Source organism: Streptomyces sclerotialus, from assembly GCF_040907265.1.
Lineage (GTDB): Bacteria > Actinomycetota > Actinomycetes > Streptomycetales > Streptomycetaceae > Streptomyces > Streptomyces sclerotialus.
Genome location: NZ_JBFOHP010000002.1, coordinates 5,917,506 through 5,975,176, shown reverse-complemented (window position 1 = coordinate 5,975,176; position 57,671 = coordinate 5,917,506). Strand labels below are relative to the sequence as shown.

The following is a 57,671-nucleotide window of genomic DNA, read 5'->3' as shown; positions in this document are numbered from 1 at the left end:
GGCCGTCCGCCGGGAGCAGGCGGCGGACGAGGTCGAGGCGGGTGGCCGGGTCCAGCGGCAGCCGTTCCCAGAACCAGGGGCCGAACGCGTCGAGGCCCGTACGGTCGAAGCCGCCTGCCAGCGCCGAACGGTCCGTCACCCGGGCCGCGAGGAGGTGCAGTACACGGGCGTACGGGGCGGCGTCGGGCAGCCGCAGCAGGACCTCGCCGAGCAGGTGCTCCGCCCACCAGCGGGCGTCGCCCGCGGCGGCACCGGTGTGCGTCCCCGTGACCACCGCCACCAGCCCTTCCAGCCGCCGCCCCAGCGCCTCGGGGCCGGCGCGGCGGCCGAGGAACAGCAGGGCCTCGACCACCGGGCCGATGCGGTGCCGCGGCACGACGGGCGGTGCCGGGTCCTGCGGTACCGCGCCGCCGCCGGGCGGGGCGGCGGCGGGCAGCTGCGCGGCGCCGCCCCGTACCGGCCGGTGCACGAGCGCGTCCAGCGTGTCGTCCACGTCGAGGTGCGCGCCCTGCAGCCAGTCGGCGAATTCCCCGTGCGGGAAGCGGTAACCGGCCCCCGCCGGTACCAGCAGCCCTTCGGCGAGCACGGCGGACGCCCATCCCGTACGCCACGGGAAGAGCTCGTCGAACGCGGCCCGGTCCAGTTCGCCCTGGCCGGGGCCGAGGCAGCGGCGGGCCGCGTCGTGCGCGCGCCCCGCCACCCGCGCGGCCGACCGGCGTACGTCCGGACCGCGCTCCCCCGGCGCCGGCCCGGCGAGCCGTTCGGCGACGCGCAGGCACAGCAGATCCAGGAAGGCCCCGAAGATCTCGTGGCGGCGGGGCGTGCCCAGCGCCTTCGTGTCCCCGCCGGCCGCCGCCACGGCCGTCCGCACCTCGGCCAGCAGCCGCAGGGACAGCGGGTGCCCGGCGTCGGCGGCGGTCAGCGTGCCGGGCGGCAGGCCGTACCGGGCGCGCGCCCGGGCCGCCTGGCGGGGCGGCAGGTCGCCCAGGCGCACGCAGGGCGGCAGCGCCCCGGCCGGTGCGCCGGGCGGGGACACCGCGGGGCGGTGCGGCCGGTGCAGGAAGGCGGCGGGGAAGAGGGCGCCGGCCGTCTCCCAGTACTCGGGCCGGCAGGCGACGACCAGCTGCGCCCCGGCGCCGTGCAGCCATTCCGCGGTGTCCCGGGTCCAGTCGGCGAGCCGCTGGGCGAGGCCCGGCGGCAGCTCCTCGGGGCCGTCCAGCAGGACCACCAGGGCGCGTCCGGCCGCCCGCGCGAGCCGGGCCACCTCGTCGGGCGTCACGGCCGCGGGGTCGCCGGCGGCCGGTCCCGAGGAGCTGAGCACCCGGCCCGCGGAGCGCAGTGCCCGCCCCACCGCGTCCCGCAGACCGCGGTCCGTGGCGCGCAGGTCGGCGCCGCGCAGCCGGACGGTGGGCGCGGGCGACGCGGCCCGCGCGCGGCGGACGGCGAGCGCCGCCAGTTCCGTGCTGCGCCCGGTGCCGGGCTCGCCGACCAGCGCGAGGACCCGCGCACCCGGCCCGGATCCCGGGGCGGCGGCCGTGCCGTACGCCCCGAAGGCCGTGAACTCTCCCGTCACCTCGGGCCGTTCGACCGGCTCCCGCCAGGGCCCCGGGCCGCCCGCCGTGCCCATGGCGGTCGCGGTGAGGGCCAGTACGCCCGCCAGGTTGAGGTCGGGGCCGTACGCGGGGACGGTGGCGGCGTTACGGGCCAGCAGCGCGGCGAGCGGCCCCCGTGGCGCGGCCTCGGCCGCGGCGTGCAGCGGGATCGCGTAGCCGTCCGGCGCGTTCCCGTCCGCCGCGCGCCCGCCGCGGTGCAGGGCGGTGCCGATCACGGCGAGCACCGCACCGGTCCCGGCGTCGGTCACCGGCCCGCCGGCGGCCGGCCCGCCCAGCCGCAGCGCCTCGCCGCCCGGCCCGCACACCGCCAGCTCGGCCGCCTCCGCCAGGAGATGGTGGCGGTCGGTCGCGGTGTAGGTGACGGCGGCGGCGCCCACGATGCGGGCCGGCAGCGCACCGGCGCCGTCGTGCTGCTCCTCCGCCGCGTGCCGGGGCACGTCCGCGTACAGCCGCACGTCCGTGCCCGGCCGCGGCCGGCCCGCGGCGACCGGCAGCGGCGGTACGCCGAGGCCGCCGGTCCGCACGAGCGCGAGGCCGGCCTCCGGGAGCGGGGTGACGGCGTCCGTGCCGACCGCGCAGCTCCGTCCGCCGGCGCCGTGCAGGACCAGCCGCGCCAGGCCGTCGACGACTTCGTGGCTGGTCAGCACCGTGCCGTCGGGATCGGCGAGGAAGCCCGTGCCGCGCGGCCGCCCCGCCAGGTCGCAGATGCGCACCAGCGCCTCCGCCGCGTCGGCCGCCTGCACCACCATCGCCGTACCTCCCGCCGTCGCCGGTCGCCCCGGCCACCGCGTACCGGGTCATTTCGACCGTAGGCAGCCGGTGATCGTCCTGGACAGGGCGCGCGACGAAAGCGCCCCTGTCCGCGCCCGCGGTTCGCCCCGAGCGCCCGGCCGAAGGGATGAAAGACCGACGGGCGAGGCATACGCGGCACGGGACGACCGAATGGCGGAACGACCGTACGGCGGGCCCGGAGCCCGCTCCCCCGGAAACGGCCACGTCCCGAGGGCGGGCCCTCAGGCCTGCCCACGGGACGTGCGGACGTACAGGAGAACGCGGATCGGACCGCGGGTCAGACGAAGACCGCCAGGCTCTTGGCCTTCCCGCCCCGGTTCTCCAGCAGGGCGAGGAACGTGCCGTCCGGCGAGAACGCGGCGACCGGTCCGTCCGTGTCGAAGACCGGCATCGGGATGCGCGCGCCGTTGCCGAGCAGCCTGGCCTGCTGCACGGTGACGTCCCAGCGCGGGAACGCCGCGGCCGCCGCCTCACCGATCGGCATGATCGGCAGGCCGCCGCCCTCGGGCTCGTCCACGGCCGCCTGCAGCTGCTCCAGCGTGCGGGCCTTGTCGAGCTTGTACGGGCCGACGCGGGTGCGGCGCAGCGCCGTGAGGTGCCCGCCGACGCCCAGTCCGGCACCGAGGTCGCGGGCGAGCGCGCGGATGTACGTGCCCGAGGAGCACTCCACGGAGACCAGGAGGTCCATGACGGGGGTGCCGTCGTCGGCCTCGGCCTCGTGGACGGAGTGCAGCACGAAGGAGGAGACGGTGACCGGGCGGGCCGGTATCTCCACCTCCTCCCCGCCGCGCACCCGCGCGTACGACCGCTTCCCGTCGATCTTGATCGCGCTGACCTTGGACGGCACCTGCATGATGTCGCCGCTCAGCTCGGCGATCCCGGCCGCGAGGGCGTCCCGGCCGATGTCCTTCGCGCCCTGGGACTCGGTGATCTCGCCCTCGGCGTCGTCGGTGACCGTGGTCTGGCCGAGCCGGATCGTGCCGACGTACTCCTTCTCCGTCAGCGCGAGGTGGCCGAGCAGCTTCGTGGCGCGCTCGACACCCAGGACGAGCACGCCGGTCGCCATCGGGTCCAGCGTGCCGGCGTGCCCGATCCGGCGGGTGCGGGCCATGCCGCGCATCTTCGCCACGACGTCGTGCGAGGTGAAGCCGGACGGCTTGTCGACGATGACGAGTCCGTCCGGCACGTTGACCTTCTGCTTCATTCGGCGGCGGTGTCCTCGTCGTCGTCGCCCGGCTTGCGGTACGGGTCGGCCTCACCGGCGTAGTCGGCGCCCGAGGACGCCTCCCGGACCTTGGCGTCGGAGGCCCGCGCCCTGTCCAGCAGGTCCTCGATGGTCCTGGCGTTCTCGGGGAGGGCGTCCGCCACGAACGTCAGGGTCGGCGTGAACTTGGTGCCCGCGGCACGCCCGACCTCGGAGCGCAGGATGCCCTTGGCGCTCTCCAGTCCGGCCGCGGCGCTGGCCCGGTCCTCGTCGTCGCCGTAGACCGTGTAGAAGACCGTCGCCTCCCGCAGGTCGCCGGTGACCCGGGTGTCCGTGATGGTCACGTGGGAGCCGAGCCGCGGGTCCTTGATACCGCGCTGCAGCTTCTGGGCGACCACCTCCCGGATGAGGTCCGCCAGCCTCTTCGCCCGCGCATTGTCGGCCACTGGTCGTCTCCTTCTTGTTTCTTTCCACCATGGTGCGTGCGGCGCCGACGGCCCGCACGGCCGGCCGGTCACCCGGCCGGCCGCGCGTCAGTCGTCGTGGTCGCCGTGGAACCGCCGCCGTACCGACAGCAGCTCCACTTCGGGACGCGCGGCGACCAGTCGCTCGCAGCGGTCCAGTACGTCTGTGAGGTGCCCCGCGTCACCGGAGACCGCCGCCAGGCCGATCGTGGCCCTGCGGTAGAGGTCCTGTTCGCCGACCTCCGCCACGCTGACCGCGTACTTGCGGTGCAGTTCGGCGACGATCGGGCGGACGACGGAGCGCTTCTCCTTCAGCGACCGTACGTCGCCGAGGAGGAGGTCGAAGGACAGCGTCCCTACGTACATGCAGTCCGGGTAAGCCACCCGTGGGGCCTGAGGTGTAGCGGTCACTGGCACCGTACACGCAACGGCCGGGGCCGATCGACGGAAATTCCTCCGCCGACCGGCCCCGGCCCGCCCGTCGCCCGGCCACCCTCTCCGGTGGACCGCGCTACGCGCAGACAGTTACATGTGCGATCAGCCGCGCGGCTTCTCGCGCATCTCGTACGTCGCGATGACGTCGTCGACCTTGATGTCGTTGAAGTTGCCGAGGTTGATACCGCCCTCGAAGCCTTCGCGGATCTCGGTGACGTCGTCCTTGAAGCGGCGCAGACCCTCGATGTTGAGGTTCTCCGCGATGACCTTGCCGTCGCGGACCAGGCGCGCCTTGGTGTTGCGCTTGACCTCGCCGGACCGGATGAGGACACCCGCGATGTTGCCCAGCTTGGACGACTTGAAGACCTCGCGGATCTCCGCCGTACCGAGCTCGACCTCCTCGTACTCCGGCTTCAGCATGCCCTTCAGGGCCGCCTCGATCTCCTCGATCGCCTGGTAGATGACCGAGTAGTACCGGACGTCGACGCCCTCGCGCTCGGCCATCTGCGTCGCGCGGCCTTCGGCGCGGACGTTGAAGCCGATGACGATCGCGTCGGAGCCGGACGCCAGGTTGATGTCGGACTCGGTGACCGCACCCACGCCGCGGTGCAGCACGCGGATGTCGACCTCCTCGCCCACGTCGAGCTGGAGCAGCGAGGACTCCAGGGCCTCGACCGAACCGGACGCGTCGCCCTTGATGATGAGGTTGAGCTGCTGGACCTCGCCGGCCTTGAGCACCTTGTCCAGGTCCTCGAGGGACACCCGACGGGTGCGCTTGGCGAAGGCGGCGTTGCGCTCGCGCGCCGCGCGCTTCTCGGCGATCTGACGCGCGGTGCGGTCCTCGTCGACAACCAGGAAGTTGTCGCCGGCGCCCGGCACGTTGGTCAGACCCAGCACCAGGACGGGGGTCGAGGGACCCGCTTCCTGGATGTTGTTGCCCTTGTCGTCCAGCATCGCGCGGACTCGGCCGTACGCGTCGCCGACCACCATCGTGTCGCCGACCCGCAGGGTGCCGCGCTGGACCAGCACGGTGGCCACGGCGCCGCGGCCGCGGTCGAGGTGCGCCTCGATCGCGATGCCCTGCGCGTCCTGCTCCTCGTTGGCCCGCAGGTCCAGCGAGGCGTCCGCGGTCAGGACCACGGCCTCCAGCAGGTCGTCGATGTGCAGACCCTGCTTGGCGGAGATGTCGACGAACATGGTGTCGCCGCCGTACTCCTCGGCCACCAGGCCGTACTCGGTCAGCTGACCGCGCACCTTGGTCGGGTCCGCGCCCTCGACGTCGATCTTGTTGACCGCGACGACGATCGGCACACCGGCGGCCTTGGCGTGGTTCAGCGCCTCGATCGTCTGCGGCATGACGCCGTCGTTGGCCGCGACCACGAGGATCGCGATGTCCGTCGACTTCGCACCACGGGCACGCATGGCGGTGAACGCCTCGTGACCCGGGGTGTCGATGAAGGTGATCGCGCGGTCTTCCTCGTTGACCTGGGTGGAGACCTGGTACGCACCGATGTGCTGCGTGATGCCGCCGGCCTCGCCCGCGATGACGTTCGTCTTGCGGATCGCGTCCAGCAGTCGGGTCTTACCGTGGTCGACGTGACCCATGACGGTGACCACCGGGGGCCGCGGGAGGAGCATCTCCTCGCCGCCCTCGTTCTCGCCGAACTCGATGTCGAAGGACTCGAGAAGCTCGCGGTCCTCCTCCTCCGGGCTGACGATCTCGACGACGTAGTTCATCTCTTCGCCGAGGAGCTGCAGCGTCTCGTCGGAGACGGACTGCGTCGCGGTGACCATCTCACCCAGGTTCAGCATGACCTGGACGAGCGACGCCGGGTTGGCGTTGATCTTCTCCGCGAAGTCGGTCAGCGAGGCACCGCGCGACAGGCGAACCGTCGCACCGTTGCCGCGCGGCAGCATGACGCCGCCCACCGACGGGGCCTGCATGGCCTCGTACTCCTGGCGACGCTGCCGCTTCGACTTGCGACCGCGGCGCGCGGGACCGCCGGGACGGCCGAAGGCGCCCTGCGTGCCACCACGGCCACCGGGACCGCCGGGACGGCCACCGAAGCCGGGACGGCCGCCGAAGCCGCCGGGGCCGCCGCCACCGGGACGGCCGGCGAAACCGCCGCCGCCACCCGGACGACCGCCGCCGCCACCGGGACGGCCGCCGAAGCCGCCGCCACCGCCGGGACGACCGCCGCCGCCCGGACGGCCACCGCCGCCACCGGGACCACGGCCGCCGGGGCCCGGACGCGGGCCGGCCGCCGGACGCTGCGGCATCATGCCGGGGTTCGGACGGGCGCCGCCGCCGGGACGGGGACCACCCTGGCCGGCGCCGCCGCCCTGCGGACGGGGCATGCTGCCCGGAGTCGGACGGTTACCACCCGGAGCCTGCGGACGCGGACCACCCTGGCCGGCACCCTGCGGACGCGGGCCGCCGGGGCCGCCCTGGCCGCCGGGGCGCGGCGCGCCGCCGGGACGGGGGGCCTGCGGACGGGCCATGCCCGTGGAGCCGCCGGAGGTGAAGGGGTTGTTGCCCGGACGCGGGCCCTGGGGGCGGTTGCCGCCGGGGCGCGGACCCTGCCGGTCGCCGCCGGGGCGGGGGCCCTGACGGTCGCCGCGGCCCTGGCCACGGTCCTGACCGCGGTCCTGCCGGTCCTGGCCGGGACGGGCGCCCGGACGCGGGCCGGGGGTGGCGCCGGGCTTCGGCGCGGCCGGAGCGGACGGCGGAGCCTGGAACTCGGGCTGCGCGGGCGCGGCCGGAGCGGGCTTGGGGCCGGGCTTCGGACCGGGCGTGGGGCGCGGGCCCGGCGCGGGCGCCGCGGGAGAGGGGGCGCTGCTCTTCGGCGCCTCGGGGGCGGCCGGAGCCGCGGGGCCCGGCTTGGGGGCACCCGGCTTCGGGGCAGCAGGACGGTCCCCCGCTGCACGGGAGGTGCCCCCGGTCTGCGCCGGGGAGGGCGCGGACGGCTTGGCGGGCGCGCTCTTGCGCGGCGCCTGAGGCTTGCCGGCGGCACGGCCGTTGCCGTTGCCTGCCTGGAAAGCGTCGGTCAGCTTGCGAACAACCGGCGCCTCGATCGTCGAGGACGCCGAACGGACGAATTCACCAAGTTCTTGGAGCTTGGCCATGACGACCTTGCTCTCAACGCCGAACTCCTTGGCGAGTTCGTATACCCGGACCTTAGCCACTTCGCTCCTTCTAGGTCCGGGTGTCCACCGGACCGTCGCTACTTCATGGGCGTACTCATCGCGTACTCATCGAGTGCTCATCGCAATCTCGACCTACTTCCGACTCGCGAGGTACCTGACCGCACGGTTTTCCGTGCGACGTGCTGTCTTACGGTGTCGTCTGCTCGACGTACTGGCGCAGAACCGTGGTGTCGAGCGGTCCCGGTCCTCTGAAGGCCCTGGGGAACGCCCGGCGGCGCACCGCCAGGTCGAAACAGACCAGTGTGGGGTGCACATAGGCACCCCGGCCGGGCAGCGTACCGCGAGGATCGGGGGTGCACTCACCATCGATCACCACGATGCGCAGCAAATCGCCCTTGGCCGCTCGCTCCCGGCATCCCACACAGGTTCGCTCAGGGCATGCGCGGGCATGCGTCCGGCCAGACACTGCTTAAGTCTACCTCCCCGTAGCGGCCTCACCCCTATGGGGTAAGGACCGAACGGCCGCTCATATTCCTCGTGGCTGACAATCGACGCCGGCGGCGGCCCGCCGCCGGCGTCCCCGGCTCAGCCCTGCCGGTCCGGCGCCTCGGTGTCCGGACGGATGTCGATCCGCCAGCCGGTGAGCCGGGCGGCGAGCCGGGCGTTCTGCCCTTCCTTGCCGATGGCCAGTGACAGCTGGTAGTCGGGGACGGTGACCCGCGCGGAGCGCGCGGCCAGGTCCACGACCTCGACCTTGGACACCCGGGCCGGCGACAGCGCGTTCGCGACCAGCTCGGCCGGGTCGTCCGACCAGTCCACGATGTCGATCTTCTCGCCGTTCAGCTCGGCCATGACGTTGCGGACGCGGCCGCCCATCGGACCGATGCAGGCACCCTTGGCATTCAGCCCCGACCGGGTGGAACGCACCGCGATCTTCGTGCGGTGACCGGCCTCACGGGCGATGGCGGAGATCTCCACCGAGCCGTCCGCGATCTCCGGGACCTCCAGCGCGAAGAGCTTCTTCACCAGGTTCGGGTGGGTGCGCGAGAGGGTGACCGACGGGCCGCGGACACCCTTGACGACGCGGACCACGTACGACCGCAGGCGCGTGCCGTGCGCGTACTCCTCACCGGGGACCTGCTCCTGCACCGGCAGGATGGCCTCCAGCTTGCCGATGTCGACCAGTATGTTCTTCGGGTCCTTGCCCTGCTGGACCACGCCGGTGACGACGTCACCCTCCCGCCCGGCGTACTCACCGAACGTCACTTCCTCCTCGGCGTCCCGCAGCCGCTGGAGGATGACCTGCTTCGCCGTCGTCGCCGCGATCCGGCCGAAACCCGACGGTGTGTCGTCGAACTCGCGGGGCTCAGCGCCCTCCTCGAGGTCGTCCGGGTCCTCCTTCGCCCACACGGTCACATGACCGGTGTTGCGGTCCAGCTGCACGCGCGCGTGACGGCGGCTGCCCTCCGTACGGTGGTAGGCGATGAGGAGGGCCGACTCGATGGCCTCCACCAGCAGGTCGAAGGAGATTTCCTTCTCCCGCACCAAACCCCGCAGGGCACTCATGTCGATGTCCACGGCTACGCCTCCTCCTGGCTCTCGTCGTTGGTGTCGTCTTCTGCGGGGGCCGCGCCCTTGGCGGCGCCCGGAGCGGTCTTGCGGTTGAACTCGATCTCCACGCGCGCCTTGGCGATCTCGCTGAAGGCGACCCGGCGGGCGGTGGGCTTACGCCCCTTCACGCCCGGTACTTCGAGGTCCAGGCCCTCGTCGTCGACGGCGGTGATCCGGGCGACCAGCTCGCCGCCCTCGTGCAGCTGGGCCTTGATCAGGCGGCCGGTGGCCCGGCGGTAGTGCCGCGGCTCGGTGAGCGGGCGGTCGGCGCCGGGCGAGGTGACCTCCAGGGTGTACGCGACGTCCCCCATGGCGTCCGCGTCGTCCAGGGCCTGCGAGATCTCGCGGCTGAGTGCGGCGCACTCGTCCAGCTGGACGCCCTCGTCGGAGTCCACGACGATCCTCAGCACACGCCGCTTGCCCGCGGGGGTCACCTCGATCTCTTCCAGATCCAGGTCTCGCGCGGCGACCAGCGGTTCAAGCAGTCCGCGCAGCCTCTCGCTCTGGGTGGTGCTCATCCGGGTGACTCCTCGGCCGCGTGTGCTGTTGTGGGATGGTCGCGTGTCTGGCCAAAGCCTATCTGTTCCGGCGGGGTACTGACGATTCCGTGCGCGGGCGCGGTTACGCTCGCCTGCGGTGATCACCAGATCATCACCCGCAGACCCCCGGGAAGAGGACCGTGCCGCAGCCGAGTACGCACCCGAGTACGCACCTGAGGAGAAGGACCCTGCTGGCGGGCGCCGCGGTCGGCAGCGCGGCACTGCTCACCAGCTGCTCCGAGCAGCCCGCCGCGTCCGACGACATGGACAGCGCCGCCGGACGCACGCTGCTCGACAAGGGCGCACGGGACAGCGGCGCGCTGCTGGCCCGGTACGACGCGACGCTGACCGCGCACCCGGGCCTGGAACGGCGGATCCGTCCGCTGCGGGACGAAGTCGCCCGGCACATAGCGGCGTTCGAGGCTCCCGAGGCCACCGGCACCCCGTCCGCCACGCCTTCCGCGACCGCTTCACCGTCCCGTGCACCGGGCCGGCAGCGCGCACCGGAAGTGCCCGGTACGGAGAAGAAGGCCCTCGCCGAGCTGGCCGACGCCGAGCGGCACACGGCCGACCTGCGGACGGCCGCGCTGGTGAGCGCCCCGCCGGAGGTCGCACGGCTGCTCGCCTCGGTCGCCGCGGCCGGTGCCGCCCACGCCCACCTGCTCGAAGCGCGCGACGAGCACGACGAGAAGGACGGGAAGAACGCCTGATGCCGGCCGACAAGCACGAGGACCCGGAGCGCAAAGCCGAGATCGAGGCCCTGCAGAACGCCCTGGCCGCCGAGCACGCCGCGCTCTACGGCTACGGCGTGGTGGGGGCGCGGGTCGACGACGGACGGCGCAAGGAAGCACAGGACGGCTACGACGCCCACCGTGCACGCCGGGACGAACTCAGCCGCCGCGTGACCGCGCTCGGCAGCACGCCGAAGGCCGCGGCGGCCGCTTACGCACTGCCGTTCCCGGTGCCCGACGCCGCGGCGGCCGTCCGGCTCGCGGCCGACATCGAGGACCGGGTGGCCGGCGCCTACGCGGACCTCGTACGCGCCTCCTCGGGCGCCCGGCGGCGCGCCGCGGCCGGATCGCTGCGCGAGGCAGCGGTGCGTGCGGTGCGCTGGCGCGGCAGCGGCGTAGCCTTCCCTGGGCTCGCCGAACGGACCACGGCCGGCAGCCCGTCGCCCACCGCGACCGGATCCGCCGACGCGCTCTGAGCGCACAGCGGCCGTACGGGCTCGCCGGTCACCCCGGCACCGCCGACGAAAGGGACAGCTCCAGCATGGCAACGCCACCCATCGAACCGCCGAGACGGTTGGTGCGCGCGATCGGCGACGACCCCGGAAGCCCCGCGCGCGCCTGGCTGGACGCGCTCCCGGACCGCGTGGCGGAGCGGCTGGCGGCGTGGGAGCTGATCCCGGAGCGGGTGCACGAGCCGGGCGGCCGCGCCAGCCTGCTCGTCCTGGTCACCCAGCGGGACGGCACGCCCGCCGCGCTGAAATTCCCGCTGCCCGGACAGCCCGGCGCCGCGGCCGAGGCGGCGGCGCTGGCGCGCTGGGACGGCTGGGGCGCGGTACGGCTGCTCCGCGCCGACACCGAGAGCGGCGCACTGCTCCTCGAACGCCTCCGCGGCGGGGTGTCGCTGCGCTCACTGCCCGAGGCGAAGGCCCTGCTGGAAGCGGCCGGGACGGTCCGCAGGCTCTGGGTACCGCCCTCGGAGGGCCACCCCTTCGAGACCCTGGCCGGCCGTACGGAAGCGGCCGTGGCCGCGCTGCGCGAGCGGGGCACGGCGGTCCCGTCGGCCGCCCCGCTGGTCGACGAGGCCGCCGAACTGCGCGGCGCGCTGCCCGCCGACGCACCCGAGGAGGTCCTGCTGCACGGCGCGTTCCGCCAGGGCAAGGTGCTGGCCGGGCACCGCACGCCGTGGCTGGCGGTGGGGCCGCGCCCGGTGGTCGGGGAGCGCGCGTACGACCTGGTGGGGCTGGTCCTGGACCGCATGGAGGACCTGGCCGCCGGCACCGGCGCCGCGGCCGCGGCCCGCCGCCGGGTCGCCAAGCTCGCCGACTCCCTCGACGTCGACCGCGACCGCGCGCGCGGCTGGACCCTGGTAGGCGCGGTCGAGGCAGGCCTCCGGGCCGTGACCGCGGGCGACCGCGCCCGCGGAGAACTGCTGCTGGAGTTCGCGACCTGGCTGTGACGCCGTCGACCGTGCGGCGTGAAGCAGCAGACTCGAGCCCGGCGCTCGAGGACGCACGCACGCCGCAATCAGGCCCAGCCTGCGCTCGGGGACGTACGCACGCCACAATCAAGCCCGGCCCCCCTTCGGGGACGTATGCACGCCGGAAACAAGCCCGTCCGGCGCTCGGGGGACGAACGGCCGCCAGGCCGCGATGCACGGGGTACGCCGACGGGCCCGCACGTCACCGCGCGGGCCCGCCACCGAGGCCGGAAATTACGCGCTGAGGCGCGCCACGGCCTCCTCGACCGTGACCTCCTCGCGCTCACCCGTCCGCCGGTCCTTCAGCTCGACGATGCCCTCGGCGGCACGGCGCCCCGCGACCACGATCGTGGGCACGCCGATCAGCTCGGCGTCGGTGAACTTCACGCCCGGGGAGACCCCGGCCCGGTCGTCGACCAGTACGCGCAGCCCCGCCGCGCCCAGCTTGTCGCCGACCTCCAGCGCCAGCTCGGTCTGCTTGGCCTTGCCCGCCGCGACGACGTGCACGTCGGCCGGGGCGACCTCGCGCGGCCAGCACAGGCCGGACGCGTCGTGGGTCTGCTCGGCGAGCGCCGCCACCGCACGGGAGACGCCGATGCCGTACGAGCCCATCGTGACCCGCACCGGCTTGCCGTTCTGGCCGAGCACGTCGAGCTCGAACGCGTCGGCGTACTTGCGGCCCAGCTGGAAGATGTGGCCGATCTCGATCGCGCGGTCGATGACCAGCCCGGCACCGCACTTGGGGCAGGGGTCGCCCGGCTCGACGACGACCACGTCGAGGTAGTCGTCCACCTCGAAGTCCCGGCCGGCGACGACGTTGCGGGCGTGCTTGCCGTCCTTGTTGGCGCCGGTGATCCAGGAGGTGCCGGGCGCGACGCGCGGGTCGGCGATGTACCGGAAGGCCTTGCCGGCCAGCCCCTGCGGGCCGACGTAACCGCGGACCAGGTCGTCGCGGCCGGTGAAGTCCTCGGCGGTGACCAGTTCGACGACGGCCGGGGCGAGGTGCTCACCGAGCTTGCCCATGTCGACCTCGCGGTCGCCCGGGACGCCCACGGCGACGATCTCGCCGTCCACCTTGACCAGGAGGTTCTTCAGCGTGGCGGAGGCCGGGACGCCCAGGTGCTCGGCGAGCGTCTCGATGGTCGGGGTGTCGGGGGTGTCCAGCTCCTCGATCTCGCCCACGCCGGCGGCGTCCGAGGGCTCGACCTTGACCGTGACGGCCTCGGTGTTCGCCGCGTAGTCGCACTGCGGGCAGTCGACGAAGGTGTCCTCACCGGCCGCGGCGGGGGCCAGGAACTCCTCGGAGGCGGAGCCGCCCATCGCGCCGGAGACGGCCGAGACGATGCGGTAGTCCAGGCCCAGGCGCGCGAAGATCTTCTGGTACGCCTCGCGGTGCAGCGCGTACGACTGCGCCAGGCCCTCGTCGGTGGTGTCGAAGCTGTACGAGTCCTTCATCTGGAACTCGCGGCCGCGCAGCACGCCGGAGCGGGGCCGCGCCTCGTCCCGGTACTTCGTCTGGATCTGGTACAGCATGACCGGCAGGTCCTTGTAGGACGTGCACTGGTCCTTGACCGTGAGGGTGAAGATCTCCTCGTGGGTGGGGCCGAGGAGGTAGTCGGCGCCCTTGCGGTCCTTCAGGCGGAACAGCAGGTCGCCGTACTCCTCCCAGCGCTCACTGGTCTCGTACGGCTCCTTGGGGAGCAGCGCGGGGAGCAGGACCTCCTGGGCGCCGATGGCGTCCATCTCCTCGCGCACCACGCGCGAGACGTTCTCCAGCACCTTCTTGCCCAGCGGCAGCCAGGTCCAGATGCCGGCGGAGGTGCGGCGGACGTACCCGGCGCGGACGAGCAGCTTGTGGCTGGCGGTCTCGGCGTCGGCCGGGTCGTCGCGCAGCGTCTTGATCATCAATCGGGACATGCGCTGGACCTGGGCCATGGTGATTCTCCTGCGTAAGAAAGGTGACTGGGGCGAGGTTATCGGGCCGGGTGTCGCGCACGGAAATGGATACCGCTCCCCCGGCCTCCCGGGAGCCACCGCACAAGCCCCCGCGGCCCGCTGCCGTCAGCGCGCCAGCGGCAGCGGCGCGCCCATCACCGCGTACGGCGCGGGGGCGCTCGGGAAGAGCACACGACGGGCGAGGTCCTGGTAGCCGAGCGAGCGGTACAGCCCGCGTGCCGGGCTCTCGACGTCGATCGCGGAGAGGATGCTGCGCGGGTAGGGCACCTCGTCGGTGATACGCGTGATCAGCGCCCGGCCGATGCCGCGCTTCTGGTACGCGGGATGGACGTGCAGCTCCGTGATGACGAAGGAGTCGTCCAGCCAGAAGTCCTGGCCGGTGCTGCGCAGGTACGGCTCGACGACGCTGGACCACCAGTGGGAGCGGTCGTTGGGCAGGCCGTACACGAACCCGGCCAGCCGGCCTTCGGGCGTGGTGGCGCCCAGGGCGCGGGCTCCGGGGGTGGTGAGGTGGCGCAGCACGATGTGGCGCCGTACTCCGATCTCGTCGTCGGTCAGGCCGAAGGCGAGGGCCTGCACGGCCAGCGCGTCGTCCACGCGGGCAGCGAGGTCGAGGGGGCCGACCGCGACGTCATCCATGGCCGGGAGCGTACACAGCGGGAACGGTGAACACGATCGGTCCGGACACCTCGGCCGGGAGACGCCGGGGCGGCACGGCACCCCGGCGGCCGGCGCCCCGGTCAGAACAGCACGCTCATGAACGCGCCGACCTCTTCGAAGCCGACCCGCCGGTACGCGGCCCGCGCCGCGGTGTTGAAGTCGTTCACGTAGAGGCTGACGATGGGCGCGACGTCGGCGAGGGCGTAGCGCAGTACGGCCGCCATGCCGGTCTCGGAGAGGCCCTTGCCGCGGTACTCGGGCGCGACCCAGACGCCCTGGATCTGGCAGGCGCGCAGGGTGGCGGCGCCGATCTCGGCCTTGAAGACGACCTTGCCGTTCTCCACCCGGGCGAAGGAGCGTCCCGCGCCGACCAGCTCGGCGACGCGTGCCTGGTAGAGCAGTCCGCCGTCGCCGGCCAGCGGCGAGATGCCGACCTCCTCGGTGAACATGGCCACGCACGCGGGCATGATCAGGTCCATCTCGTCCTTGCGGATGCGCCGGACGTACGGATCGGGGGCGACCTCGGCAGCGGGCTCGGTGGTGACCATCAGCGGCTGGTGGGCACGCACCTCGCGGGCCGGGCCCCAGGCGGGCTCCAGCAGGGACCACAGCTCGGCCGTGGGCGCCGCGGGGCCGACGATGGAGGAGCAGCGGCGGCCCTGCCGGCGGGCCCGCTCGGCGAAGGCGCGTACGGCGTCGGGGGTGGCGCAGACGGGGACGAGGTTGGCTCCCGCGTAGCAGAGGGATTCCAGTCGCCCGTTCTCGTACCAGCCCCACATCTCGCCGCCGAGCCGCCAGGGGTCGAGCCCGGCGACCTGGACCCGGGCGGCCACGAAGGCGTTGGCCACCGGGTCGCGGTCCAGGACCGCGAGGGCATCGTCGAGCTCCCCGGGCTCAAGGACCTTGGTGGTGGTCGTCAGCACGTGTCGGATTGCCTCACCGTGACAGGGCCGGGGCCGTAAGAGAGCAGGTCCAGGCACTGTACCTCGCGTACACGCGATGCGCCCCTGCCCATCTCGGAGACGGGCAGGGGGGCAGGTCGCGCGTACCGCGGTTGTCCACAGGGGGCGCACCGCCTGTCCTTGCGGTTGTCCACAGGGGGGCGGTGGGGGGTGGGTGGGGGCTAGTTTCGTTTGGTGTGCGGTGGAGGTGGGGGAGGGGCCTCGCACCGGTCGGTCGGGGAGAGGGAGGGGCCCTGCCAGGGAACGGAGGTCAGCCCGCGACCGCCACCGAAGGCTCCCCCGAAGCCACCCCGTCCTTCTCCATCTGCTCGGCGATCTTCATGGCTTCCTCGATGAGGGTCTCCACGATCTTCGACTCCGGCACGGTCTTGATGACCTCACCCTTCACGAAGATCTGGCCCTTGCCGTTACCGGAGGCCACCCCCAGGTCCGCCTCACGGGCCTCACCCGGACCGTTGACCACACAGCCCATCACCGCGACCCGCAGCGGCACCTCCATACCGTCCAGCCCCGCGGTGACCTCCTCGGCCAGCTTGTACACATCCACCTGCGCCCGCCCGCACGACGGACACGAGACGATCTCCAGCCGCCGCTGCCGCAGATTCAGCGACTCCAGAATGGAGATACCGACCTTGATCTCCTCCGCCGGCGGCGCCGACAGCGACACCCGGATCGTGTCCCCGATCCCCTCGCTCAGCAGCGCCCCGAAGGCCACCGCCGACTTGATCGTCCCCTGGAACGCCGGACCCGCCTCGGTCACCCCCAGGTGCAGCGGATAGTCGCACTGCGCGGCCAGCTGCCGATAGGCGTTGACCATCACCACCGGGTCGTTGTGCTTCACCGAGATCTTGATGTCCCGGAACCCGTGCTCCTCGAACAGCGACGCCTCCCACAGCGCCGACTCCACCAGCGCCTCGGGAGTGGCCTTGCCGTACTTCTGCAGCAGCCGACGGTCCAGCGACCCCGCGTTCACCCCGATCCGGATCGGCGTGCCGGCGTCCGAGGCCGCCTTGGCGATCTCCTTGACCTTGTCGTCGAACTGCTTGATGTTGCCCGGGTTCACCCGCACCGCCGCACAGCCCGCATCGATCGCCGCGAACACGTACTTCGGCTGGAAGTGAATATCGGCGATCACCGGGATCTGCGACTTCTTCGCAATGATCGGCAGCGCATCCGCGTCGTCCTGCGTCGGACACGCCACCCGCACGATCTGACAGCCCGACGCCGTCAGCTCCGCGATCTGCTGCAGCGTCGCCCCGATGTCCGCCGTACGCGTCGTCGTCATCGACTGCACCGACACCGGCGCATCCCCGCCGACGGCCACCGGCCCGACGTGTATTTTGCGGCTGACACGGCGGTCGGCGAGCTTGGTCGGAACGTCCGGCATTCCCAGCGCAATGGCAGTCATCTGACGAGCTTCCCCAAGGTGTGATCAAGGACCCGAGATCGGCGGGCTCCGTGGCCGAGGTTACGTCACGGGCATTGCCGGAGGCACATCGCGCAGGTTTACACCGCCCGAAAGGACGGTTGCCGGACACCCGTACGTGTTCGCACGAGTGCCCGGCGTACCGGAGCGGGCTTCGGCGGCGCTGCTAGCCGGTCAGCCGTACCGGGTTCACGACGTCCGCGACCAGCACCAGCAGCGTGAAGCAGATGAAGATGCCGGCGACGACGTAGGCGACCGGCATGAGCTTCGCCACGTCGAAGGGGCCGGGGTCGGGGCGCCGGAAGACCTTGGCGAAGGCGCGGCGCAGCGACTCCCACAGAGCGCCCGCGATGTGCCCGCCGTCCAGCGGCAGCAGCGGCAGCATGTTGAACAGGAAGAGCGAGAGGTTGAAACCGGCGACCAGGAAAAGCATGGTCGCGACCCGCTGGGACGGCGGGATGTCCAGCGAGAAGACCTCGCCGCCGACGCGCGCTGCGCCCACGACACCCATCGGGGAGTCCTGCTTGCGCTCGCCGCCGTTGAAGGCGGCGTTCCACAGGTCGGGGACCTTGCCGGGCAGGGCGATGAGCGAGTCGACGCCCTGCTTGACCATGTTGCCCATGCGGTCGACGGACTGGCCGAAGTCCTGCCGGACGATGCCGCTGGCGGGGGTGAAGCCGAGGAAGCCGGCGGTGACGTACTGGTCGGCGACGTAGCCGCCGTGGCCGTCGGTCTTGGCGACCTTGTTCTCGATGAGGTCGGCGTGCAGCTCCTTCCGCGCGCCGTCCCGCTCGACGGTGATCGTCGCGGGCCCGGTGGTGTCCCGGATGGCCTGCTGGAGGGTGTCCCAGTCAGGCATCGGCCGCCCGTCGAAGGCGACGATGCGGTCGCCGGCCCGCAGGCCCGCGGCCTTGGCCGGGGAGTCCTTGGCCCCGGACGGACACTTGTCGGTCTTGGCGGAGGCCGCGATGACACAGTCCGAGACCGAGCCGACCTGGGTGGTCTGGGTGTTGATGCCGAAGCCCATCAGGACGCTCATGAAGATCACGACCGCGAGGATCAGGTTCATGAACGGCCCGGCGAACATCACGATGACGCGCTTCCAGGGCTTGCGGGTGTAGAACAGCCGCTTCTCGTCGCCCGGCTGCAGCTCCTCGAAGGCGGCCGAACGGGCGTCCTCGATCATTCCGCGCCAGGGCGAGGTGGAGCGCGCCGACAGCTTCCCGTCGTCGCCGGGCGGGAACATGCCGATCATGCGGATGTAGCCGCCGGCCGGGATGGCCTTGATGCCGTACTCGGTGTCGCCCTTCCTGCGGGAGAAGAGCGTCGGCCCGAAGCCCACCATGTACTGCGGCACGCGGATGCCGAACATCTTGGCCGTCGACAGGTGCCCCAGCTCGTGCCAGGCGATCGAGAAGAGCAGGCCGACGACGAAGACGACGATGCCGAGGATGGTCATCCAGGTCGTCATGCGCGGGCCTCCGATGGTGTGCGTGCCGCGCGGGCGGCCAGTTCACGGGCGCGGGAGCGCGCCCAGGTCTCCGCTTCCAGTACGTCCGAGAGGGTCAGGGACGTTCCCGGCGCGGGCGTGCCGTGCTCGGCGACGACTTCGGCGACCGTATCGACAATTCCTGTGAAGGGCAGCCCGCCCTTCAGGAATGCGTCGACGCATTCCTCGTTGGCGGCGTTGAAGACGGCGGGTGCGGTGCCGCCGAGTGCGCCGACGTGGCAGGCGAGCGGTACGGAGGGGAAGGCCTCCTGGTCCAGCGGGAAGAACTCCCAGGTGTGGGCCTTGGTCCAGTCGATGCCGGGGGCCGCGTCCGGGATGCGCTCGGGCCAGCCGAGGGCCAGCGCGATGGGCATGCGCATGTCGGGCGGGCTGGCCTGGGCGAGAGTGGAGCCGTCGGTGAACTCGACCATGGAGTGGATGTAGGACTGCGGGTGGACGACGACCTCGATGCGCTCGAAGGGCACGTCGTACAGCAGGTGTGCCTCGATGACCTCCAGGCCCTTGTTGACCAGGGTGGCGGAGTTGATCGTGATGACGGGGCCCATCGCCCAGGTGGGGTGTGCGAGGGCCTGCTCGGGCGTGACGGTGGCCAGCTCGGCCCTGCTGCGGCCGCGGAACGGGCCGCCGGAGGCGGTGACGACCAGCTTGCGTACCTCTTCGCGGGGGCCGCCCATCAGGCCCTGGAAGAGTGCGGAGTGCTCGGAGTCGACGGGGACGATCTGGCCGGGCTGCGCGAGCGCCTTGACCAGCGGGCCGCCCACGATCAGCGACTCCTTGTTGGCGAGCGCGAGGGAGGCGCCGCTCTTCAGGGCCGCGAGGGTGGGGGCGAGGCCGATGGAGCCGGTGATGCCGTTCAGTACGGTGTGGCACTTGGTACCGGCGAGCTGGGTGGCGGCGTCGGGGCCGGCCAGGATCTCCGGCAGCGGCTCGCCCGGTCCGTACTGTGCGGCCAGCGCCTCGCGCAGCGCGGGTACGACGTCCTCGCGGGCCACCGCGACGGTGCCGACGCGCAGCTGCCGGGCCTGCTCGGCGAGGAGCGCGACCCGGCCGCCGGCCGCGGACAGGCCGGTGACGCGGAAGCGGTCGGGGTTGCGCAGGACGAGATCGATCGCCTGGGTGCCGATGGAGCCGGTGGAGCCGAGGATCACGATGTCGCGTGGCTCGCCGGGTACGGCGGGCGCCGGGGTGAAACGCAGGTGCGGATGGGCGAGGGATTCCGTCATGGGCACCATTGTGGCCGGTCACGTCCGGAGTACGGACACCAGCTCGCGGAAGTCCGGCCCGGCCGGGGGCGCCGGGAGGCGCGGCGGGTGGTGCGCGGGGCCCGCTGCCGATCGGCAGTAGCCGTAGCCGCCCCGGGGCGGCCGGCCTGCCCGGTCCCGTCCAGCGGGCCCAGTACGGGCCGGTCCCCTGCTCGCGGGGACCGGCCCGTCCCCCGTCCCGTCACCGCACGGATCCGCCCGTCACCGGATCCGTGCGGTGCACGTCTCACCTGATGCGCCGGTGCACGTTCTCCCTCCGGGCGGGCCCCGGTGTCGCGTCCGCGATCCACGGGCCGTCGCCGCTGGGGTCGATGACGCCTTCCTCCAGCCAGGCGTACGTACCGGTCAGGACCCCGGCCACGACCTTGCGGTCCAGGTCGTCGGTGTTGGTCCACAGCCGTGCGAACAGTTCCTCGACGCGGATCCTGGCCTGCCGGCAGAACACCTCGGCCAGCTGGTGCGCCTCGCGGCCGTGCTCGCCGGTGGCCTTCAGGTGCTCGGCCCGTACGCACGCCGCGCTCATGGCGAACAGCTCGGCGCCGATGTCCACGATCCGCCCGAGGAAGCCCTGCTTGGTCTCCATCCGGCCCTGCCAGCGCGACATCGCGTAGAACGTGGAGCGCGCGAGCTTGCGGGAGGTGCGTTCGACGTACCGCAGGTGTGTGGCCAGCTCGCCGAACTCCGCGTACGTGCCGGGCACCTGGCCGGGCCCGGCGACCAGCTTGGGCAGCCAGCGGGCGTAGAAGCCGCCGGCCCGCGCCGCGGCCTTCCCCTTGTCCGTGAGGGACTTGTCGGGGTCGATGAGGTCGCCGGCGACGGACAGATGGGCGTCCACCGCCTCGCGGGCGATGAGCAGGTGCATGATCTCCGTGGAGCCCTCGAAGATCCGGTTGATGCGCATGTCGCGCAGCACCTGTTCGGCGGGGACGGCCCGTTCGCCGCGCGCGGCGAGCGACTCGGCGGTCTCGAAGCCGCGGCCGCCGCGGATCTGGACCAGTTCGTCGGCCATCAGCCAGCCCATCTCCGAGCCGTACAGCTTGGCGAGCGCCGCTTCGATGCGGATGTCGTTGCGGTCCTCGTCGGCCATCTGCGAGGAGAGGTCGACGACGGCTTCCAGCGCGAAGGTGGTGGCGGCGATGAAGGAGATCTTGCCGCCGACCGCCTCGTGCTCGGCGACCGGCTTGCCCCATTGCTCGCGCGCGGCGGACCACTCGCGGGCGATCTTCAGGCACCACTTGCCGACGCCCACGCACATGGCGGGCAGCGACAGCCGCCCCGTGTTGAGCGTGGTCAGCGCGATCTTCAGGCCCGCGCCCTCGGGGCCGATGCGGTTCGCAGCGGGCACCCGTACCTGGTGGAAGCGGGTGACGCCGTTCTCTATGCCGCGCAGGCCCATGAAGGCGTTGCGGTTCTCCACCGTGATGCCGTCCGAGCCCGCCTCGACGACGAAGGCGGTGATGCCGCCCTTGTGTCCCTCGGACTTGGGTACCCGGGCCATCACGACGAGCAGGTCGGCGACGACGCCGTTGGTCGTCCACAGCTTCACGCCGTCCAGTACGTAGTCGTCCCCGTCCGGTACGGCCATGGTGGCCAGCCGGGCCGGGTCCGAACCTACGTCCGGTTCGGTGAGCAGGAACGCGGAGATGTCCGTACGGGCCAGCCGCGGCAGGAACTGGTCCTTCTGCTCCTGTGTGCCGAACAGTTTCAGCGGCTGCGGTACGCCGATCGACTGGTGCGCGGAGAGCAGCGCCCCGACCGCCGGGCTGACGGAACCGACCAGCGACAGGGCCTTGTTGTAGTACACCTGGGTGAGGCCCAGGCCACCGTACTTGGTGTCGATCTTCATGCCGAGCGCGCCGATCTCCTTGAGACCGGCGATGGTCTCGTCGGGGATCTGCGCCTCGCGCTCGATGCGCGCACCGTCGATCTTCGTCTCGCAGAAGTCGCGGAGCTTGGCCAGGAATTCCTCACCACGCTGGACCGCTTCCGCGGCGGGCGTGGGGTGGGGGTGTATGAGGTCGAGCCGGAAGCGCCCGAGGAACAGCTCCTTGGCGAAGCTGGGCTTGCGCCAGTCCTGTTCACGGGCCGCCTCGGCGACCTGCCGGGCTTCGCGCTCGGAGACGTTGCGGGTGGATGGAGCCGTCATGAGGAGGGTCACCTCACCGCGGGGTCGGTGGTCCGTACCGGTCCGCCGGGTCGGCTACCGGTCAGTGGCCTGCCCGGGTTGGCTACCGGTCAGTGCTACTTGTGAGTCTGTACCCGATCCGCACGACTTGCACCAGTCCTCGCGCATACGGACGTTCGCCCGCCGCCCGCCGCGCACAGCTCCCGGCCCGGCGCCCGGCCCCGCCGTCAGTCCCGCGGCGGGTCGATCAGCCCGCGCTGGTACGCCTTCACCAGACGGCGCGGCACGGTGTACTGGCTGCCGTCGATCGTGATCGGCACCAGGTCCGGCTGCGCGGCCTTCCAGTTGGAGCGGCGGTGACGGGTGTTGGAGCGGGACATCTTCCGCTTGGGGACGGCCATGGGTCTTCTCCCTGTCGGTCTGCGGGGGACGACCGACAGCCTACATGAAAATGATTCCCATTCTTCTGGGGGTGCGCGGACCCGCGTCCGGGAAAGCCGGAGGGCCGGGGCGCACCCGATGTGCGCCCCGGCCCCTGCTGTCCAGTGTCCGGCTCTGCTGCCGGAAGCGTCAGAGTTCCAGCCCGGTCATCACCATCACTCGCTCGTAGGTGTAGTCCTCCATCGCGTAGCGGACGCCCTCGCGGCCCACACCGGACTGCTTGGCGCCGCCGTACGGCATCTGGTCGGCGCGGTACGACGGCACGTCGCCGATGATCACGCCGCCCACCTCCAGCACCTTGTGGGCGCGGAAGGCGGTCTGCAGGTCGTGCGTGAACACGCCTGCCTGGAGGCCGTACTTGGAGCTGTTGACGGCGGCGAAGGCCGCCTCCTCGCCGTCCGCCTTCTGTACCGACAGGACCGGTCCGAAGACCTCCTCGCACGCGAGCGTGGTGCCCTCGGGCAGGTCGGCGAGGACGGTCGGCGCGTACGTGGCGCCCTCCCGCTTGCCGCCGGCGAGCAGCTGGGCGCCGGCCTGCACGGCCTCGTCGACCCAGGACTCCACGCGCCGGGCGGCGTCCTCGCTGACCAGCGGGCCGACCTCGGTCGCGGGGTCCGTCGGGTCGCCGGTGACCTGCGCCTCGACACGCTCGACGATCTTCGGCAGCAACCGGTCGTACACGGACGCGTCGGCGATCACGCGCTGCACGGAGATGCAGGACTGGCCGCCCTGGTAGTTGGAGAAGGTGGCGATGCGCTGCGCCGCCCAGTCCAGGTCCGCCTCGGAGGAGTAGTCGGCGAGGATGACCGCCGCGCCGTTGCCGCCGAGCTCCAGGGTGCAGTGCTTGCGCGGCACCGAGTCCATGATCGCGTAGCCGACCTTCTCGGAACCGGTGAAGGAGATCACCGGCAGCCGCTCGTCCTGGACCAGCGCGGGCATCCGGTCGTTCGGCACCGACAGGACGCTCCAGGAGCCGGCCGGCAGCTCGGTCTCGGCCAGCAGCTCGCCGAGGATCAGGCCGGAGAGCGGGGTGGCCGGGGCGGGCTTGAGGATGATCGGCACGCCGGCCGCGATGGCCGGGGCGACCTTGTGGGCGCTCAGGTTGAGCGGGAAGTTGAACGGCGCGATGCCGAGCACGGTGCCCTTCGGGACCCGGCGGATCAGCGCGAGGCGGCCCGCGCCGCCGCCGTCGGTGTCCAGGCGCATGGCCTCGCCGGCGTTGAAGCGGCGGGCCTCCTCCGCGGCGAACCGGAAGACCGACACGGCGCGGCCGACCTCGCCGCGCGCCCACTTGATCGGCTTGCCGTTCTCCGCGGAGATCAGCTGGGCGATCTCCTCCGTACGCTCCACCAGGCGCTTGGTGACGTGGTCCAGCGCGGCGGCGCGCACGTGCGCGGGGGTGGCGGCGAACTCGGCCTGCACCGCGACGGAGGCGGCCACGGCCTCCTCGACCTGCTCCTCGGTGGGCACGCTCACGGTGCCGACGGTGCGGCCGTCCCAGGGCGAGGTGACCTCGAAGGTCTCGGTGCCGGTGGCCTCCCGGCCGGCGAGCCAGAAAGCCGTGGTGGCTGCGTCATTACGGATCGGCACAGTGGTTACCGGCCCTTCTCGGTGGCGTGGTGAGTGGCGCGCCGGCCGGTGCGCGCGGCGGTTCCCGCCACGCCCGGCCTCGGTCGCCCTTCCGGACGGGATCCACGGTAGGGGCGCGCTCCCGCACCGGTGTTTGTCCGGGACGTACTAGTCCGCGGAGCTGGTCCTACGGATTGGCGAGTGCGGGGGTGACGGAGGGGACTCCGGGCCGGCTGAGGGGGCTCGGAGGCGGCCGCGGGGCTTCCCGGTGGCCCGGGGACAGGTCGCTCCCCCGCTGCTCAGGAGTCGGGCGAGCACGTGGTCGCCTTCAGGGCCAGCCACAGTTCCATCCGTACGTCCGGGTCGTCCAGGGAGCGGCCGAGGATCTCCTCGACGCGGCGCATCCGGTAGCGCAGCGTGTGCCGGTGCACTCCGAGGTCGGCGGCGGCCGCGTCCCACTGGCCGTGCCGGGACAGCCAGGCGCGCAGCGAGGCCACCAGGTCACCGCGGCCGGTCGCGTCGTGGTCGTGCAGCGCGCGCAGCATCCCGTCGGCGAAGGCGCGTACCGCGTCGTCGGCGAGGAGGGGCAGCACGGAACCGGCCGCCACGTCCTCGTGCTCGACCAGGACCCGGCCGCGCCGCCTGGCCACCGACATCGCCTGCTCGGCCTGACGGTAGGCGGCCGAAGCGGCGGCGGGCCCGGACGGCGCCGAGAGGCCGACGGCCAGGCCCGGGGTGCCGCGGACCGCGCCGGGCGCCCGCTTGTGCGTGCCGGTGCCGGCCCCGGTACGGGCCTCCAGCGCGGCAGCGTGGCCGGCACCCGCCTCGGCCGCCGCGCCGCCGTCCGCGGCGAGCACGGTCAGCCGGCTGCCGTCCGGTACGGCGAGCACCGCCTCACCGCTCCGTGCCGCCGCCGACTCCATCGCGTCGGCGAGCGCGTCCAGCGCGGCCGTCGCCTCGGCGGCGGACCACTCCTCGCCGTTGCCGCCGGGCACCTGCTCCGCCACCAGCATCCGGAACGGCGCGTCCAGCAGACCGCCGTACAGCCGCCCCGCCACGGCCCGCGCGTGGTCCGGCTCGCCGGCCAGCAGCATCCGCAGCACCGCGGCCCCGAGGCGCTGCTCGGCCTCCTGCAGCGCGCGGGACCGCTCGGTGGTCAGGGTCAGCAGGGCGACGGCGGAGTGCACCGCGTACCGCTCCGCCGTGCCCAGCGGCGCGCCCGTACCGACCGCGAGGACGCCGCGTGCCCGGCGCCCCGTGCCCAGCGACTGCAGCTCCACCCGGTCCTCGCCCTCGGCGTCCGGGACCACCGAGCTCGCGGGGGCCGGACGCTCGCGCAGCTTGCCGATGTCGTCGGTGAGGCGCGCCGCGCGGCGGGCCGCCCAGTCGGGGGCCGCGGCGACCACCGCGCCGGAGGCGTCGTACAGCGCGGCCCAGCCCTTCAGGTGCGCGGCGAGCCGGGCGAGCAGCTCCGCCGGGCCCTCGGCGGACAGCGCCGCGCGGGTCAGCTCCCGCTGCGCCTCGAAGCCCTCGGTCACCGCGCGGTACTGATCGGCGGCCACGGCCGCCGAGACGGCCTTGCTGATCGCCACGAACGGCGTCCGGCGCGGCACCGCGAGCAGCGGGAAGTCCTCCTCGCGGGCCGCGGTGAGCAGCGCCTCCGGCACGTCCTCGTAGTTCACCCCGACCGCGAAGCCCAGGCCCACCACCCCGGCGCCCGCGATCCGCCGTACGTACCGCCGCGCCACCTCCGGATCCTCCGCGTCCAGCTTGAGCGCGGTGATCAGCAGCAGCTCGCCGCCCTCCATGTAGGGCACCGGGTCGATCAGCTCGCTCACGTGCGCCCAGCGGACGGGGGTGTCCAGCCGGTCCTCGCCCGCGAGCACGGTCAGCTTGAGCGCGGAGTGGTGGGCGAGAGAGCCAAGGGTGTGAGGCATGGGACCTTCGATGCGCGTGCGGCGGGAGCCGGGGGTTTCCTCCGTCCCGTATGAACGGCCACCACCAATTCTGCCTCAGCGGAGGAATCGGGGCGGCCGCTTCCGGCCTTCCGGCGAAGGCCGCACGCCCCCGAGTGGCCGCACGCCCCCCAGTGGCCGCATGCCCCGGGAGGCCGCGGCTCAGCCGCGCAGGTCCACCAGTACCGGCGGGGCCGACTCCCCCGTCACCGAGGTCACCGACAACACCGCGTGCCCGGCCGGTACGGCGTTGGCCAGGTCCGACGCCGACCAACGCTCCCGCTCCACGGTCCGTACCGTCACCGCCTTCGCCGTCACGTCCTTGCCCGTCACCAGCCGCCTGATCGAATGCATCAGCTTGGTGAACGGCTCGTCGGAGACGATCTGCCGGTCGGTGACGTCCCGCGTCTCCACCCACGCCTTGCCCCACACCTCGGCGAACCGCGCGCCGTCCCACGTCGTCACGCCCGCGAACGCCATCCGGCAGCCGACCGTCCCCAGCAGCGCCCCGCGCAGCGCCTCCGGCACGTCGTCCAGCGCCCGCAGGGTCAGTACGACCCCGGCGTTCGCGGACCGCAGCCGCTGCAGGCCCCGCAGCGCCTCCTGGGTGACGACATGCGAGGCGTCGTCGAGCACCAGACACGCGAACACCGACCGGTCGGCCCGCGCCACCGCGCACTCGGTGAACTGCGCGAGCACCAGCCGCGCCAAGATCCGCGACGCGTCGGCGTGCCCGCGCTCGGGCAGGTCGATCCGTACCCGCAGCGGGCGGTCCAGCGCCTGCAGCGACACCTGCCGCGACTGCCCCGTCGGGTCGAAGAACCCCGCGAACGCGGGGCGGTCCAGCAGCGCGATCCGGTCCGCGAGCAGCGCCCCGACGTCGCCGGCGCGCTGCGCCTGCCGCTCCCGGGCGTCCAGCTCGCGCAGCGCGCCGTGCTCGCCCGCCGCCTCCAGCGCGGTCCGCAGCGCGGCCGTCGCCTCCGGCGCCCCGTCCAGCAGCTCCCGCAGCTCGGCCACCCCGGGGAACCGCCCGTGCGCCGCCCGGAACGGCCCCAGCAACTGCCCCAGCACCGTCGCAGCCCGCCGGCTCTCCCCACCCGGCAGCCCCGCCGTCACATCCCCCACCAGCGCCTCCGCCAACACGGCGGCCGCCTCGTCGGGGTCGGTGGTACCGCCGTAGAGGTCGAGGTCGCAGGGGGATTCGCGGTGTCCCACGCGGACGACGACGTCGAACGCGCCGTCCGCCGCCGGGCCGTCCCCGGCCGCCCCGACCGAGACCACCGCGGCCCGGCCGGCCAGCGCCTGCAGGCACATGGCCTCCAGTACCGGGCGCACCAGGCGGGACGTCTTGCCCGCACCGGGCGGCCCGACCGCCAGCAACGAGGTCCCCAGCACGGCGGGGTCGAGCGCCGTACCGGTGCCGCGCCGGTCGTAGGGGTTACGGAGGTCGTCGGACGCCGTGCCGATGCGCACCTGGCCGGTGAGCAGGTCGTGCCGGGCGGTGCGCACCGGCAGGTCACGGGCGCCGGAGGGGTGGCCGCAGGCACCGGAGCCGTGCTGCTGGACGCTCTCGACGAAGGCGGGGAAGCGGCTCGTCTGCACCCGTACGGACTCCCAGGCGCGGGTGATCCGCGCATGGTCGACGTCGTTCATCAGCCCGGCCCGCGCCTCCCGCGCCAGCCGGTCAGCGGCCCCTCCGGCCCCGGCGGCCCGCAACTCGGCCCACTCGGCTTGGTCGACCTGGAGGACCGGTGCCTCGGCCTCGGCGGCGTCCGCGGCGTCGGTCCCGCGGCGCCGGCCGGGCGGGGCGTGGCGGCGCCACACCTCGGCCCAGCACCCGAACGGGGCGAGCACGGCCAGCAGGATCGCGAGGTCGATGAGCGAGTAGCTCGTGGAGTAGTAGAAGTACGACGCCGGATCGCCCGAGTCCGGGGTCAGGTTCTGCAGCTGGAGCATGAGGAGCGACGAGTCGCGCGTCTTGTCGGTGCACCACTCCCAGAGGAGCCAGGCGGCGGCCAGCGCCACCACGGCACGCAGGATCAGCGCGCCGCCGGGGACGGCACCCGGGTCCTTCGGGGCCAGCCATCCCGGCAGCCGCTTCCACACCCGGCGGCCCACGGGGGCGAGGAGCCGCCGGAAGAGCGTCGGCCACCGGCCCACCCGCCCGAAGAGGACGACGATCACACCGAGGACCAGCGCCATGTACACGAAGGTCGAGATGACGCCCGTGTTACCCGCCCGCCAGGAGTCGGGCAGCATCACCTCCAGCGGCCACTTCCAGTACGGGCCGAGGTAGCCGTTCATCAGCAGCGACCACAGCAGCCACGCGCAGAGGAACGAGATGACGGCCCCCGCGATCAGCTGCGGCACCGCGATCTCGTGCGGCTCCTCCTTCGGGCGGGGCCGGTGTTCGAAGGACCAGATGCCCGGGCCCGCCAGGACGCGGGGGGCGCGGAGCCAGGTCATGAAGGGGGACTCCGGTGCGCCGGGCGCCGTGGCGGGCATAGGCGGTACCTTCGCCGCCCCGGCCTGCTCCGCCCCGGACGGCATCCCCGGCGGCCCTCCCGGCGCAGCCGGGTGCGCAGCCGGGTGCGGGAGGCGGGCCGGGTGGGTGTTGCGTGCGTCGTGCGTGCCCTCGGTGTCCATCCGGTGTCCCTGTTCCCCCTAGTTCAGCGGTGGCGGTGCGGCAGGCGGCGATCGGTGTGCCGCGGATCAATCTACTGGCCGTACGCCGTCGTCATACCCGGCCCGCGCTATGTCCGGTACGGACAACGCGCCCCCCGCACTTCTCCCGAACGGTGCATGCCCCGGCCGCCCGACCGCCCCTAGCCTGCGAACGCAACCCTTCGTACGTCACGTAGTACGCCGCCTCTGCGCGTCCGCGTCCTCGTTCCCTCCAGGAGACCGCCATGTCCGAACTGACCGGAGGCCCCGCCCTCCCCCAGGAGCGCCGCGTCGTCACCGCGATCCCCGGCCCCAAGTCCCAGGAGCTGTGGGCGCGTAAGCAGGAGACCGTGGCGGCCGGTGTCGGTGCGGTGCTGCCCGTGTTCATCAAGCGCGCCGGCGGCGGTGTCCTGGAGGACGTGGACGGGAATTCGCTGATCGACTTCGGTTCCGGTATCGCGGTGACCTCGGTCGGCAGCAGCGCCGAGGCCGTCGTGCGCCGCGCGACCGCGCAGCTCGCCGACTTCACCCACACCTGTGCGATGGTCACGCCGTACGAGCCGTACATCGAGGTGTGCGAGCAGCTCGCCGAGCTGACGCCGGGCGACCACCGGAAGAAGTCGGCGCTGTTCAACTCGGGCGCCGAGGCCGTGGAGAACGCCGTCAAGATCGCGCGGGCGTACACCAAGCGGCAGGCCGTGGTCGTGTTCGATCACGGGTACCACGGCCGGACCAACCTGACCATGGCGCTGACGGCGAAGAACATGCCGTACAAGCACGGCTTCGGGCCGTTCGCGCCCGAGGTCTACCGGGTGCCGCTGGCCTACCCGTACCGCTGGCTGACCGGTCCGGAGAACTGCGCCCAGGAGGCCGCGGACCAGGCCATCTCGCAGATCACCAAGCAGATCGGCGCGGAGAACGTCGCGGCGATCATCATCGAGCCGGTGCTCGGCGAGGGCGGCTTCATCGAGCCGGCCAAGGGCTTCCTGCCCGCCCTCGCGAACTTCGCGAAGGAGAACGGGATCGTCTTCGTCGCCGATGAGATCCAGTCCGGGTTCTGCCGGACCGGGCAGTGGTTCGCCTGTGAGGACGAGGGCATCGTCCCGGACCTCATCACGACCGCGAAGGGCATTGCCGGTGGTCTGCCGCTGGCGGCCGTGACCGGGCGCGCGGAGATCATGGACGCCGCGCACGCCGGTGGCCTCGGTGGCACGTACGGCGGCAACCCCGTCGCCTGCGCCGCCGCCGTCGGTGCCATCGAGACCATGCGTGAGCTGGACCTGAACGCCAAGGCCCAGCGCATCGAGGAGGTCATGAAGGCGCGTCTGCAGACCATGGCCGAGAAGTACGACATCATCGGCGAGGTCCGCGGCCGCGGCGCGATGATCGCGATCGAGCTGGTGCAGTCCGGCTCGAAGGAGCCGAACCCGGAGGCGACCTCGGCGCTGGCCAAGGCCTGCCACCAGGAGGGCCTGCTGATCCTGACGACCGGTACGTACGGCAACGTCATCCGCTTCCTGCCGCCGCTGGTCATCGGCGAGGACCTGCTGAACGAGGGCCTGGACATCCTGGAGTCGGCCTTCGCCGCTCTCTGAGCCCTTCGAAGCCGCTGAGCGCCCGTCGGCCCGTGCCGGCGGGCGCTCGGCGCTTTCCCGAGGCAGGCGCTCAGCGCTTTCCCGAGGCGGGCGCTCGGCGCTTTCCCGAGGCGGAATCCGGGCCACCGGCCCGAAGTGGCGAGACCGCGTGAAGAAGATGTGCGGGGGCCATGGCGGGTGGGTGATCCGCCTGTCGGAAGGCCACCGCTCTGCCGTACGGTTTCTGCAGATGAGAGAAACACCCCGCTCGCAGGGGACTGCGAGCGATGCCCGGTCGGCGCTTCCCCGGCTTCGACCTGGCTGTGCCCTCGCGCACACCACCGGAGCCTCCGGCTCCGGGAATCCTCACCGATCGGATGGCCGCCCGCCCCAGACCCCCCGGGGCGCGCGGTTCGCCGGTCAGTACGGCCGCCCCGGAATCACCCCCCTGTTCCGGGGCGGCCGGCCTCTCTCCCCGCGTACGCGTGCACGCTGGCCGCTTCGCTCCTCTTCCTCACCTTCCTCACCTGGCAGGTCGCCGTCCACGGGGCCCTGCTGCGGCTGGACGCCCGGCTGGACCGCGTACTCCTGGCACGTGCCCTGCCCGCGCCGCTCGCCGAATTCCTCGCCGACCTGGGCAACATGACGGTGGCCCTGCCCGTGCTGCTGGCAGCCGTGGCGTACGCGGCACGGCGGGCGCGGACCGCGGGGCTCCCCCGCTGGTGGCTGCCGCCGCTCGCCGCGGCCGTCGCGATGGCCGTCGTACCGGCGCTCGTCGGGCCGTTGCAGGCGGCACTGGCCCGGCCCGCCCCGCCGGGCGCGCTGGCCGGCGAAACCGGCTTCTACCCGTCGGGGCACGCCGCGACCGCGGCCGTCGCGTACGGGGCGGCCGCCCTGCTCCTGCTGCCGTGGGCGGCCGCGCCGGCCGCCCGCCGCCTGCTGATCACCGCGGCGCTCGTCCTGGCCCTGGCCACCGGCCCGGGGCTGGTCGTCCGCGGCTACCACTGGCCGCTGGACGTCCTGGCCTCATGGGCGCTGTCGGTCGCGCTGCTCACCGTGCTGTACGGCGCGGTGCACGGCGTCCGGCGGCGGCACGGCACGCAGGGCGTCCCGGGCCGCTGATCCGCGCGGCCCGCCGGACGCCTCGGAGTCCTCATGGCTCCCCCGCCATGCGTGCCGCCGCCTCGTGCAGGGCGAGTTCCAGCACTCCGGGGTCGGTGAGCGTGCCGTCGCCGTCCGGGGGGATCAGCCAGCGGGTGCCGCCCGTGCAGCGGCCCGGATAGGGGACGACGATCCAGGTGCCCGGGCCGGCGCCGCGTACTCCCGTGCCCACCCAGCGGGCCGTCGTGCCGGGCGGGACGAAGAACCCGATGCGGCTGTCGCCGAAGTCGGCGAGCACCGGGCCCGGGCGGTCGAGGCAGTGGGTGAGCACGTCGAGCGCGGGATACCCCAGGGAGCCGGGGATGATCAGTACGTCCCAGGCCAGTCCGGCCGGGAGGAGCGCCACCCCGAGCGGGTTGCGCTCCCATTCGAAGCGGCAGGACTCCGGGTCCGGTGCCACCGCCACGAGCCATTCCACGGCACGCCTGCCCCGTGTGGGGTCCATGGCTGCCTCCCTCACTCGCCCGCCGGCCCGTCGGGGCCGCGTTCCGAGAGGGAGAGCGGGAGGCCGCCGCCTCCTTACACGGGTCCATCGATGATCTTGGGGTGGCGTGGATCACAACGGGCCGCCGCGTGGTGCGCGGGCGCACCCCGGGGCACGCCCGCGCCGGGGCCGGGGCCGGGGCCGCAGCCGGACTGCGGCCGGGGCCGGGCTCTCAGCTGTCGAAGCCCATGCCCGCCTTGTCCATCGCCTTCAGCCAGAGGTTCCGCTTGCCGCCGCGCGCGTCGGCCCGGGTCATCGACCACTGGGTGAGGCCGATGCCGGCCCAGCGCAGCGGCTCCGGCGGGAACGGCAGCGGCTTCGTGCGGACCATCTCCAGCTCCGTACGCTCCGTGCGGGCGCCGGAGAGCAGATCGAGCATGACGTCGGCGCCGAAACGGGTGGCGCCGACGCCCAGGCCCGTGTAGCCGGCGGCGTAGGCGACCCGCCCGCCGTGCGCGGTGCCGAAGAACGCCGAGAAGCGGGAGCAGGTGTCGATCGCGCCGCCCCAGGCGTGGCTGAAGCGGACGCCCTCCAGCTGCGGGAAGCACTGGAAGAAGTGGCGGGCGAGCTTCTCGTACGTGGCGGGGTGGTGGTCGTACTCGGCGCGGACGCCGCCGCCGTACCGGTACACGATGTCGTAGCCGCCCCACAGGATGCGGTGGTCGGCGGTGATGCGGAAGTAGTGGAAGTGGTTGTTGCTGTCGGAGAGGCCCTGGCGGTTCTGCCAGCCGATCGCGGCGAGCTGGTCGCCGGTCAGCGGCTCGGTCATCAGGGCGTGGTCGTAGACCGGGACGACGTACGGGCGGACCCGGCGGACCAGGTTCGGGAAGGCGTTGGTGCCGAGCGCCACGTGGCGGGCGAAGACGCGCCCGTAGGGCGTGCGCACGGCCATGCCGGTGCCGTCGGCGGCCAGGTCGGTGGCGCGGGTGTGCTCGTAGATCCGTACGCCCTGGTCCAGGCAGGCCTGCTTCAGGCCCCAGGCGAGGCGGGCCGGATTGAGCATGGCGACGCCGTCGCGGTTCCACAGGCCGGCCAGGAAGGTCGGCGAGGCGACCTCGGCGCGTACGGCGTCCCGGTCGAGGAAGTCGTACCGGCCCACGCCCAGCCGCGCGGTCTCCTCGGCGGCCTCCTTCAGCTCGGCGATCTGGTGCGGCTCGGTGGCGAGGTCGATCTCGCCGGTGCGCTCGAAGGCGCAGTCGATGCCGTACCGCTCGACGGCGTCCCCGATGGCGTCGAGGTTGCGGGCGCCCAGCTCTTCGAGTTTCTTCAGTTCGCCGGGCCAGCGGGCCAGGCCGTTGCCGAGGCCGTGGGTGAGGGAGGCGGCGCAGAAGCCGCCGTTGCGGCCGGAGGCGGCCCAGCCGGCCTCCTGGCCCTCGACCAGGACGACGTCGCGTTCCGGGTCGCGCTCCTTGGCGAGCAGCGCGGTCCACAGGCCGCTGTAGCCGCCGCCGACGACGAGCAGGTCGCAGCGCTCGTCGCCGACGAGGGCCGGGAGGGCGGCGGGACGGTCGGGGTCGTCCAGCCAGAAGGGGGTGGGGGCGGCGTCCGCGAGCGCGTGGACCGCCGGTGCGGGGGTCCGGGTGGTCCGCCCGGTGGGGTTCATGGCAGCTCGTGCCATGGTTCTCAGCTCCTCTTACGGCGTCCGGTGAACAGTTGTCCGGCCAGGACGCAGAGCACGGCGATGAGGAACATCGCCGTTCCGATGACATTGATCTGAACGGGCGTGCCCCGTTGTGCCGATCCCCAGACGAACATGGGAAAGGTCACGGTCGAGCCCGCGTTGAAATTGGTGATGATGAAATCGTCGAACGAGAGGGCGAAGGAGAGCAGCGCGCCGGCCGCGATGCCGGGCGCCGCGATCGGCAGGGTCACTTTCAGGAACGTCTGCGTCGGCGAGGCGTAGAGGTCCTGCGCCGCCTGTTCCAGCCGCGGGTCCATGCTCATCACGCGGGCCTTGACCGCGGTGACGACGAAGCTCAGGCAGAACATGATGTGCGCGATGAGGATCGTCCAGAAGCCGAACTGGATGCCCATGTTGAGGAAGAGCGTGGCCAGCGAGGCGGCCATGACGACCTCGGGCATCGCCATCGGGAGGAAGATCAGGGTGTTGACGGAGGAGCGGGCCCGGAAGCGGTAGCGGGCCAGCGCGAAGGCGATCAGGGTGCCCAGTACGGTGGCGCCGATCGTCGCCCAGAGGGCGATCTGGAGGCTGAGGCCCAGCGAGCCGCACAGGTCGGCGACGCCGCACGGGTCGGTCCAGGCGTCCGTGGAGAACCGCTGCCACTCGTAGTTGAAGCGCCCGTTGGGCTTGTTGAACGAGAAGACCAGCACGATGACGTTGGGCAGGATCAGGTACGCCAGCGTCAGCAGGCCCGCGATCACCACCGCATTGCGTCGAAGCCAGCGCATCAGACCAGGTCCTCCGTCCCCGACTTGCGGATGTAGAGGGTGACCATGGCGAGGATGGCCGCCATGAGGATGAAGGAGAGGGCCGCCGCGGTCGGGTAGTCCAGGACGCGCAGGAACTGCGACTGGATCACGTTGCCGATCATCTTCTGGTCGGTGGAGCCGAGCAGCTCGGCGTTGATGTAGTCACCGGCGGCCGGGATGAAGGTGAGCAGCGTGCCCGCGACCACGCCGGGCATGGAGAGCGGGAAGGTCACCTTGCGGAAGGTGGTGACGGGCTTCGCGTACAGGTCGCCCGCCGCCTCGTGCAGCCGGGGGTCGATCCGCTCCAGGCAGGTGTAGAGCGGCAGGATCATGAACGGCAGGAAGTTGTACGTGAGGCCGCAGACGACCGCGAGCGGGGTGGCCAGCACGCGGGTGCCTTCGGTGAGGCCGATCGCGCTGGTGACGTCCAGGATGTGCAGCGAGTTCAGGACGGACACGACCGGGCCGCTGTCGGCGAGGATCGTCTTCCAGGCCAGCGTGCGGATCAGGAAGCTGGTGAAGAACGGCGCGATGACCAGGATCATCACCACGTTGCGCCAGCGGCCCGCCTTGAAGGCGATCAGGTACGCGAGCGGGTAGCCGAGGACCAGGCAGAGCAGCGTCGCGACGGCGGCGAAGAGCACCGAGCGGACGAACTGCGGCCAGTACTCGCCCAGCGCGTCCCAGTAGGTGGCGACGTGCCAGGTGACCTTGAAGCCCTCTTCGAGGGAGCCGGTCTGGAGGGACGTGGACGCCTGGTAGACCAGCGGCGCGGCGAAGAAGACCAGCAGCCAGAGGATGCCGGGCAGCAGCAGCCAGTACGGTACGAGCCGCTTGCGGACGGGCGGCTTGCGCACTTCGAGGGCGGGCGCCGGCTCCGGCGGCGCCTGGGTGGCGGCGCTCACGCTGCCTCCTCTTCCGCGTCGGCGCCGGCGGCGATGTCCTGGTCGGCGGAGAGGCCGAACGTGTGCGCGGGGTTCCAGTGCAGCACCACCTCGGCGCCCGGCACCAGCCGGCCGTCACGCTCGATGTTCTGCTCGTAGACGGCCAGTTCACCGGCGCCGCGGGCGTCGATCACGTACTGCGTGGAGACGCCGATGAAGCCGGCGTCCTTGATGCGGCCCGGCAGCCGGTTGAAGCCCTCGGGTATCGATCCCGCGTCGTCGGCGTGCGCGAGGGCGACCTTCTCGGGCCGTACGCCCGCCAGCACCTTCTCGCCGGTACGGGCGCCGCTCACGGAACACCGCGCGGCGGGCAGCCGGAGCTTGGCGTCCCCGGCCGTCAGCAGCAGGTGCTCGCCGTCCGCCTCGGCGATCTCCGCGGTGATCAGGTTGGAGGTGCCGAGGAAGTTGGCGACGAAGGTGGTGCCCGGGTTCTCGTACAGGTCGGCAGGCGCGCCCAGCTGCTCGACGCGGCCGCCGTTCATCACCGCGACCGTGTCGGCCATCGTCATGGCCTCCTCCTGGTCGTGCGTGACGTGCACGAAGGTGATGCCGACCTCGGTCTGGATGCGCTTGAGCTCCAGCTGCATCTGGCGGCGCAGTTTGAGGTCCAGGGCCCCGAGCGGCTCGTCCAGGAGGAGCACCTGCGGGTGGTTGATCAGGGCGCGGGCGACGGCCACGCGCTGCTGCTGGCCGCCGGAGAGCTGCTGCGGCTTGCGGCGGGCCATGGGTCCGAGCTGGACGAGGTCCAGCATCTCCTCGACCTGCTTCTTCACGGACCTGATGCCGCGGCGGCGCAGCCCGAAGGCGACGTTCTCGTAGATGTCCAGGTGCGGGAAGAGCGCGTAGTTCTGGAAGACGGTGTTCACCGGGCGCTTGTAGGGCGGCAGTGCGGTGACGTCCTTGCCGGCCAGCTCGACGGTGCCGGTGGTGGGTTCCTCCAGGCCGGCGATCATACGGAGCGTGGTGGTCTTGCCGCAGCCGGAGGCGCCCAGGAGGGCGAAGAAGGAGCCGGCGGGTACGGTCAGGTCGAGGGGGTGGACGGCGGTGAACGCGCCGTAGGTCTTGCTGATCCCGGTGAGGCGGACGTCGCCGCCGCTGCTGTCGTTCGTCGCGAGATCGGTCATGTATCCATTCCCGGGGGCGGTGTCGTCGGAGGTCTGAAGGGAGCCGGGCCGGCTGGTCAGGCGCCGGTGAGGTCGGCGAACTTCTGCGCGAACTCCTTGCTCTCCTTGCTGCTGAGCGCGCGGAAGGCGTGCGACTTGGCCGCCATCTCCTTGTCCGGCAGGATCAGCGGATTGTCCGCGAGGCTCTTGTCGATCTTCGCAAGCTCTTCGCGCACCCCGTCGACCGGACAGACGTAGTTGATGTACGCCGCGATACGGGCCGCGACCTTCGGCTCGTAGAAGTAGTCGATCAGCCGCTCGGCGTTCTCCTTGTGGCGCGCCTTGTTCGGCACCATCAGGTTGTCCGTCGAGGTCATGTAGCCGGCGTCCGGTATGACGTACGCGATGTCGCTGTTGTCGTTCTGGAGCTGGACGACGTCCCCCGCCCAGGCGAGGCAGGCCGCCAGGTCGCCCTTGCTGAGGTCGTTGAGGTAGTCGTTGCCGGTGAAGCGGCGGATCTGCTTGCCGTCCACGCCTTTCTGGAGCCGCGCGAGCGCCGCGTCGAAGTCGTCGGCGGTGAAGTCCTCGGGCCGCTTGCCCATGTCGATCAGGGTCATGCCGATGCTGTCGCGCATCTCGGAGAGGAAGGCGACCTTGCCCTTGAGCCTGCCGTCCTCCAGCAGCTGGCTGACGGAGGTGACCTTCCGGCCGCCGGTCGCCTTCTTGTTGTACGCGATGACGGTCGGGATGCCCTGCCAGGTGTACGAGTGCGCGCGGCCCGGATCCCAGTCCGGATCGCGGAACTGGGGCGAGAGGTTGGTGTACGCGTGCGGCAGGTGCGCGGGGTCCAGCGGCTGGATCCAGCCCAGCGAGATCATCCGGGCGCACATCCAGTCGGTCAGGCAGATCAGGTCGCGCCCGGTGTCCTGACCGGCCGCGAGCTGGGCCTGGACCTTGCCGAAGAACTCGTCGTTGTCGTTGATGTCCTCGGTGTACTTGACCTTGATGCCGGTCCGCTGCGTGAAGGCGTCCAGCGTCGGGTGGCGCTTCTCGTCCTCGCTGACGTCGATGTACTCGGTCCAGTTGGAGAACGCGATCCGCTTCTCCCGGCGCGAGTGGTCCTCGGAGGACCCCGCGTCCGTCCGGCCCGCGGGCGGGATCCCGCAGGCCGACAGCGCGCCCGCGCCGCCGAGCGCCAGCAGCCCGGCGCTGCTCGCGCGCAGCAGGGACCGCCGGGTCAGGGCCATCCGGCCGTTGGTCATGCTGCGCCGCACGGCGGCCAGTTCGGCCGCGGAGAGCGGCTCGGGCTGCGCGGTGTGCTCCATACGGTGTGGCCTTTCGGAATCGGCCGGTGGTCAGCCGGGTGGAGTGGAGGATGGTGCGGCGCGCCGGACAGGCCGGCACGCCGGACGGCTCTCAGCCGCGGTCCCCGAAGACGGTGCGGTGCCAGTCCTTCCTGGCCACCCCCGTGATGTCGTACATGACGTGCTTGACCTGCGTGTACTCCTCGAACGAGTACGCCGACATGTCCTTGCCGTAGCCCGACGCCCGGTACCCGCCGTGCGGCATCTCGCTGATGATCGGGATGTGGTCGTTGACCCACACGCAGCCGGCCTTGATCTCGCGGACGGCGCGGCCGGTGCGGTAGACGTCGCGGCTCCAAGCGGAGGCGGCGAGCCCGTAGGGGGTGTCGTTGGCGAGCGCGATGCCCTCGTCGTCGCTGTCGAAGGGCAGCACGACCAGCACCGGGCCGAAGATCTCGGACTGCACTGCCTCGCTGTCCTGCGCGGCGCCGGTGAGGAGGGTGGGCCGGTAGTACGCGCCCTCGGCCAGCTCGCCCCCGGGTGCCTCGCCGCCGGTGACGACGGTGGCGTACTTGCGCGCGCGGTCGACGAAGCCGGCGACGCGGTCGCGCTGGGCGTGGGAGATGAGCGGGCCGAGGTCGGTGGCCGGGTCGAAGGGGTCGCCGAGCCGTACGGTCGCCATGAGGTCGGCGACACCGCTGACGAACGCGTCGTACAGGGGGCGCTGGACGTAGGCGCGGGTGGCGGCGGTGCAGTCCTGGCCGGTGTTGATCAGGGCACCGGCCACCGCGCCGTGCACGGCGGCGTCCAGGTCGGCGTCGTCGAAGACCACGAAGGGGGCTTTGCCGCCCAGTTCGAGGTGGAGGCGCTTGACGGTGGCGGTGGCGAGCTCGGCGACCCGCTTGCCGACGGCGGTGGAGCCGGTGAAGGAGGTCATCGCGACGTCGGGGTGGCCGACGAGGTGCTCGCCTGCGTCCCGTCCGGCGCCCGAGACGATGTTGATGACACCGTCCGGGACACCCGCCGCCTGTGCGGCCTGGGCGTACATCACCGACGTCAGCGGGGTGATCTCGGCGGGCTTCAGGACGATGGTGTTGCCTGCCGCAACGGCCGGGAGGACCTTCCAACTGGCCATCTGCAGCGGGTAGTTCCAGGGCGCGATGGAGCCGACGACGCCGATCGGCTCGCGGCGGACCGAGGAGGTGTGGTCGCCGCTGTACTCGCCGGCCGCCCTGCCCTCCAGGTGGCGCGCGGCGCCCGCGAAGAAGGCGGCGTTGTCCACCGAGCCGGGCACGTCGAACTCCCGGCTCAGCTTGATCGGCTTGCCGCACTGCAACGACTCGGCGTACGCGAACTCCTCGGTCCGCTCGTCCAGTACGGCGGCGAAGCGGTGCAGCGCCTCGGAGCGCTCACCGGGGGTGGCGCCCGCCCACCCGGGAAGGGCCTGCCGGGCCGCCTCGACGGCCGCATCCACGTCCGCCGTACCGGCGAGCTCGTAGCGGTACACCTGCTCACCGGTGGCCGGGTCGGTCACGTCCTGGATGCGTCCCGACGTTCCCGCGCGCAGCTCTCCGGCGATGAACTGAGCCCCCTGGGCGAATCGTTCGGTGACATCGAATCGCTGGTCCATGGCGCTCTCCTCCACCGGTGGCCGGGCTTCCGCGGGGCCTGCCGGGCGTAGCTCTTTCCCGAATTGATGGCCGATCTTGACAGAGCAGAGGGGCCCCAACAAGTGATTCCGTTGTTGCCTTTTGGTTACGCGACGGATTCTGCGAAATCCGTCGTACGGACGCCCGACAGATTGTCGGTGCCCGCTGACAGAATCCCGGCATGGTGCAGGACCGGGGAAGACGGACAGGGGAGAAAGTGGGGGCGGCGGGGATGACGACAGAGGGAAGCGTGGCCGACGGGCCGCGGTCGGTGGCGGAGCTGTGCACCGCGCTGGAGACCGGCGGTAAGTACAAGTACGTCTATTTCTGGGGGCATACGCCGCGCCGGGACGGCGCCCTGGGGGCGAGCTGCTTCAGCCAGTGGTGGCCGGCGCCGTTCATGGTGGACGGCGTGCGGTACGCCACGGCGGAGCACTGGATGATGGCCGGGAAGGCGCGGCTGTTCGGCGACCGCCAGGCGCTGCAGCGGGTGCTGCGCGCCGGCCATCCCAAGCAGGCCAAGGACGCGGGCCGGACGGTGCGCGGCTTCGACGAGGAGACCTGGCAGCGCCGGCGGTACGAGCTGGTGGTCGAGGGAAGCCTGCACAAGTTCGGGCAGGACGCGGCCCTGCGCGACTATCTGCTGGGCACCGGGGAGCGGGTGCTCGTCGAGACGAGCCCGGTGGACCGGATATGGGGCATCGGGCTGACCGCTGACGACGAGCGCGCTGCGGACCCGGCCCGCTGGCAGGGGCTGAATCTGCTGGGCTTCGCGCTGATGGAGGCCCGCCAGCGGCTGGCGGCGGAGCGGGGCTGAGCTGCCGGGCCGGGGGCCTTCATGGTCGGCCGGGGCGGGGTCAGCGGGCCGGACCGGGCGCTGCGGGGGCCGCGTTGTAGGTGTCGGAGTAGTCGTCGTAGGGGGTGGCGTCGCTTCCTTTGCTGACCCCGACGATGATCGCGACGATCAGGAGGACGCTGACGAGGACGCCGGCCACGCCGCAGAGCAGTCCGGCCAGGGCCATGCCGCCGTTGGTCGCCTCGCCCCGCCCGGCCTTGGCCCGGCCGATGGCGCCGAAGACGATCCCGAGGACGCCCAGGACGACGCCGAAGAGGAGGGTGAGGCTGGAGACGATGCCGAGGATGCCGAGGACGAGCGCGGCGACGCCCATGCCGTTGTCCGGCTGCCCTGGCCGGCCGGCCTGCGCACCGGGCCCGCCTGCCGTGGGGTAGGGCCCGGCGCCGGGTATGCCCGGGCAGCCGGGTCCGCCCGGGGCCCCCGCGCCGTACCGCGCGGCGCCCGGAGTCCCGGCGCCGGGGTGCTGCGGACCGTACGCGCCGGGGGCCGGCCGGGAGCCGTACGGCTGCGGGGCGTGCGGCGCGCCGTATCCGCTCTGCGGGCCGCCGCCGTACGGGGCGCCGGGGGCCGCGGCGTGCCCGGGGGCGGGCGGCGGGGCGGGGACGGCGAAGCCGGCGCCCGTGGTCGGCCGGTCGTGCACCGGCATGCCGTACGGCGGCAGCCCCGGCGTCCCGGCCTCCGGCCGGCGCGGCGTCTCCCGGCCCTCGGGCGGCGGCGCCCACGGGTCGCGCGGCTCGGGCTGCTGGCTGTCGGACATGTCACTCCCCCATTGGCTGGCTCCATGCTAAGACCCGGTCCCGGCCGCCGGCCCCGGGACCTCGGGGCCGACGGGGCCTCGGAGCCGCCGACCGGGGCCGCGCGGCCCGGGACCTGTCCGGCCGCCGCGCAGCCGTCCGGACCGTCCCGCATACGATGACGACCGGCCGGCGCCCGCCGGCCCACGCTCCGCCGACCAGGAGGCACTGTTGTCCGATCTCGACGCATTCATCGCGGGCCTGCCCAAGGCGGAGCTGCACGTCCACCATGTCGGATCGGCCTCCCCCCGCATCGTCGCCGAGCTGGCCGCCCGCCACCCCGACTCCACGGTGCCCACCGACCCCGAGGCGCTGGCGGACTACTTCACCTTCCGCGACTTCGCGCACTTCATCCAGGTCTACCTCTCCGTGGTGGACCTGATCCGCGACGCCGAGGACGTGCGCCTGCTGACGTACGAGGTCGCCCGCGACATGGCGCGGCAGAACATCCGTTACGCCGAGCTGACCGTCACCCCGTACAGCTCCACCCGGCGCGGCATCCCGGACGCCGCGTTCGTCGAGGCCATCGAGGACGCCCGCAAGTCCGCCGAGGCGGAGCTCGGCGTCACGCTGCGCTGGTGCTTCGACATCCCCGGCGAGGCCGGCCTGGAATCGGCGGAGGAGACCGCCCGGATCGCCTGCGAGCTCAAGCCCGAGGGGCTGGTCTCGTTCGGCCTCGGCGGCCCCGAGATAGGCGTACCGCGTCCGCAGTTCAAGCCGTACTTCGACCGCGCGATCGCCGAGGGCCTGCACTCCGTGCCGCACGCCGGCGAGACGACGGGCCCGGAGACCGTCTGGGACGCGCTGACCGAGCTGCGCGCCGAGCGCATCGGCCACGGCACCAGCTCCGTGCGGGACCCGAAGCTGCTGGCCCACCTCGCCGAGCACCGCATCCCGCTGGAGGTCTGCCCGACCTCCAACATCGCCACCCGCGCCGTCCGCACCCTCGACGAACATCCGATCAAGGAGATGGTCGCGGCCGGCGTGCTCGTGACGGTCAACAGCGACGACCCGCCGATGTTCGGCACGGACCTGAACACCGAGTACGGGGTGGCCGCGCGGCTGCTGGGGCTGGACGAGGCGGGCCTCGCCGCGCTGGCGAAGAACGCCGTCGAGGCGTCCTTCATGGACGGCCCGGCCAAGGCCCGGCTCGCCGCCGAGATCGACACGTACACCGCCTCCTGGCGCCGCTGACCCACGGACCCCGACGCCACAACGGCCGGTTCTGCCCGGGTCGTATCCGGCCGCGCCCGCCTACCCTTCTGATGACGTGTACACGTACATCGGGAGGTGGCGTGGCCGGCGAGAACTCATGGGTACGGAGACACGGCCCCGAGACCCTGCTCGGGGCCGTGATCGTGGCCGCGGTGACGACGGGGCTGACCGTGGGCATTCCCCTGCTCGCGGACGGCGGCGGCGCCGGGTCGGGCGCCGGGGCCGGGCCGCCCGCCCCGTCCGCCGCCGTGCCGGCGACCGCACCGCCCACCTGCCTGCTGGCGGAATGCGACGGGCTGGACCCGAAGGAGACCCGCTGCGCCCCTGACGCGAGGACGCTGGCGGACGAGACGGCCGGCAGCATGCGGGTCGAGATCCGTTACAGCCCCAGCTGCCGGGCGGTGTGGGGCAAGCTGACCGGCGCCTCGGTGGGCGACACGATCGAGATCGCCGTCTCCCCGACGAAGAAGCAGCGCAAGCCCGTGCGCACGGGGCGGACCCAGTACACGGCCATGCTCCCGGCCGGCCCCGCCTTCTCGGCGCAGGCCGTCGGCACGTACGTCAAGGGCGACCCGGACCGGGACATCGCACCGGGCTACGAGGTACGCATCGGCGCGGACCAGAGTGCCGTGCCGCAGTCCTGATCACAGGCCCACGATCGCGTTCCACTCCTTGGAGAGCTCCGGGCGCTCCGCGGAGCTGATGTCCCGGGCGATGGCGAGCCGGCCGCGCATGCCGTCGTCCGGGAAGATCAGCGGGTCCTCGGCCAGTGCGGCGGTCTCCTTGTCCTTCGCCGAGGCCAGCACGTCCCGTGCCGCCGGTACGGGGCACACGTAGTTGACCCAGGTCGCCAGCTCGGCGGCGACCTCGGGCTCGTAGTAGTGGTCGACGAGCCGTTCCGCGTTGCGCTTGTGCGCGGCCAGGTTGGGGATCATCAGGCTCTCCGACCACAGCTCGGCGCCCTCCTCGGGGACCACGAACTCGATGTCGGGGTCGTCGGCCTGGAGCTGGATGACGTCGCCGGAGTACGCCTGCGCGGCGAGCACGTCGCCCGAGGACAGGTCCTTGATGTAGTCGTTGCCGGTGAAGCGACGGATGTGCTTCCTGCGGACGAGCGCCGCGATCCGCTCGGTCATGGTGTGGAAGTCGTCGGTGGTCCAGCGCGTGATGTCCACGCCGTCGCCCTGCATGAGCAGCGCGAACGCCTCGTCCATGCCGGCCAGCAGGGTCACCCGGCCCCGCAGGTCGTCCGCCCACAGGTCGCTGGTGTGCTTGATCTCCCGGCCGAGCTTCCTGCGGTGGTACGCGATGCCGGTGATCCCGGACTGCCAGGGGACGCAGTGCTTGCGGCCCGGGTCGAACGCGGGCTCGCGCAGCAACGGGTCCAGATACTTCGCGACGTGGGGCTGGCGGTCCCGGTCCATCTCCTGGACCCAGCCGAGCCGTACGTAGCGGGAGCACATCCAGTCGCTGATGACGATCAGGTCGCGCCCGGTGGGCTGGTGGTTCATCAGCGCGGGGCTGATCTTCCCGAAGAACTCGTCGTTGTCGTTGATCTCCTCGGTGTACGTCACCGAGATGCCGGTGCGCCGCTCGAAGGCGTCCAGCGTGGGCCGCTTCTGCTCGTCGTGGTCGTCGACGTCGATGTAGAGCGGCCAGTTGGCGAAGGTGAGGGACTTGTCGGCGGCCGAGCGGTCGGGCGCCCCGCGCTCGCCGGCCCGTACGTACGCGGGCGGTACGCCGCACCCCGTCACCGCCGCCAGGAATCCGACCGTACCGACACCTCTGAGCAGCGCACGCCGCGAAAGACCAGCCATATGAGGACTCTCACCCGGCGCGGGCCGGGGCGGCAACAGACAGATCGTCTGCCGCCGGGACCCGGCCCGCGACGGTGTGTCAGGCGCCCCGCACGGCGCCCGACTCGGGCGTGACGACGCCGGCCGTCAGCCGTCCAGCGAGGTCATGACGTGCTTGACGCGGGTGTAGTCCTCGAAGCCGTAGGCGGAGAGGTCCTTGCCGTAGCCGGACTTCTTGAAGCCGCCGTGCGGCATCTCGGCGACGAGCGGGATGTGGGTGTTGATCCACACGCAGCCGAAGTCGAGCTTCTTGGACATCCGCATGGCACGGGCGTGGTCCTTGGTCCACACCGAGGAGGCGAGCGCGTACTCCACGCCGTTGGCCCACTCGGTGGCCTGGTCCTCGTCGGTGAAGGACTGGACCGTGATGACCGGGCCGAAGACCTCGTTCTGGATGATCTCGTCGTCCTGCTTGAGGCCGGAGACGACGGTCGGGGCGAAGAAGTAGCCCTTCTCGCCGACCTGCCGGCCGCCCGCCTCGATCTTGGCGTGCGCGGGCAGCCGCTCGATGAAGCCCTTGACCTGCTGGAGCTGGTTGGCGTTGTTCAGCGGGCCGTAGAGCACGTCCTCGTCGTCGACCGCGCCGGTCCTGGTGTCCGCCGCGGCCTTCGCGAGCGCGGCCACGAACTCGTCGTGGATGGACTCCTGGACGAGCACGCGGGTGGCGGCCGTGCAGTCCTGGCCGGCGTTGAAGTAACCGGCGGTGGAGATCTCCTCGACGGCCTTGGCGATGTCGGTGTCCTCGAAGACCACGACCGGGGCCTTGCCGCCCAGCTCCAGGTGGACCCGCTTGAGGTCCTTGGAGGCGGACTCGGCGACCTGCATGCCGGCCCGGACCGAGCCGGTGATGGAGGCCATCGCGGGCACGGGGTGCTCGACCATCAGGCGGCCGGTCTCGCGGTCACCGCAGACGACGTTGAAGACGCCCTTGGAGTGGCCGAGCTCCTCCAGCACGCCACCGATGATCTCGCCGATGAGGACCGTGGACGCCGGGGTGGTGTCCGAGGGCTTGATGACGACGGTGTTGCCCGCCGCCATGGCCGGCGCGAACTTCCACACCGCCATCATCATCGGGTAGTTCCAGGGCGCGACCTGGGCGCAGACGCCGACCGGCTCGCGCCGGATGATGGAGGTCAGGCCCTCCATGTACTCGCCGGCCGAGCGGCCCTCCAGCATCCGCGCCGCACCGGCGAAGAAGCGGATCTGGTCCACCATCGGCGGGATCTCCTCGGAGCGTACGAGGGCGATCGGCTTGCCGCAGTTCTCGGACTCGGCGGCGATCAGTTCCTCGGCGCGCTCCTCGAAGCGGTCGGCGATCTTCAGGAGCACCTTCTGGCGCTCCGCCGGGATCAGGTCGCGCCAGGCCGGGAAGGCGGCTTCCGCGGCGGCCATCGCGGCGTCGACATCGGCGGCCGCGGACAGCGGGGCGGTGGCGTACACCTCGCCCGTCGCCGGGTTGACCACGTCAGTGGTGCGGCCGTCGGCGGCGTCCCGGAACTCCCCGTCGATGTAGTTGCGCAGACGACGCAGTTCGGTGGTCACGTGCGACCCCTCCTGTCAGGTGTCCGGTGTCAGATGACCGGTGTCAGGTGTCCGGTGGTTGAGACGCCCACTCTAACCATGCGATCCCCGTTTTCGACATACCCACGCGCCAGTAACAACGGATTCCGTGGCTGCGACTTCAGTGAACAACTGATTTCGCCGAATCGGGCTTGCGCGACGGACGAGCCTGGTGCACAGTGAGGGACGTGGCCACTCGTGACAGAAACGGCACTCCGTCGATCGACTCCGTCTCCCTGGCGATCATCGAGCAGCTCCAGGAGGACGGACGCCGTCCGTACGCCGCGATCGGCAAGGCCGTGGGCCTGTCCGAGGCGGCCGTACGGCAGCGCGTACAGAAGCTGCTCGACCAGGGTGTGATGCAGATCGTCGCCGTCACCGACCCCCTCACGGTCGGTTTCCGGCGGCAGGCAATGGTCGGAATCAACGTCGAGGGCGACGTCGATCCCGTGGCAGAGGCCCTCACGGGCATGTCCGAGGTCGAGTACTGCGTCGTCACCGCCGGTTCCTTCGATCTGCTGATCGAGGTCGTCTGCGAGGACGACGACCACCTCCTGGACGTGATCAACAAGCGCATCCGCACGCTTCCCGGCGTGCGCTCCACCGAGAGCTTCGTCTACATGAAGCTCAAGAAGCAGACCTATACCTGGGGAACGCGATAACCATGAGCGCCGACGCGTCTCTGACAAGCACGGACAAGACGGCGTACGACCACCTGTGGATGCACTTCACCCGCATGTCGTCGTACGAGAACGCACCGGTACCCACCATCGTCCGCGGTGAGGGCACCAACATCTACGACGACAAGGGCAAGCGCTACATCGACGGCCTCGCCGGCCTCTTCGTGGTCAACGCGGGCCACGGCCGCGTCGAGCTGGCCGAGACGGCGTACAAGCAGGCCCAGGAGCTCGCCTTCTTCCCGGTGTGGTCCTACGCCCACCCCAAGGCCGTCGAGCTCTCCGAGCGCCTGGCGCACTACGCGCCCGGCGACCTGAACAAGGTCTTCTTCACCACCGGCGGCGGCGAGGCGGTCGAGACCGCCTGGAAGCTCGCCAAGCAGTACTTCAAGCTCACCGGCAAGCCCACCAAGCACAAGGTCATATCCCGTGCGGTGGCCTACCACGGCACCCCGCAGGGCGCCCTGTCGATCACCGGCCTGCCGGGCCTGAAGGCCCCCTTCGAGCCGCTGGTCCCCGGCGCGCACAAGGTGCCGAACACCAACATCTACCGCGCCCCGCTCTTCGGCGACGACCCCGAGGCCTTCGGCCGCTGGGCCGCCGACCAGATCGAGCAGCAGATCCTCTTCGAGGGCCCGGAGACCGTCGCCGCGGTCTTCCTGGAGCCGGTGCAGAACGCCGGCGGCTGCTTCCCGCCGCCGCCCGGGTACTTCCAGCGCGTCCGCGAGATCTGCGACCGGTACGACGTGCTGCTCGTCTCCGACGAGGTCATCTGCGCGTTCGGCCGCCTCGGCACGATGTTCGCGTGCGACAAGTTCGGCTACGTCCCGGACATGATCACCTGCGCCAAGGGCATGACCTCGGGCTACTCCCCCATCGGCGCCTGCATCATCTCCGACCGCCTGGCCGAGCCGTTCTACAAGGGCGACAACACCTTCCTGCACGGCTACACCTTCGGCGGCCACCCGGTCTCCTCGGCCGTGGCGCTGGCGAACTTCGACATCTTCGAGCGCGAGGGCCTGAACAAGCACGTCCTGGAGAACGAGGGCAACTTCTACTCCACCCTCCAGAAGCTGCACGACCTGCCGATCGTCGGCGACGTCCGCGGCAACGGCTTCTTCTACGGCATCGAGCTCGTCAAGGACAAGGTCACCAAGGAGTCGTTCAACGACGAGGAGACCGAGCGCGTCCTGTACGGCTTCCTGTCCAAGGCGCTGTACGACGCCGGTCTGTACTGCCGTGCGGACGACCGCGGCGACCCGGTCATCCAGCTGGCCCCGCCGCTGATCGCCGACCAGTCGGTGTTCGACGAGATCGAGCAGATCCTGCGCGGCGTCCTCACGGAGGCCTGGACCAAGCTCTGATCCGCGGTACCGAGCTGTCCCTCCGGCCCTCACCGGAGGGAACGGGCGGAGCGGGGCCACGGAACCCGCTCCGCCCGACCTGCTCGACGGTCCCCGAGGAGGGGCACCGGATAACGGAACACCCGGCGGCCGAGGTCACTCATATCAAGCCATATGAGTGAACCTCGGCCGTCTTCCGTGCTGACCGGTGAATGGCGGGACCCGGCAGTACCTACCGTGCTTGTGACCGATACCCTCCATGGTCGTTCACCCGGTCAGGGGAACGAAGGACGCGAGCGAGCACGAGGTGCGCAGATGGTGGCCCCGCCCGACAACGACGTTCTATGGGCTCGCGGACTGCACCACGCCCACGGTCAGAGCCCCGCACTCACCGGCATCTCCCTCGGTGTGCGCGAAGGGGAGATCCTGGCCGTCACCGGTCCGCGCGGCAGCGGCAAGACCACGCTCCTGAAGTGCCTTTCGGGGCAGCTCGTCGCCGACAGCGGCGAGGTCTGGTTCCACAGCCATCCGGTCCACACCCTCTCCGCGACCAGCCGGGAACGCCTCCGGCTCGACCGCTTCGGCTGGATCGGCACCGAACCCCGGCTGGTCCCCGAGCTGACCGCCTGGGAGAACGCCGCGCTGCCGCTCCTGGTGCGCGGCGAGGGCCACCGGGCGGCCAAGCAGGCCGCCGGCGAGTGGCTGGAGCGGCTGGACGTGGCGGACTGCGCCAAGCGGCGGCCCGCGGCCCTGGACCGGGCACAGCAGCAGCGCGTGTCCGTGGCACGTGCGCTGGCCACGGGGCCGCAGGTGCTGTTCGCCGACGAGCCGACCGCGCCGCTGCACCGCGCCGACGCCGCCCAGGTGCTCCGGACGATCGTCAACGCCGCCCGCAGCCACGCCTTCAGCGTCGTACTGGCCACCCAGGAAGCCGAAGCGGCCACTCTCGCCGACCGCACCCTCGCCCTGCTGGACGGCCGGCGCTCCGGTGCCGCCGCGGCCGAGGGCCCCGCAGAGACGGAAGGCAGGGAAGAGTGCTCGCTCTCCGTCTAGCCCGGGGCGCTCGCGCGGCGGTGCAACTGCGCCGCCTGCTGGTCGTCATGGCGGCGGCCGGCACGGCCTTCCTGCTGCTGGCCACGCTCGGCCACGCCGTCGACACGCCGCGCGACACCGCGGGCTCGGTGCTGCGGCTGGCCTGGTGCCTGGTCCCGCTGGCCGCCACCGCGCAGCTCGCCGTCGCCGTGGCCCGTACGGACCCGGCGGCCCGGCTGCGCGAGGGCATGAGCGCCGCCGGCCTCGGCCCGGTCCGGCTCACCCTGACCGCCGCCGCCTCGACCGTGCTCGCCTGCGCCCTGGGCTGCGTGCTGGGCCTGCTGGTCTTCCTGCGGCTGCGCGGCGGCCTGGGCGGTACGCCGGTGGGCCCGGAGGCGCTGCTCGGCCGGTTCCCGCTCCCGTACGGCGCGGTCGGCGTGCTGCTCGCGGCCGTCCCCGTGGTCGCCGCCGTCGCGACCGCCCTGTCTCTCCGCCCGGGCCGGAACGAGCCGTCCACGCCGTGCGCCGACGCCCCGCCCCGCACGCCCGGCACCCCGGCAGGCCTGCCCTGGGGCATCGCGCTCACCGCGGCCGGCCTCGCCCTGGAGGTCTACGCGTCGGGCCACACCGGCCCCGGCGCCCGGCTGCTGCCGCTGCCCGGCGGGCTGGTCACCGGCGAGGCGGGCGCGCTGACCGGCTGGCTGCTGTCGGCGGCCGGCCTGGTACTGGCCGCGCCCGGGCTGGTGCACCTGACCGGGCGCGTCCTGGGCACGGGCCGCAGCGGCGCGGTACGGCTGCTGGCCGGCCGGGTGCTCCAGGAGGAATCCCGCCGGGTGGGCCGCCCGCTCGGCGTCCTGATGGCGGCCGCGTCCGGCGGCTACGCCGGGTACGTCGTGTACGGCCCCGGCGCTTTCGCCCTGGACGGCCCCGGCAGCCATGCCTCCTTCGGCCCGCTCACCGCGCTCGGCGCCGGCCTGGTACTGGCCTGCACGGCGCTCAGCGTCCTCCTCGCCGCCGCCGAATCCCGCACGGCCCGCGCCGCGACGACGGAAGCCCTCCGCCGCATCGGCACCCCCGCCGGCCTCCTCCGCCGCGCCGCGGCCCTCCGCGCGTCCGTCCTGGTCGTGGCCCTGGCCGCGGTCACGGGCGGCGTCGCACATCTGGCGGCGGGACCGCTGACGGGGTGAGCAGCGGGACCGTCGGCGCAGTCTGGCCGACGGTCCACCGGTCAGCCTTCGACACGGCTCAGTACCGCCCACGTACGCGGTAGAACTGCGAGGCAAGCGGGTCAGTTCCGGCTGAGCCTAATCCCTGAGCGACCGGACGAAAGTCGTCCAGGCCGCAGCGCCGAAGACCACCACCGGGCCACTCGGGTCCTTGGAGTCGCGCACGGGCACAACACCGGGGAAGTCGTCTGCGACCTCCACACAATTGTCGCTCGCCTGACTCCTGCTGCTTTTGCGCCACGTCGCGTCGGTCAGGTCGATGACCTTGTCCATGGTGCTCCTCCCGTCAGGGGAATTGACGCGATCCTGCCTACCCGGGCACGCCGCGGCCTCAAACAGTCTCCGAGGCGGGTGAACGGGAACCGGCCTGTTCTGGGCGGCGCGACAGCACCGCCCCACACCTGGGTCTGAGTGAACCGCTCACGGGGAGGCCCTTCCCGTAAGCGGTTCACCCCTCCGTCGGCAGAACCACCACATCCCCCGCCGTGAACGCCGCGCCCACCCGGTCGCCCACCTCCGGCGCGTCCGCAAGTGCGCAGGCCGCGTCCAGTTCGGGTCCGCTCGCCGGGCGCAGTCGCAGCGCGACGTGCGTACCGCGGAAGGTACGCGCCGCGACCGTGCAGGGCAGGCCCTCGCGGGCCGGGACCAGGCGGACCCCGGCCGGGCGGACGAGGAGGCGGCAGGTGCCCTCCGCCGTACCGTCCGGGACCGGCACCTTGCCCCAGGGCGTGTCGGCGGCCTCGCCGGTGACCGTGGCCGGTACGACATTGTCGAAGCCGAGGAAGCGGGCGACGAATTCACCGGCCGGGCGCTGCCAGACCTCCAGCGGCGTGCCGGTCTGCGCGATCCGCCCGTCCCGCATGATCACCACCCGGTCGGCGAGCGCGAAGGCCTCGCCCTGGTCGTGCGTCACCGCCAGCACGGTCGTCCCCAACTCGCCGAAGAGCCGCCGCAGTTCGACCACGAGGCGCTCGCGCAGGCCGCGGTCGAGCTGGCCGAGCGGTTCGTCCAGCATGAGCAGCCGGGGCCCGGGCGCCAGCGCCCTGGCCAGCGCGACGCGCTGCTGCTCGCCGCCGGAGAGCGAGCCGACGGCGCGGTGCTGGGCGCCGGGGAGGCCGACCAGGTCGAGCAGTTCGGCGACCTTGCGGTCCCGCTCGGCCCGCGCGGTGCCGCGCATCCGCAGCCCGAAGGCGACGTTTCCGGCCACGTCGCGCTGCGGGAAGAGCTGGTGGTCCTGGAACATCAGCCCGACGCCGCGCCGGTGCGTCGGTACGGTACGCAGGTCCTGGCCGTCCAGTACGACCTCTCCCGCGTCGGCCTGCTGCAGTCCGGCGATCACCCGCAGCAGCGTGGACTTTCCGCTGCCGCTGGGCCCGAGGACGCAGACGGTCTCGTGCTCGGCGACGTCCAGGTCCACCGTGTCCAGCGCGGTGTGCGCCCCGAAGCGCACGGTGAGGCCGCCGAGCCGCAGCAAGGGCGCGGGCGCGTCCTCCGCCGCAACGGACTCGGCTGCCGTGTCGGCCGGTGTGCCGTTCACCTAGAACTCTCCCGTCCGGTCGGTGCGTACCCGCTCCAGCGCCAGCAGCGCCCCCGCGCACACCACCATCAGAATCGTCGACAGGGCCATCGCCTGCCCGTAGTTGAGCTCCCCCGCGCGGCCCAGCAGCCGGGCCACGGCCACGGGCAGCGTGGGCCGGTCCGGGCGCGCGATGAACACCGTCGCGCCGAACTCGCCGAGCGAGACGGCGAACGCGAAGCCCGCCGCGATCAGCAGCGCCCGCCGCACCAGCGGCAGGTCCACCTCACGCCAGACCTGCCACGGCGCGGCGCCCAGTACGGCCGCGGCCTCCCGCAGCCGCCCGTCGACCGCGCGCAGCACCGGCAGCATGGTCCGTACGACGAACGGCACGCCCACCAGCGCCTGCGCCAGCGGTACCAGCCACCAGGAGGAGCGCAGGTCCAGCGGCGGCTCGTCCAGGGTGATCAGGAAGCCGAAGCCGACGGTCACGGCGGAGACGCCGAGCGGCAGCATGAGCAGCGCGTCGAAGCCGCGGACGAGCCGGCCGCCGCCGCGCCGGGCCAGCGCGGCCGCGGCGAGTCCCCCGATGACGAGGGCGATCGCCGTCGCCGCCACCGCGTACTCCAGCGAGTTCCACAGGGCGGCCAGCGGCGGCACGGTGAACGTCGAGTCGGCGGCGGCCGCGGCCTGCAGCGCACGGTAGAAGACCGGGCCGTAGCCGTCGGGCCCGGCGAAGGACCGCTCCACCAGTACGGCCAGCGGCAGCACCAGCAGTACGGCGATCACCCCGAGCGTGCTCCACAGCAGCGCCCACTGCCCGGCGCCGCGCGGCCGGCGCGCCGTACGGGAGGCGTCGACGAGCTTGAGCGCGCTCTCGCGGCGCCGGACCGTCCACGCGTGCAGCGCGAGCAGGGCCAGGACCGCGGCGAACTGGAGCAGGGTGAGCACGGCGGCGGTCGGCAGGTCCAGGAAGTCGGCGGTCTGCCGGTAGATCTCCACCTCGAGGGTGGCGAAGCGCGGGCCCCCGAGGATCTGCACGATCCCGAAGGAGGTGAAGGTGAAGAGGAAGACCATCAGGGCGGCGGCGGCCACCGCGGGCGCCAGCGCGGGCAGCGTCACCCGCCGCCAGGCCGCGAACCGCCCGGCGCCGAGCACCCGCGCGGCCTCCTCCTGACGCGGGTCCAGCGCGCCCCAGAGCCCGCCGACGGTCCGTACGACCACCGCGTAGTTGAAGAAGACGTGCGCGAGCAGGATCGCCCGGACCGAGGTGTCCAGCCGTACGCCCCACAGGTCGTCCAGCAGCCCGCCGCGGCCGACGAGCGCCAGGAAGGCGGAGCCGACGACGACGGTGGGCAGCACGAAGGGCACGGTGACGACCGCCCGCAACAGCCTCTTTCCGGGGAATTCGAAGCGCGCGAAGACGTACGCGCCGGGGAGCGCGATCAGCAGCGTGAGTGCCGTGGAGGCCACCGCCTGCCAGACGGTGAACCACAGCACGTGCAGCAGGTCGGGATCGGCGAGCACGTCCGCCGCCCGCCCGAACCGCCAGCTGCCGCCCTCCCGCAGCCCCCGCCCGACGATCGTGGCGACGGGGTAGGCGAAGAAGAGCACGAAGAAGGCGAACGGCAGGGCCATCAGCGCGAGCCGGGCCGCCGTGGCGCGGCGCCCCGCGGTGTCCCGGCCCTGCCCGGCCGCCTCGCGCTCTACTTCAGGACGAGCGACGACCACTGCTTGATCCACTGTTCGCGGTTCCTGCTGATCTCGTCGGGCGCCACCGTCTTCGGGTCGTCGATCTTCTGCCCGTACTTGGTGAACAGCTCGGGCACCTTCGCGCCCTCGACCACCGGGTTGACGAACATCTGCAGCGGCATGTCCTCCTGGAACTTCTTGCTGATCAGGAAGTCCAGCAGCGCCTTGCCGCCCTTCTCGTTCGCCGCGCCCTTCAGCAGTCCGGCGAACTCGGTCTGCCGGAAGCAGGTACCGGTGGCGACGCCGGTCGGCGCCTCCTTCGGTGCCGGCTTCTTGTCCATCACCTCGGCCGGCGGGCTGGAGGCGTAGGAGACGACCAGCGGCTTGTCCCCCTTGCCGCCCCCGGCTCCGGAGAACCGCTCGTAGTACGCCTGCTCCCAGCCGTCCACGACCTCGACGCCGTTGGCCTTGAGCTTCTTCCAGTAACCCTGCCAGCCGTCCTGGCCGTACTCCGCGATCGTCCCGAGCTGGAACGCCAGCCCCGGCGACGACGTGGCCGAGTTCTCGGTGACCAGCAGCCCCTTGTACTGCGGCTTCACCAGGTCACCGAACGTCTTCGGCGGCGCGATGTCGCGCTTCTCGAAGTACGCCTTGTCGTAGTTGACGCAGATGTCGCCGTAGTCGACGGGCGTGACCCGGTGCTGCGCCTTGTCCAGCTGCAGTTCGTCCGGCACCCCGGACAGCCCCTTGGCCTCGTACGGCGTGAACAGCCCCTCGTCCAGCCCGCGCGACAGCAGCGTGTTGTCGATGCCGAAGAAGACGTCGCCCTGCGGGTTGTCCTTGGTCAGCACCGCCTGGTTGACGGCCTTCCCGGCGTCCCCGCCCTTGACCATCTGCACCTTGTAACCGCTGCTCCGCTCGAACTCCTTCAGCACGGACTTCGAGACGGCGAAGGAGTCGTGCGAGACGAGCCTGACGGTCTTGGCGTCGGCGGCCTGGTCGCCACCGGATCCGCCGCAGCCGGCCAACGCCGTACCGCCCAGCGCGACGGCGACGGCCGCCACCGCGGCCTTCCTGATGGTGCTCACTGGTTTCATTCCTCCTGGCTGGCCAGGAAGAGACGCGGCCCCGCCCGCGGCGTCCGGTGGGACCGGTGCCGCGGGCGGGGCGCAACAGCATGAGGAGACCGAACTTCCTACCCGGAATGACCCGGGCGAGGTTCAAGGGTCTGCGGCAGCGGCATCGGCTTCGCTGCCCGCACTCTCAGCGCTGTGGCGCTCCCCTGTCGGATGGTGTGTGCGTTATTCGCGATGTAAAAACGTTCGACGCCACGGTACCAGCGCGCCCACGGCCTTCCGAGGGCCCACGTGCTTCGCCGGGGCCCTCAGCACTCCGGTCCCGGGCGGTCCCGGGGGGCCTCAGCACTCCGGTCCCGGGCGGTCCCGGGGCCCGGGGCCCTCAGCGCTCCGAGGCCGCGAGCTGCCCGCAGGCGCCGTCGATCTCCTGGCCACGGGTGTCCCGTACCGTCACCGGCACGCCGTGCGACGCGATCGCCTCGACGAACGCCTTCTCGTCCTCGGGCCGCGAGGCGGTCCACTTCGAGCCGGGCGTGGGGTTCAGCGGAATGAGGTTCACATGCACCCGCTTGCCCTTGAGCAGCCGCCCGAGCAGGTCCCCTCGCCACGCCTGGTCGTTGATGTCCCGGATCAGCGCGTACTCGATCGAGATCCGCCGCCCGGACTTCTCGGCGTACGTCCACGCCGCGTCCAGCACCTCACGCACCTTCCAGCGCGTGTTCACCGGTACGAGCGTGTCCCGCAGCTCGTCGTCCGGCGCGTGCAGCGAGACGGCCAGCCGGCACTTGAAGCCTTCGTCGGCGAAGCGCAGCATCGCCGGCACCAGGCCCACCGTGGACACCGTGATCCCCCGCTGCGACAGCCCCAGCCCGTCCGGCTCGGGGTCGGTCAGCCGCCGGATGGCCCCCGTCACCCGGTTGTAGTTGGCGAGCGGCTCGCCCATGCCCATGAACACAATGTTCGACAGCCGCGCCGGCCCACCCGGGATCTCCCCGTCCCGCAGCGCCCGCATGCCATCAACAATCTGATGAACGATCTCGGCCGTCGACAGGTTCCGGTCCAGCCCCGCCTGCCCCGTCGCGCAGAACGGGCAGTTCATCCCGCACCCGGCCTGCGAGGAGATGCACATCGTCACCCGGTCCGGGTACCGCATGAGCACCGACTCGACCAGCGTCCCGTCGAACAGCTTCCACAGCGTCTTACGGGTCTGGTCGTCGTCGCACGAGATGTGCCGCACCACACTCATCAGCTCCGGCAGCATCTCGGCCGCCAGCTTCTCCCGCGCCGCGGCCGGGATGTCCGTCCACTGCTCCGGGTCGTGCGCGTACCGCGCGAAGTAGTGCTGCGACAGCTGCTTGGCGCGGAACGGCTTCTCCCCGATCGCCGCCACGGCCTCCTTACGCTCAGCAGGCGAAAGATCGGCAAGATGCCGCGGCGGCTTCTTGGCCCCCCGCGGCGCGACAAAAGTAAGTTCTCCAGGTGCAGGCATGGTCCGTCCAGTGTCGCAGATCATCCGGGCCGCTTCCGGGGCAGCGGAGGTGGGGACGGTCACCTCGTTCGCGCTGCGGCGCGGGCGGGGCTAGGCGACCTCGATGCCGTACTCCTCGACCAGGGGGACCAGGCCGTCCGGGTAGCCCTTGCCGCCGGGGACGAAGGACCAGTCGCCGCTGGAGCGTCTGCGGAAGGAGCCCAGGACGAGGGCGGTCTCGCCGGGGCGGCCGTCGGAGACCTGGAGTTCGTCGATCGCTGTTCCCGAGGGGTCCGACAGGCGGAGCCGGGCGTCGGAGAAGCCGGACAGGTCCGCGTCGGGATGGGTCTCGGGGTCGACGGCGGCGACCAGGACGAGCCGGTCCGCCTGGGGAGGAAGGTGCTCGAAGCGGACCCAGACCGCTGCCTTGTCCGGGGCGACGGCAGGCATCATCCGGACGCTGCCGTCGGGGGTGCGCGGGTTGTTGTAGAAGACGAACCGGTCCTCGCTGAGGATGCGGTTCCCCTGGCAGACGAGCGCGCACACGTCCAGGGACACGGCTCCGGACCAGGTCAGGCCCAGCACGCTGGTGTCGTCCAGGTCGGCTTCGGGGTCCGTGGCGGCTTCCTGCCGCGCGGCGGCGCCACCGAGGCGCCCGCTCAGGCCGTGGCGGCTCAGGAGGTCCACCAGTTCGGTGCCGGCGACGAGGGTCAGCGGTTTGCCGTTGGCGAAGGCGTGCGAGCCGGGACCGAAGGCGGAGGTGGTGATCAGTACGCCCTTGTTCGCGCCGGCGGCCTGCACCGTGCCGTACAGATCGCGCACCGCGCTCGGCGGCACCGTGTTGCGGTACCGCTTCACCTGCACGACGATCTTGCCGCCCCGGATCGGGTCCGGGTCCAGCGCGTCCACGTCCACGCCCCCGTCACCCGACCGCGCCGTGGTGACCGCCTGCATCCCCATGGCCCGGAACAGCTCCGCCACGAGCTCCTCGAACCGCAGCGGGTCCATCTCGTACAGGTCCGGCTCCTCGCCGTCCCCCTGGGAGGCCACACTGCCACCGCCGTCACCGGGCAACCGGTCCGGGCGTACCCCGGCGCGCCGGTCCGGGCGGTCGGAGAGCCGGCCGCGGAGGCCGTCCACCAGGCAGTCCGGCGCACTGACCTGCGTCAGGTTCAGCCTGGCGAAGTCGGCGCGCGAGACCGTCACCGTGGCCAGGAAGACCTGCGCGCGATGGCCGGTGGCCGGGTCGGTGCCGTCCACGAACCCGTTGAGGACCACCGAGTCCAGCACGCCGAACTGATCGGCGGCGAAGAGGTCGCGCAGCGCCAGCAGCACGCACTGCGCCAGGACGTCGCGGTACAGGGCCCGGCGTTCGACGGCCGGCCGCCGGACCTCCTTGTCCCGGTCGGCGCCGGGCATGTACCGCACCAGCGACGCCTCCGGGACGACCGCGTCATCGGGCAGCTCCCGGTTCAGGACGAGCTGCCGGGCGGCGGCGTCGAACGAGGCGGTCACTTGGTGGGGAAAGTCGTGCGGCCACCCTTGCGAGGCGTAGAGCGCAGCGGTGAAGTACTCCACCACCGAGTCCGGCTCGCCCCGGCGGAGGGCGGCGGTCAGCTCCGCGATGCCGGCGTTGTGCCGGCGGATCTCCGCAAGCTGTTCGTCCGCCCACTGCTGGTACTGCTGGTGGTAGAGCGCGAGCTGGTGCTGCCGCTGGGCCTCGGCCGCCTGAGCCGCCCGCCGGTCGTGCTCGTACCGCGCGCGGGCCTGCTCCTGCGCCTGCCGGTTCGCCCCCGGGCCCCAGCCGACCGGTGACTGCGGCTGATAGGCGTTCGGGTCCGGCATCGGTACGGGCACACCGAGCCGGCCCGGCGCGAAGGGCTCCACCCGTTCGGGCCGGGCGAGCGCGGCAGGCGTGAACGCGGGAGCGGCACACCCCGACGACAGGAGGTTCCGCACCCTCTCCACCTGCGCGTCCAGCTCCTCGGTGCGCCGGCGCGCGTCGGCCTCCCGCCGCTGCCGGTAGGCCGCCTGCTCCTCCCGCCGGCTGCGTGCGGCCGCCCGCTGCGCCGCGCGCTCCTGCCGCTCCTGCTCCCGTTGCTGCTGCTCCCAGGTACGACGCCGCGCCTCCTCCTGGCGCTGCTGCCGGCGCTGGATCTCCGCCCAGG

46 protein-coding genes and 1 pseudogene (2 of these 47 cut by a window edge) are annotated in these 57,671 nt (G+C 72.4%); 12 read left to right on the top strand and 35 right to left on the bottom strand.

Annotated elements, in window-relative coordinates:
• From AAC944_RS26535 to rimP, 8 genes and pseudogenes are all read right to left on the bottom strand, one after another.
• Window positions 1–2,362 (bottom strand): annotated as a pseudogene (locus AAC944_RS26535) (hypothetical protein); its annotated part reaches 1,826 nt to the left of the window's first position; the annotation flags it as partial.
• A 320-nt stretch (window positions 2,363–2,682) separates the two neighbouring features.
• Entirely contained in the window at window positions 2,683–3,609 is a 927-nt protein-coding gene (truB, locus tag AAC944_RS26530) for a tRNA pseudouridine(55) synthase TruB (RefSeq protein WP_030624932.1), read from the bottom strand.
• Window positions 3,606–4,055 (bottom strand): 30S ribosome-binding factor RbfA, encoded by a 450-nt coding sequence (gene rbfA, locus AAC944_RS26525; protein WP_030624934.1) that lies wholly within the window; start codon window positions 4,053–4,055, stop codon window positions 3,606–3,608. The genes truB and rbfA overlap by 4 nt, the downstream gene beginning before the upstream one ends.
• Window positions 4,056–4,142: 87 nt before the next feature.
• The gene (locus AAC944_RS26520; RefSeq protein ID WP_030624937.1) at window positions 4,143–4,439 is read right to left on the bottom strand and encodes a DUF503 domain-containing protein; all 297 of its coding nucleotides are present in this window, start codon (window positions 4,437–4,439) and stop codon (window positions 4,143–4,145) included.
• A gap of 171 nt (window positions 4,440–4,610) precedes the next feature.
• Entirely contained in the window at window positions 4,611–7,694 is a 3,084-nt protein-coding gene (infB, locus tag AAC944_RS26515) for a translation initiation factor IF-2 (protein WP_030624940.1), read from the bottom strand.
• A gap of 148 nt (window positions 7,695–7,842) precedes the next feature.
• On the bottom strand, window positions 7,843–8,121 hold the full coding sequence (locus AAC944_RS26510; RefSeq protein WP_078889000.1) for a YlxR family protein: 279 nt from the start codon (window positions 8,119–8,121) through the stop codon (window positions 7,843–7,845).
• A 119-nt stretch (window positions 8,122–8,240) separates the two neighbouring features.
• Window positions 8,241–9,233, bottom strand: coding sequence for a transcription termination factor NusA (gene nusA, locus AAC944_RS26505; RefSeq protein WP_030624943.1), 993 nt, complete (start codon window positions 9,231–9,233; stop codon window positions 8,241–8,243).
• Between the two features lie 2 nt (window positions 9,234–9,235).
• On the bottom strand, window positions 9,236–9,784 hold the full coding sequence (gene rimP, locus AAC944_RS26500; protein WP_030624946.1) for a ribosome maturation factor RimP: 549 nt from the start codon (window positions 9,782–9,784) through the stop codon (window positions 9,236–9,238).
• 161 nt (window positions 9,785–9,945) lie between these two features.
• Between rimP and AAC944_RS26495 the strand changes: the two genes are divergently transcribed.
• From AAC944_RS26495 to AAC944_RS26485, 3 genes are all read left to right on the top strand, one after another.
• Window positions 9,946–10,515, top strand: a complete 570-nt coding sequence (locus tag AAC944_RS26495) for a hypothetical protein (RefSeq protein WP_051872428.1) — start codon at window positions 9,946–9,948, stop codon at window positions 10,513–10,515.
• The gene (locus AAC944_RS26490) at window positions 10,515–11,012 is read left to right on the top strand and encodes a ferritin-like domain-containing protein (protein ID WP_030624951.1); all 498 of its coding nucleotides are present in this window, start codon (window positions 10,515–10,517) and stop codon (window positions 11,010–11,012) included. Before AAC944_RS26495 ends, AAC944_RS26490 begins: the two co-directional genes overlap by 1 nt.
• 65 nt (window positions 11,013–11,077) lie before the next feature.
• Entirely contained in the window at window positions 11,078–11,992 is a 915-nt protein-coding gene (locus AAC944_RS26485; RefSeq protein ID WP_030624954.1) for an aminoglycoside phosphotransferase family protein, read from the top strand.
• 255 nt (window positions 11,993–12,247) lie between these two features.
• On the opposite strand, the gene AAC944_RS26480 is transcribed toward AAC944_RS26485, so the two are convergent.
• The 11 genes from AAC944_RS26480 to AAC944_RS26430 form a co-directional block, all read right to left on the bottom strand.
• Window positions 12,248–13,948, bottom strand: a complete 1,701-nt coding sequence (locus tag AAC944_RS26480; protein ID WP_030624956.1) for a proline--tRNA ligase — start codon at window positions 13,946–13,948, stop codon at window positions 12,248–12,250.
• Window positions 13,949–14,074: 126 nt separating this feature from the next.
• Entirely contained in the window at window positions 14,075–14,608 is a 534-nt protein-coding gene (locus AAC944_RS26475; protein WP_030624959.1) for a GNAT family N-acetyltransferase, read from the bottom strand.
• Window positions 14,609–14,709: 101 nt separating this feature from the next.
• The gene (locus tag AAC944_RS26470) at window positions 14,710–15,552 is read right to left on the bottom strand and encodes a GNAT family N-acetyltransferase (protein WP_030624962.1); all 843 of its coding nucleotides are present in this window, start codon (window positions 15,550–15,552) and stop codon (window positions 14,710–14,712) included.
• Between the two features lie 289 nt (window positions 15,553–15,841).
• Window positions 15,842–16,999, bottom strand: coding sequence for a flavodoxin-dependent (E)-4-hydroxy-3-methylbut-2-enyl-diphosphate synthase (ispG, locus tag AAC944_RS26465; protein ID WP_368396459.1), 1,158 nt, complete (start codon window positions 16,997–16,999; stop codon window positions 15,842–15,844).
• Window positions 17,000–17,183: 184 nt separating this feature from the next.
• Window positions 17,184–18,488, bottom strand: coding sequence for a M50 family metallopeptidase (locus tag AAC944_RS26460; RefSeq protein WP_030624769.1), 1,305 nt, complete (start codon window positions 18,486–18,488; stop codon window positions 17,184–17,186).
• The gene (gene dxr, locus AAC944_RS26455) at window positions 18,485–19,750 is read right to left on the bottom strand and encodes a 1-deoxy-D-xylulose-5-phosphate reductoisomerase (RefSeq protein WP_030624773.1); all 1,266 of its coding nucleotides are present in this window, start codon (window positions 19,748–19,750) and stop codon (window positions 18,485–18,487) included. Before dxr ends, AAC944_RS26460 begins: the two co-directional genes overlap by 4 nt.
• 265 nt (window positions 19,751–20,015) lie before the next feature.
• Entirely contained in the window at window positions 20,016–21,935 is a 1,920-nt protein-coding gene (locus tag AAC944_RS26450; protein WP_030624777.1) for an acyl-CoA dehydrogenase family protein, read from the bottom strand.
• A 206-nt stretch (window positions 21,936–22,141) separates the two neighbouring features.
• Window positions 22,142–22,315: a 50S ribosomal protein L32 gene (rpmF, locus tag AAC944_RS26445; protein ID WP_030624779.1), complete on the bottom strand. Its 174-nt coding sequence runs from the start codon at window positions 22,313–22,315 to the stop codon at window positions 22,142–22,144.
• 169 nt (window positions 22,316–22,484) lie between these two features.
• The gene (locus AAC944_RS26440) at window positions 22,485–23,945 is read right to left on the bottom strand and encodes an aldehyde dehydrogenase family protein (protein WP_030624782.1); all 1,461 of its coding nucleotides are present in this window, start codon (window positions 23,943–23,945) and stop codon (window positions 22,485–22,487) included.
• A gap of 278 nt (window positions 23,946–24,223) precedes the next feature.
• Window positions 24,224–25,861, bottom strand: coding sequence for a PucR family transcriptional regulator (locus AAC944_RS26435; protein WP_030624785.1), 1,638 nt, complete (start codon window positions 25,859–25,861; stop codon window positions 24,224–24,226).
• Between the two features lie 180 nt (window positions 25,862–26,041).
• The gene (locus AAC944_RS26430; RefSeq protein WP_438272758.1) at window positions 26,042–28,384 is read right to left on the bottom strand and encodes an ATP/GTP-binding protein; all 2,343 of its coding nucleotides are present in this window, start codon (window positions 28,382–28,384) and stop codon (window positions 26,042–26,044) included.
• Between the two features lie 404 nt (window positions 28,385–28,788).
• Here AAC944_RS26430 and gabT point away from each other — a divergent pair, with 404 nt between their 5' ends.
• Both gabT and AAC944_RS26420 read left to right on the top strand, forming a co-directional pair.
• Window positions 28,789–30,138 carry a 4-aminobutyrate--2-oxoglutarate transaminase gene (gene gabT, locus AAC944_RS26425; RefSeq protein WP_030624791.1) on the top strand — a complete coding sequence of 450 codons (1,350 nt, stop codon included), beginning with the start codon at window positions 28,789–28,791 and terminating at the stop codon, window positions 30,136–30,138.
• 621 nt (window positions 30,139–30,759) lie between these two features.
• A complete protein-coding gene (locus AAC944_RS26420; RefSeq protein WP_368396458.1) occupies window positions 30,760–31,239 on the top strand; it encodes a phosphatase PAP2 family protein in 480 nt (159 codons plus the stop codon).
• 31 nt (window positions 31,240–31,270) lie between these two features.
• Here the strand turns inward: AAC944_RS26420 and AAC944_RS26415 are convergent, their stop codons facing one another.
• The 7 genes from AAC944_RS26415 to AAC944_RS26385 form a co-directional block, all read right to left on the bottom strand.
• Window positions 31,271–31,723: a hypothetical protein gene (locus tag AAC944_RS26415; protein ID WP_030624798.1), complete on the bottom strand. Its 453-nt coding sequence runs from the start codon at window positions 31,721–31,723 to the stop codon at window positions 31,271–31,273.
• 211 nt (window positions 31,724–31,934) lie between these two features.
• Window positions 31,935–33,380 carry an NAD(P)/FAD-dependent oxidoreductase gene (locus AAC944_RS26410; protein ID WP_078888994.1) on the bottom strand — a complete coding sequence of 482 codons (1,446 nt, stop codon included), beginning with the start codon at window positions 33,378–33,380 and terminating at the stop codon, window positions 31,935–31,937.
• Between the two features lie 5 nt (window positions 33,381–33,385).
• A complete protein-coding gene (locus tag AAC944_RS26405) occupies window positions 33,386–34,171 on the bottom strand; it encodes an ABC transporter permease (RefSeq protein ID WP_030624803.1) in 786 nt (261 codons plus the stop codon).
• A complete protein-coding gene (locus AAC944_RS26400) occupies window positions 34,171–35,097 on the bottom strand; it encodes an ABC transporter permease (RefSeq protein WP_030624805.1) in 927 nt (308 codons plus the stop codon). Before AAC944_RS26400 ends, AAC944_RS26405 begins: the two co-directional genes overlap by 1 nt.
• Complete coding sequence (locus AAC944_RS26395; protein WP_030624808.1) at window positions 35,094–36,260, bottom strand: ABC transporter ATP-binding protein; 1,167 nt, start codon at window positions 36,258–36,260, stop codon at window positions 35,094–35,096. Before AAC944_RS26395 ends, AAC944_RS26400 begins: the two co-directional genes overlap by 4 nt.
• Window positions 36,261–36,316: 56 nt before the next feature.
• A complete protein-coding gene (locus AAC944_RS26390) occupies window positions 36,317–37,564 on the bottom strand; it encodes a polyamine ABC transporter substrate-binding protein (RefSeq protein ID WP_030624812.1) in 1,248 nt (415 codons plus the stop codon).
• Window positions 37,565–37,655: 91 nt separating this feature from the next.
• Window positions 37,656–39,173, bottom strand: coding sequence for a gamma-aminobutyraldehyde dehydrogenase (locus AAC944_RS26385; protein ID WP_030624815.1), 1,518 nt, complete (start codon window positions 39,171–39,173; stop codon window positions 37,656–37,658).
• A gap of 251 nt (window positions 39,174–39,424) precedes the next feature.
• Here AAC944_RS26385 and ybiA point away from each other — a divergent pair, with 251 nt between their 5' ends.
• Entirely contained in the window at window positions 39,425–40,009 is a 585-nt protein-coding gene (gene ybiA, locus AAC944_RS26380) for a riboflavin biosynthesis intermediates N-glycosidase (protein WP_037773603.1), read from the top strand.
• 40 nt (window positions 40,010–40,049) lie between these two features.
• Here the strand turns inward: ybiA and AAC944_RS26375 are convergent, their stop codons facing one another.
• Window positions 40,050–40,805: a DUF4190 domain-containing protein gene (locus tag AAC944_RS26375; protein ID WP_051872425.1), complete on the bottom strand. Its 756-nt coding sequence runs from the start codon at window positions 40,803–40,805 to the stop codon at window positions 40,050–40,052.
• A 208-nt stretch (window positions 40,806–41,013) separates the two neighbouring features.
• Between AAC944_RS26375 and AAC944_RS26370 the strand changes: the two genes are divergently transcribed.
• The gene (locus AAC944_RS26370) at window positions 41,014–42,036 is read left to right on the top strand and encodes an adenosine deaminase (RefSeq protein WP_030624824.1); all 1,023 of its coding nucleotides are present in this window, start codon (window positions 41,014–41,016) and stop codon (window positions 42,034–42,036) included.
• Window positions 42,037–42,137: 101 nt separating this feature from the next.
• A complete protein-coding gene (locus AAC944_RS26365; RefSeq protein ID WP_051872426.1) occupies window positions 42,138–42,701 on the top strand; it encodes a DUF2690 domain-containing protein in 564 nt (187 codons plus the stop codon).
• Here the strand turns inward: AAC944_RS26365 and AAC944_RS26360 are convergent, their stop codons facing one another.
• A complete protein-coding gene (locus AAC944_RS26360) occupies window positions 42,702–43,874 on the bottom strand; it encodes a polyamine ABC transporter substrate-binding protein (protein ID WP_030624830.1) in 1,173 nt (390 codons plus the stop codon).
• A gap of 126 nt (window positions 43,875–44,000) precedes the next feature.
• The gene (locus AAC944_RS26355; RefSeq protein ID WP_030624834.1) at window positions 44,001–45,455 is read right to left on the bottom strand and encodes a gamma-aminobutyraldehyde dehydrogenase; all 1,455 of its coding nucleotides are present in this window, start codon (window positions 45,453–45,455) and stop codon (window positions 44,001–44,003) included.
• 206 nt (window positions 45,456–45,661) lie between these two features.
• On the opposite strand from AAC944_RS26355, the gene AAC944_RS26350 reads away from it, so the two are divergent.
• The 4 genes from AAC944_RS26350 to AAC944_RS26335 all read left to right on the top strand — a co-directional run bounded on the left by AAC944_RS26350 (window position 45,662) and on the right by AAC944_RS26335 (window position 49,712).
• The gene (locus AAC944_RS26350) at window positions 45,662–46,135 is read left to right on the top strand and encodes an Lrp/AsnC family transcriptional regulator (RefSeq protein ID WP_037773605.1); all 474 of its coding nucleotides are present in this window, start codon (window positions 45,662–45,664) and stop codon (window positions 46,133–46,135) included.
• Window positions 46,120–47,514 (top strand): aspartate aminotransferase family protein, encoded by a 1,395-nt coding sequence (locus AAC944_RS26345; RefSeq protein WP_438272838.1) that lies wholly within the window; start codon window positions 46,120–46,122, stop codon window positions 47,512–47,514. Before AAC944_RS26350 ends, AAC944_RS26345 begins: the two co-directional genes overlap by 16 nt.
• A 294-nt stretch (window positions 47,515–47,808) precedes the next feature.
• The gene (locus tag AAC944_RS26340) at window positions 47,809–48,546 is read left to right on the top strand and encodes an ABC transporter ATP-binding protein (RefSeq protein ID WP_030624841.1); all 738 of its coding nucleotides are present in this window, start codon (window positions 47,809–47,811) and stop codon (window positions 48,544–48,546) included.
• A 20-nt stretch (window positions 48,547–48,566) separates the two neighbouring features.
• Window positions 48,567–49,712, top strand: coding sequence for a hypothetical protein (locus AAC944_RS26335; protein ID WP_368396457.1), 1,146 nt, complete (start codon window positions 48,567–48,569; stop codon window positions 49,710–49,712).
• Window positions 49,713–49,829: 117 nt separating this feature from the next.
• Here AAC944_RS26335 and AAC944_RS26330 read toward each other — a convergent pair whose 3' ends face one another.
• The 6 genes from AAC944_RS26330 to AAC944_RS26305 all read right to left on the bottom strand — a co-directional run.
• The gene (locus AAC944_RS26330) at window positions 49,830–50,024 is read right to left on the bottom strand and encodes a DUF397 domain-containing protein (protein WP_030624847.1); all 195 of its coding nucleotides are present in this window, start codon (window positions 50,022–50,024) and stop codon (window positions 49,830–49,832) included.
• 175 nt (window positions 50,025–50,199) lie between these two features.
• A complete protein-coding gene (locus tag AAC944_RS26325; RefSeq protein WP_030624851.1) occupies window positions 50,200–51,225 on the bottom strand; it encodes an ABC transporter ATP-binding protein in 1,026 nt (341 codons plus the stop codon).
• A 63-nt stretch (window positions 51,226–51,288) separates the two neighbouring features.
• On the bottom strand, window positions 51,289–52,998 hold the full coding sequence (locus AAC944_RS26320) for an ABC transporter permease (RefSeq protein WP_030624853.1): 1,710 nt from the start codon (window positions 52,996–52,998) through the stop codon (window positions 51,289–51,291).
• On the bottom strand, window positions 52,974–54,056 hold the full coding sequence (locus AAC944_RS26315; RefSeq protein WP_037773607.1) for a thiamine ABC transporter substrate-binding protein: 1,083 nt from the start codon (window positions 54,054–54,056) through the stop codon (window positions 52,974–52,976). Before AAC944_RS26315 ends, AAC944_RS26320 begins: the two co-directional genes overlap by 25 nt.
• A 361-nt stretch (window positions 54,057–54,417) precedes the next feature.
• Window positions 54,418–55,524 (bottom strand): dual-specificity RNA methyltransferase RlmN, encoded by a 1,107-nt coding sequence (gene rlmN, locus AAC944_RS26310; protein WP_030624856.1) that lies wholly within the window; start codon window positions 55,522–55,524, stop codon window positions 54,418–54,420.
• 90 nt (window positions 55,525–55,614) lie between these two features.
• Window positions 55,615–57,671: the 3' portion of a restriction endonuclease gene (locus AAC944_RS26305; protein ID WP_030624858.1), read on the bottom strand. 31 nt of this gene lie beyond the right edge of the window; the window shows 2,057 of its 2,088 coding nt (coding positions 32–2,088); its start codon lies off the right edge, out of view — the gene reads right to left on this strand; its stop codon occupies window positions 55,615–55,617.

Excerpts from the sequence above, each read along its gene's own strand:
- truB (WP_030624932.1), bottom strand. The coding sequence starts at position 3,609 with ATGAAGCAGAAGGTCAACGTGCCGGACGGACTCGTCATCGTCGACAAG.
- AAC944_RS26520 (WP_030624937.1), bottom strand. The coding sequence starts at position 4,439 with ATGTACGTAGGGACGCTGTCCTTCGACCTCCTCCTCGGCGACGTACGG.
- rimP (WP_030624946.1), bottom strand. The coding sequence starts at position 9,784 with ATGAGCACCACCCAGAGCGAGAGGCTGCGCGGACTGCTTGAACCGCTG.
- AAC944_RS26490 (WP_030624951.1), top strand. The coding sequence starts at position 10,515 with ATGCCGGCCGACAAGCACGAGGACCCGGAGCGCAAAGCCGAGATCGAG.
- AAC944_RS26485 (WP_030624954.1), top strand. The coding sequence starts at position 11,078 with ATGGCAACGCCACCCATCGAACCGCCGAGACGGTTGGTGCGCGCGATC.
- AAC944_RS26480 (WP_030624956.1), bottom strand. The coding sequence starts at position 13,948 with ATGGCCCAGGTCCAGCGCATGTCCCGATTGATGATCAAGACGCTGCGC.
- AAC944_RS26475 (WP_030624959.1), bottom strand. The coding sequence starts at position 14,608 with ATGGATGACGTCGCGGTCGGCCCCCTCGACCTCGCTGCCCGCGTGGAC.
- ispG (WP_368396459.1), bottom strand. The coding sequence starts at position 16,999 with ATGACTGCCATTGCGCTGGGAATGCCGGACGTTCCGACCAAGCTCGCC.
- AAC944_RS26460 (WP_030624769.1), bottom strand. The coding sequence starts at position 18,488 with ATGACGACCTGGATGACCATCCTCGGCATCGTCGTCTTCGTCGTCGGC.
- dxr (WP_030624773.1), bottom strand. The coding sequence starts at position 19,750 with ATGACGGAATCCCTCGCCCATCCGCACCTGCGTTTCACCCCGGCGCCC.
- AAC944_RS26450 (WP_030624777.1), bottom strand. The coding sequence starts at position 21,935 with ATGACGGCTCCATCCACCCGCAACGTCTCCGAGCGCGAAGCCCGGCAG.
- rpmF (WP_030624779.1), bottom strand. The coding sequence starts at position 22,315 with ATGGCCGTCCCCAAGCGGAAGATGTCCCGCTCCAACACCCGTCACCGC.
- AAC944_RS26435 (WP_030624785.1), bottom strand. The coding sequence starts at position 25,861 with ATGCCTCACACCCTTGGCTCTCTCGCCCACCACTCCGCGCTCAAGCTG.
- AAC944_RS26430 (WP_438272758.1), bottom strand. The coding sequence starts at position 28,384 with ATGCCCGCCACGGCGCCCGGCGCACCGGAGTCCCCCTTCATGACCTGG.
- gabT (WP_030624791.1), top strand. The coding sequence starts at position 28,789 with ATGTCCGAACTGACCGGAGGCCCCGCCCTCCCCCAGGAGCGCCGCGTC.
- AAC944_RS26420 (WP_368396458.1), top strand. The coding sequence starts at position 30,760 with ATGACGGTGGCCCTGCCCGTGCTGCTGGCAGCCGTGGCGTACGCGGCA.
- AAC944_RS26415 (WP_030624798.1), bottom strand. The coding sequence starts at position 31,723 with ATGGACCCCACACGGGGCAGGCGTGCCGTGGAATGGCTCGTGGCGGTG.
- AAC944_RS26410 (WP_078888994.1), bottom strand. The coding sequence starts at position 33,380 with ATGGCACGAGCTGCCATGAACCCCACCGGGCGGACCACCCGGACCCCC.
- AAC944_RS26405 (WP_030624803.1), bottom strand. The coding sequence starts at position 34,171 with ATGCGCTGGCTTCGACGCAATGCGGTGGTGATCGCGGGCCTGCTGACG.
- AAC944_RS26395 (WP_030624808.1), bottom strand. The coding sequence starts at position 36,260 with ATGACCGATCTCGCGACGAACGACAGCAGCGGCGGCGACGTCCGCCTC.
- AAC944_RS26390 (WP_030624812.1), bottom strand. The coding sequence starts at position 37,564 with ATGGAGCACACCGCGCAGCCCGAGCCGCTCTCCGCGGCCGAACTGGCC.
- AAC944_RS26385 (WP_030624815.1), bottom strand. The coding sequence starts at position 39,173 with ATGGACCAGCGATTCGATGTCACCGAACGATTCGCCCAGGGGGCTCAG.
- ybiA (WP_037773603.1), top strand. The coding sequence starts at position 39,425 with ATGACGACAGAGGGAAGCGTGGCCGACGGGCCGCGGTCGGTGGCGGAG.
- AAC944_RS26375 (WP_051872425.1), bottom strand. The coding sequence starts at position 40,805 with ATGTCCGACAGCCAGCAGCCCGAGCCGCGCGACCCGTGGGCGCCGCCG.
- AAC944_RS26360 (WP_030624830.1), bottom strand. The coding sequence starts at position 43,874 with ATGGCTGGTCTTTCGCGGCGTGCGCTGCTCAGAGGTGTCGGTACGGTC.
- AAC944_RS26340 (WP_030624841.1), top strand. The coding sequence starts at position 47,809 with ATGGTGGCCCCGCCCGACAACGACGTTCTATGGGCTCGCGGACTGCAC.
- AAC944_RS26330 (WP_030624847.1), bottom strand. The coding sequence starts at position 50,024 with ATGGACAAGGTCATCGACCTGACCGACGCGACGTGGCGCAAAAGCAGC.
- AAC944_RS26315 (WP_037773607.1), bottom strand. The coding sequence starts at position 54,056 with ATGAAACCAGTGAGCACCATCAGGAAGGCCGCGGTGGCGGCCGTCGCC.
- rlmN (WP_030624856.1), bottom strand. The coding sequence starts at position 55,524 with ATGCCTGCACCTGGAGAACTTACTTTTGTCGCGCCGCGGGGGGCCAAG.